This is a genomic window from Massilia sp. CCM 8734 (assembly GCF_011682155.1).
Classification (GTDB): Bacteria; Pseudomonadota; Gammaproteobacteria; order Burkholderiales; family Burkholderiaceae_D; genus Telluria_A; species Telluria_A rubra.
The window spans coordinates 1-56,341 of sequence record NZ_WHJI01000019.1; the positions used below are offsets into that span (position 1 = coordinate 1).

Below are 56,341 nucleotides of genomic sequence, written 5' to 3' on the forward strand. Positions count from 1 at the left end.
CGCCGCACGATCCGGGCGTGACCGCCCCGGCGGCAACCGCTCCGGCGGCAGGCTTCCCCTCGGCCGCCCTGCAATTGCTGGCGCGCTGCGGCCATACCTGCACCGACAGCTGCAACTACACCTGCGGCGGCCAGAGCTGCGGCCACACGACCGGCATTTTCGACACCCTCGCCAGCCTGGTCAATCCGGCCACGCGCGCCCTGGAGACGCTCGATCCGGGCGTGACTGCCCCGGCGGCAACCGCTCCGGCGGCAGGCTTCCCCTCGGCCGCCCTGCAATTGCTGGCGCGCTGCGGCCATACCTGTACCGACAGCTGCAGCTACACCTGCGGCGGCCAGAGCTGCGGCCACACGACAGGCGTCTTCGACACCCTCGCCAGCCGGATCAATCCGGCGCTGGGCGGCATGACGGGGATCCGGTAGTGGCCGGCCGGGCGGCAAGCGGTTTCCAGGGCCGGCCCGGACGCCATTGCCGCGCCGCGCCGCCCGGCATCGTGAGCGGCATGTAGGCGCGCGTGCGATGCGATGTGGCCGGTTCTGCTGGCCCGTCGCATCGCTTTCGATCATTTTTCTGTCTTGACAGAGCGATGCCATGGACGATGCTTGCTTCGCCCGATTGATCGCGCAGTTACGCGACCACCCACAAGATTTTCATTGTGGGAACACCGATATCAACAGCTGCGGCCATGCCGCCAACGCCGTTTCCGGCGTGCCTGGTATGGCCTTCTTCAACCGTGGGCCCGTCCGGCGCATCAAGCACGCCCGGAACGATGCCTCCACCGTTTGGAAATGAGCCCCTACGTGAACCCGACCAACGACGGCACGCTGCCGACCCAACCCTCCTATCTCGACCACCTGCGCCATGCGGGTTTGCCCCCTGCACAGAGCGGCGTGTGGCTGATGGTCGCTCAAACCACCCGTGTGCAAGGCTGGAAGCTGCACATTTCGAGCGTGCCCGCCGAGGCCCACGCCCTGCTCGCCGTTCTGATTCCGCTCTTGCGCGACGCCAGAGTGCCGTTCAAGATCGCTCGCGACAGCACCATCCTGGGACTGCTTAACGAAGGCAGCCTGGGCGCTACCCAGGTTGGCAAGTTTTGCACGATCTACCCGGAAAACGATGCCGGCGCCGCCGCGCTCGCCGCCCGGCTGGTCATCGCGACACAGGGCTTCAACGGCCCCGTGATCACGTCGGACATGGCCTTGGGCAACCTCGTGTATGCGCGTTATGGCGGCTTCAACACGATCGTCGAACGCGATCTGCTCGGCCAGCACCGCCTCTACATCCGTGGCGCAAAGGGCGAACTCATCCCCGACGCCTATACCCAGCCCTTCGTGCCGCCGGCCTTCGTGAGTTGCCCGTTCGACCCTCCGGCGGCGGCGCCGGCAACGAGCGCGGTGAGCGTCGAAACGCGCGGCCCGGCCATGTTCGGGCCCGGCTATGTGCTGGTCGATATCATCAAGCGCCACGCCAAGGGCAACGTCTACCTGGCGATCGCGGCGCGCTCGCAGCACAGCGTGGCCGGACGGGTCATCAAGGAAGGGCGCAAGCATTGTTTGTCGGATATCCACGGGCGCGACATCCGGGTGCGGCTGCAACGCCAGGGCGCGATCCACGCCACGCTCAAGGGCGTGGCGCCGGTGCCCGCGTGCGACCCGTACTTCGAGATCGACGGCAACGGTTATCTGCCGATGACCTTCCTGGCGGGCGTCGACCTGGAACAGGCGGTGCAAACAGCGTTGGGCAACGGTCCCTGGCATGCGGCGGGGCGCGACGCCAGGCTGCGCCTGCTGGGCGCCTTGCGTCAGCTGGTCGACGCCGTCGAACGCCTGCACGGCGCCGGCTTCGTGCACCGCGACCTGAGCGTGTCGAATGTCTGGCTCGGCGACGATGGACAAACCTATTTGCTCGATCTGGAACTCGGGCAGCATGTCGCCGATCTGGCGCCCGTGTTCGGCAAGGGAACGCCGGGCTTCATGGCGCCCGAGCAGGAGGCGGGCGCGGCGCCGGCGTTCGCGCAGGACATCCACGCCGTTGCCGCGCTGGTGCTGTTCACCTTGACCGGGATCGATCCGCGCCGCACCTTGTATGCGCGCGGCGCGGCGCGCGCCAGCAATATCGGCTATCTTGCCGCCTCGGTGCCGGAGGCGCTGATCGGCGTGGTGCTGGCCGGCCTTGCCGACGACCCTGGCGCCCGGCCCGCGCTGGCCGAGATGCGGACCCAACTTGCGGCCTTCGAGGCGAGCCTGCGCGACGGGGCGCCGCTGCCGGCCGGTCCGCCGCGCCAGGCGTCCGGCGGCATCGACTTCGACGCCTGGGCACGGCGCGCCGGACGTGGTTTGACCGGGCATACGCACTGCGACCGCGCCTCGGGCCTGTGGCTGTCGGCCGCCATCGCGAATGCCTCGAGCGGCGACAGCGCCCCTTCGTACGAGTTGCGGCGCGGCGCCAACCGCGGAGTGTCGGGCGTGGTCTACGTCCTCTCGCGGCTGTACCGCACGGGATTGGCGGGCGGTACAGCCGCAGCGGCGCTCGCCCGGGCGGCCGAGTGGCTGCTGTCCGAGGCGCCGACGGGGGACAGCGGCATGCCCGGCCTGCACTTCGGCGACGCCGGCGCGGCGGTCGCACTGGCCGAGGCGGTCCAGGCCGGCCTGCTCCCGCAATCGCAAGGCCTGCACGACTGGATGGACCGCGTGTTCGCCGCGCCCATTGCCTGGCCCGACATCACCCATGGCGCCGCCGGCCAGGGCCTGGCAGCCATGATGTGCGCGCGCAGCCTGGGCCGGGACGCGCCGCTGGCCATGGCGCACCGCTGCGCGCGCTACCTGCTCGACACCCAGGCGCAGGACGGTTCGTGGACCATGCCCGACGGCGTAGACGGCATGTCCGGCGAAACCTTGCCCGGCTTTGCGCACGGGGTGTCCGGCATGGCGTTCTTCCTGCTGGAGTATGGCGTGCGTTTCAAGCACGCCGCCTGCCGCGCCGCCGCCACGCGCGGCCTGGCCTGGGTCGAACAGCAGATCTTGCCCGATGGCGGCGCCCGCGGCGCGCACTGGCGCTACAGCGACCGCAACGAGGCGGTCTGGCACTGGTGGTGCCACGGCGCCCCCGGGATCGCGCTGGCGTTCCTGCGCGCCTACCGCTATTCGCGCGACCCGGCGGCGGCGCTGATCGCGCGGCGTGCGCTGGCCGGTATCGACCCCGAAGTGCGCGCGGTCAACCTCACCGTTTGCCACGGATTGAGCGGCCTGGGCGAGATTTTCCTGGAAGCGGCCGAGACCCTGGGCGAGAGCGCCTACCGCGACAAGGCCGCCACCCTGGCCGGCACCATCGTGCACCTCGGGAACCACTGTGCCGACGGCGGCGTGGTCTGGCTGTCGGAAGACCCGACGGCGGCAACGGCCGACCTGATGGTCGGCATGGGCGGCATCGCCCACTTCCTGGCGCGTCTGGGCGGCCGCGGGAAAGAGCTGAGCTTTCCGCTGCTGCCATAAGTGTTCCCTCGTCCATGCTTTCGGCCGCTCCGGGAGCATGGGCAGGCATCCGCATGACGCGTTTTACGTCGTCTGTTCCGTCAAATCGACCGCCCATCGCGCGGCGCTGGAGCGCCATCGCCGTCCCCCCTACAGTCATGATCAAGCACGCCGCGCCCGCGGCTGCCCGCAAAGTAGAAAAATAGTTCTAGACAAAAGTATCTAGATATTTTATTCTACATTCACCCTTTGACGGAGAGACCATGCACGCAGGAACCCACCCATGAACGCCATGCTTTCCGTCATCGTGCCCAGCCTGGGCTGGGCCTTGCTCGACTTTGTCTGGCAGGGATTGTTGATCGGCTGCCTGGCCGCGATCGGCATGGGATTGCTGCGCGGCGCGCGGCCCCAGCTGCGCTACGCCGTCGGCTGCGCCGCGCTGCTGCTGTGCGCCGCCTTGCCGCTGGCTGGAACAGTGCAGCGCATGCTCGATGCGCAGGCCGCGGCCACCACCATCCTGCCGCTGCGCGCCATCGCCATGCCGGCCGGCGAAGCCGATGCGCCGATGCTGGCCGCGCAGGTCGCCAGCTGGGAACCGGTGTTGCAGCAGCGCTTGCCCCTGCTAATGTTTTTCTGGAGTTGCGGCGCCGGCCTGCTGGCGCTGCGCTTGATGCTCGGGCTGGCCTGGGTGCGCCGTCGCAGCCAACCGGGCCGCTACTTGCGCGACCCCGCCTGGCAGGCGAGGGTGGACCGGCTGGCGCTGCGTTTCGGCGTGGCGCGCAAGGTCGCGCTGGGGCTGGTGCACGACTTGCCCGGCCCGGTGACGGCCGGCTGGTGGCGCCCGGTGATCCTGGTGCCGGCTTCGCTGGTGAGCGGCATGCCGCCCGACTTGCTCGAAGCCCTGCTGGCGCACGAAATGGCGCATATCAAGCGCTTCGATTACCTGGTCAACCTGATCCAGAGCGCGATCGAAATGGTGCTGTTCTATCACCCGGCGGTGTGGTGGCTGTCGCACCGGGTGCGGATCGAGCGCGAACAGATTGCAGATGATTTAGCAGCAAGCATGCTCGGCGAACCGCGGCGTCTGGCGCTTGCATTATCCGAACTGGACCAGTTCCAGTTCTCCACCCCTCAACTCGCCCATGGGGCTCACGGAGGAAATCTTATGTCCCGCATCAAACGCCTGGTCCGCCCGGATACCGAACCACTGAACTGGAAGATGGCGCTGCCGATTCTCGGCCTGTCGGCCGCCTGCGCCGCCTTTTACGCCAACGCCCAGACAGCGCCGCCGGCGCCGGCGACAGCCGTGCGCGCCGACCGCGCGCCGGCGGTCGCGCCAGCCCCGCCGGCCCCGCCGGCACCCACGGCGCGGCCAGCCATCCCGGCCTTGCGCGCCGCCGCAGCCGTTCCCGCCGCGCCGATGGATGTGGCGCCGGTACCACCGGCGCCACCCGCTCCACCGGCGCCACCGCGTCTTCCCGTCAGCATCACCAAGGCCCCTGGCGAGATGTCGTATGCGCTGGTGCAGGGACCCGAGCGCAAGGGCATGTTAAGTGGCGACAGCCGCGATGTCGACGACATCGCCGCCGCCAAGCACACCGTCCAGGGGGACTTTTTGTGGTTCCGCCAGGGCGATCAGGCGTACGTGGTGCAGGACCCGGCCCTGATCGCCAAGGTTTCCGCCGCCTACGCGCCGCTCAAGCACCTCGGCGCCCAGATGGAGGTGCATGGCAAGGAAATGGAAAAGCACGGCAAGGTGGTCGAGCAATTGGGCCGCGAGATGGAACACAAGGCCGGCGCCAGCCATCCCGAACATGCCGAGACGCGCCGTATCGCCGGCCTGATCGCGGCGCTGGCGCCGCAGCAAGCCCGTTTGCAGCGCGAGATCGTGCAGCTCGAGCGCCAGATCGACGACGCCGGCGGCCCGACCCGCGCGCAGTTGTCGGCCAGGCGCGACCAGCTCAATGTCAAGCTGAGCGACATTGAACGCCAGCTCGACGTGCAGCACGCGCACCTCGAGCGCCAGCACGGCAAGGTCGAGCAGGCGCGCGCGCCGGTCGACGCCATCGGCGAGCAAATGAAAGAAGCGGGCAAGCCGATGGACGCGCTGGGTAAAAAGATGAACGTGCTGGGGCGCGAGATGGACCAGCACGCCAAAGCGGCCGAGCGCGTGATGCGCGAGGTGCTGCGCGACGCCGTCGCGCGCGGCCTGGCGCGGCCGGTGCCTGGGCCACGCGCGCCCGGCCTCGCAATGTTAACTTAATTGCATGTCTATTGTGCAATGGTTTAGAATCACGCTTCCGGCCGTGCCGGAAGCGTTACCACCATCGACTCACAGTGAAGGAAAACATGAACAAAGCTCTACGCCTTGGTTTTGCGGCGATTGCCGTGCTGTGCGCCGCCCAAGCGCATGCCGCCCCGCTTGACATTGAGGGACGCTGGGTCATCGACCTGGCGCCCATGGTCGCGCAGGCCAAGGCCATGAACGGCGGCGAAAAAGAGATTGCCCAGCTTGAGCGCACCTTCAAGGACGGCGTGATGGTGATCGATGCAAAAAGCGTCAAGCTGGCGCTCGCCGGGGACGACGCCAAGCCGCTCAGCTATCCCTACAAGATCGTCGCCGCCGATCCGGACAAGCCGCAGTGCGTCAACCTGCTGATGGCGGCCTTGCCCAAGCCGCTCGCGTATTGCCTCAGCGATGGCGTACTGTCGGTCAACGATCCGGCCAGCGCCCTGGTATCGAAGTATCGCCGCGCCGAGCCGGCCAAAGCCGGCGCCACTGCCAGGGATGCGGCCAGGGCCGACGGCGCGACCCCGGCGCCAGCCGGCGGCCGGGAAGCCCGTTCGCCAGCGAAAGCGTCGCCGTCCGATGGCGGCGCGCCGGTATAATCACGGGATGCAAAATCTCCTCCACAACCTCAATCCCGAACAACTCGCCGCCGTCACCCTGCCGCCGCAGAGCGCCCTGATTCTCGCGGGCGCCGGCTCCGGCAAGACGCGCGTGCTGACGACCCGCATCGCCTGGCTGATCCAGACCGGCCAGGTTTCGCCGGCCGGGATCATGGCGGTGACGTTTACCAACAAGGCCGCCAAGGAAATGACGACGCGCCTGTCGGCCATGCTGCCGGTGAGCACGCGCGGCATGTGGATCGGCACTTTCCACGGCTTGTGCAACCGCTTCCTGCGCACCCATTACCGCGATTGCGCGCTGCCGCAAACCTTCCAGATCCTCGATTCGCAGGATCAGTTGTCGATGATTAAACGTTTGTTGAAAGCGAACAATGTCGATGACGAAAAGTACCCGGCCAAGAACCTGATGTATTTCATCAACAACGCCAAGGACCAGGGCTTGCGCGCCAACCGGGTCGAGGCGCACGACCCGATCGAACGCAAGATGGTCGAGTTGTACGATCTGTACGACAATCAGTGCCAGCGCGAAGGCGTGGTCGATTTTGCCGAACTGCTGCTGCGCGCCTATGAGTTGCTGCAACGCAACCAGCCGCTGCGCGAGCATTACCAGGCGCGCTTCAAGCACATCCTGGTCGACGAGTTCCAGGATACCAACGACCTGCAATACAATCTGCTCAAGCTGCTGGCGGGGCAGGGCCAGCAGGTGGCCGGCGCGCTGTTCGCCGTGGGCGACGACGACCAGAGCATTTACGCCTTTCGCGGCGCCAATGTCGGCAACATGAGCGCCTTCGAGCGCGAATTCCGGGTCGAAAACCTGATCAAGCTCGAGCAAAACTACCGCTCGCACGGCCACATCCTCGACAGCGCCAACCACCTGATCGCCAACAACAGCAAGCGCCTGGGCAAGAACCTGCGCACCGATGCCGGTCACGGCGAGCCGGTGCGCATCTACGAAGCCTCGTCCGACCTGGAAGAGGCGCAGTGGATCATCGAGGAAGCGAAGAGCCTGATGCTTGAAGGTGCGCTGCGCAGCGAGATCGCGATTCTGTACCGCTCCAATGCGCAGTCGCGCGTGATCGAGCATGCGCTGTTCGCCGCCGGCCTGCCGTACACCGTGTATGGCGGCCAGCGCTACTTCCAGCGCGCCGAGGTCAAGCACGCCATCGCCTACCTGCAACTGATGGACAATCCGCACAACGATTCGGCCTTTTTGCGGGTGGTGAACTTCCCCACGCGCGGCATCGGCATGCGCTCGATCGAGGCGCTGCAGGCGGCCGCCGAGCAGTACGGCATTTCGCTGTACGCGGCGGTGCCCTACGTGGCGGGCAAGTCGGGTTCTTCGCTGAACAGTTTTGTGAAGCTGGTCGAAGGCGCCCGTTTCGAGACCGGGCAACTGGCGCTGCCCGAAATGGTGCGCGTGGTGCTCGAAGCGAGCGGCCTGCTGCAGCACTACCAGAACGAAAAAGAAGGCGCCGACCGCATCGAGAACCTGGAACAGATGGTCAATGCGGCCACCCAGTTCGTGCAGGAAGAAGGCTTCGGCCAGGGCGCGCCGGCCTACCTTGGTCCCAAGACCTACGCCAGCGTGGGCGAGATGCTGGTCGAAGGCGACGGCGTCGAGATCATCGACGCCGATACGCCGCTGAACGTGGTCATGTCGCCGCTGTCGGCGTTTTTGTCGCACGCCTCGCTCGAAGCGGGCGACGCCCAGGCCCAGGCCGGGCAGGATGCGCTGCAACTGATGACGGTGCACTCGGCCAAGGGACTCGAATTTGACGCCGTGTTCATCACCGGCCTGGAAGAAGGCCTGTTCCCGCACGAGAGCAGTTCGCGCGAGATGGATGGGGTGGACGAAGAGCGTCGCCTGATGTACGTGGCCATCACGCGCGCGAGGAAGCGCCTCTACATGAGTTTTACGCAGTCGCGCATGCTGCACGGGCAGACCCGCTACAACATGAAATCGCGCTTCTTCGACGAGCTGCCCGAAGAGGCGCTCAAGTGGATTTCGCCGCGCGTGCAATCGCACTGGTTCGGCAACAAGAAGTCGAGCTGGGACGACGCCAAGTTTACCGGCGGCTCGGACAACAAGATCGCCCAGCAGATCGCGCAAAAAGCGGCCAGCAACGGGCCGGGATGGCGCATCGGCGAATCGGTGGCGCACGCCAAGTTCGGCGAAGGGGTGATTGTCAATATCGAGGGTGGCGGGAGCAACGCGCGCGCGCAGATCAATTTCGGCAAGGCCGGCATGAAAGTGCTCGACCTGTCGGTCGCCAAGCTCGACCGGGTCGGACGCTGAAGCGGCGCGGCGGCGGACTCCGGTCCGCCGCCGCGTTCCTTACTTGGACTCGACTTGCGCGGGCAGCAGGGACGGGTCGCCGAAGATCTGGCGGTAGGCGGCAAAGATCGCGCATTGCAGCAGCAGCATGAACTGAAGCATCAGCCAGAGGATGGCAATCTGCCCGCCCTTGCTGCTGCCCAGTACCATCCCCACCAGCAGCGAGGCGCCGAAGAACATGGCGACCCATGCCATGAGCATCAGCACGAACGGGCGGATCGCCCCGAACAGCCCGAACACGCTGTAAAAGGTCGCCTTGCCCGGTTTCATGTGCTGCCAGTAGGCCAGCGCCGGCGCAAAGCACATCAGCAGCAGCGCCAGCCCTTGCAGCAGGCCGGCCAGCAACACCACCTGCATGTCGGCCGGGCTGATCTTGATGGCGCCGCGTTCGGCCAGCGGCACGCTCATCTGCTTGATGAAGTCGGGCGAGATCATGAAGGCCGGAATCAAGCCGAGCACGATCGATATCAACAGATAAATCAGGCCCAGCTTGCACAGGCGGGTCAGGGCCGGCTGGCGAAAACCGGTCAGCAGCACGCCGGGCGTGACCGACTGGTCTTGCCCGATCAGGTTACAGGCCTGCATGATCGCCATGCCGAACGAGGGAAGCAGCACCATCGTCAGGATTTGCCCCAGCACGGGAATGGTGGCCAGGGTCAGGCTCATCAGAAGAATCGCGAACAGCAGCATCGTGAGGATGGCCGGCTGCTTGCGGAACAGGGCAAAGCCCTGCTTGATCCAGTACCATCCGGTGATGGCGGGGAGGCGGCTCATGCGAACAATCCTGGGGCGGGGGTGGCGATGCGTTCGCGCAGGATACGCTCGAAATGGGTCGGGTCGTGCGGCGTGAGCATTTCGGCTTCGCGCGGCAGGTAAAGGTCGTACAGGCGTGAGAGCCAGAAGCGCAGCGCGGCGGCGCGCAGCATCGGCTGCCAGGCGGCTTGCTCGTCGGCCGTGAACGGGCGCACCGCGTGGTAGGCGTCGAGCAGGGCGCGCACGCGGGCCGCGTCGAGCACGCCGGTGTCGACGGCGATGCACCAGTCGTTGACGGTGACGGCCACGTCGAACAGCCAGGTGTCGCAGCCGGCGAAATAGAAGTCGAAGAAACCGGTCAGGCGCTCGCCGATGAACATCACGTTATTGCGGAACAAGTCGGCATGGACCGGACCGCGCCCGAGGCGATGGTAATGGTCGCAGGCCGCGAACGCGCTCTGGAAATGCATCTCGGCGCGCAGCAGGTGGGCGTTATGGTCGTCGAGGAAGGGCAGCACCAGCGGCGTGGTCTCGTTCCACCAGTCCAGCCCGCGCAGGTTCGGCTGCTGCAGCGCAAAGTCGCGTCCGGCCAGGTGCATCTTCGCCAGCATGGTCCCGACGGCGGCGCAGTGGACCGCTTGCGGCGCCATTTGCGAGCTGCCTTCGAGTTTGCTGACGATGGCGGCCGGCTTGCCGTGCAGCGGCACCACCAGCTCGCCCGCCTGGTCCGGCACCGGAGCGGGAACCAGCACGCCGCGCTCAGCCAGATGGCGCATCAGCTGAAGATAAAACGGCAGCTGAGCGAATGTCAGGTTCTCGAAAATCGTCAGCACGTACTCGCCGCGCTCCGTATCGATGAAAAAATTACTGTTTTCGATGCCGGAACTGATCCCTTTGATGGCGATAGCGTTTCCCAAAGGAAACTTCTTCAACAACAAAGTCAGGTCATCCAGGGTGACCGCGGTAAAAACTGCCATGTGAAAGCGAAGGGTAAGGTAAGTCGATCGATATCGTTACCCGCGCGCCAGGGAAGGGCGCGGGCCGATGGGGGGATTACTTGCTTGACGCCGGTGGTGGCGCCGGTGCGGCTTCGGTCTCGGCGGCGGCTTCGCTGGCGGCCTTTTTCTTCTTGTTCAGGTCGAATTCACCGACTTGCCATTGGGGGCCGCGCAGGGATGAGCCGTTGGCGTCGAGCCCTGAACTGCCGGCGGCGGGATTGGTGCCCTTCATCGTATAGCTGCTCTTGCCGGATTTAACTTTCACTTCCGTGGTGCGGCCGTTTTCGCGTTTCTCGCTGATTTTCGGCTCGTTGGCGCGCGGCGCCACGATCGCGGGCGCCAGGTTGCCATCGTCGAGGCGTTCGAGCTTGGGCGGGGCGTCGCTCGGCTTGGCTTGCTGGGCGCCGGCCAGGCTTGCCGAAGCGAGCAGGCACAGGGCCAGGAGATTGCGGAAAGTGGAAGTGCGCAGCATGATAGGGTCGCCTTTTGATCGTGTAGTCCATTGTAACAAACCCCCGCCCCGCCTGTGGAAACACATCGCACAAGCTCCCGACCCGCCTGCACGCGCCATCCTCCCCCTCCAACCGGGGTCTGACCTCTGATTAGCAACAAAACCGCCGAAACCGATAACCGGGGTCAGAGCTTTAATTAGCAACACCACGGCTGTAAGCAGTAATGTCGGTTCAAAACTGCGTACAAGCTGCACTTAAGCAAGCAATTGCCGCCCAAAGGTACCGGACATGGGACAAATCCAGTTCGTGCCACGCCATATGTTGCAAGTTAAAGCTCTGACCCCGGTTCCGGGGGAAAACGTTGCTAGTCAGAGGTCAGACCCCGGTTCGGGCTTCGGGGCTGGCGCGCTTTCTGCGATAATGACCGGTACGCTGCCGCGCCCTTTTTTGTCCCGGCTCAACCTCATTTTTGGCACTATGCAAAATACCCTGCTGTTAGTCGACGGTTCCAGTTATCTGTACCGTGCTTTTCATGCCCTGCCCGATCTGCGCAGCCCGGATGGCCATCCCACCGGCGCCATGCATGGCATGGTCAATATGTTGCGCCGCCTGCGCCAGGATTATCCGGCCGCGTTTATCGCTTGCGTGTTCGATGCCAAGGGCAAGACCTTTCGCGACGATATGTATCCGGAATATAAGGCCACGCGCGCGTCCATGCCGGATGACCTGCGCCTTCAAATCGAGCCGATCCACGAAGTGGTGCGCCACATGGGCTGGCCGATCCTGATGGTGGACGGCGTCGAAGCCGACGATGTGATCGGCACCTTGTCGGTCCAGGCTTCCAGGCTGGGCATGAATACCGTGGTCTCCACCGGCGACAAGGACCTGGCGCAGCTGGTCAACGACAAGGTCACGCTGATCAACACGATGAGCAACGAGAAGCTCGACGAGGCCGGCGTTCTGGCCAAGTTCGGCGTGCCGCCCAACCGCATCATCGATTACCTGACCCTGATCGGCGATACCGTCGACAATATTCCCGGCGTGGCCAAGTGCGGCCCGAAGACCGCCCTCAAGTGGCTGGCGCTGCACGACAGCCTCGATGGCGTGATCGCCAACGCGGCCTCCATCGGCGGCGCGGTCGGCGAGAACCTGCGCCAGGCGCTCCCGTGGCTGCCACAGGGCCGCGCCCTGATCACCGTCAAGACCGATTGCGACCTGGCCGGACACATGGTTTCGATCGCCGACACCCTGGTGGCGCAGCCGGAAAACAAGGAGGGCCTGAAGGCCTTCTTCGAGCGTTATGGCTTCAAGACCCTGCTGCGCGAAGTGGTCCAGCGCGACGACGAGGGCGCCCCGCGCGCGCTGCTCAATTCCCCGGAGGGCGACTTGTTCCCGGGCGCGCTGGTGCCGGTCATGCGCGGCGAGTACGAAACGGTGGTCGCCGAGGCCGACCTGGAACGCTGGCTGGCCCTGGTCGATGCCGCCGAGCTGACTTCGGTCGATACCGAAACCACCTCGCTCGACCCGCTGACGGCGCAGATGGTCGGCATATCGCTGTCGGTCGAAGCGGGCAAGGGCGCCTATATCCCGCTGGCGCACCGCTACGCCGGCGTGCCCGAACAACTCGATCGCGAGGCGGTCCTGGCGCGCATGAAGCCATGGCTGGAAGACCCGTCCAAGCCCAAGGTCGGCCAGAACCTCAAGTACGACAGCCATATTTTCGCCAACCATGGCGTGACCCTGCGCGGCATCGTGCACGACACCTTGCTCGAGTCGTATGTGTTCGAGTCGCACAAGCCGCACGACATGGACAGCATGGCCCTGCGCCACCTGGGCTACACCACGATTCCGTTTGTCGATGTATGCGGCAAGGGCGCCGGCCAGATCTGCTTCGACCAGGTGGAACTGGGCCGCGCGACCGAATACGCGGCCGAGGATTCCGACATCACCCTGCGCCTGCACCAGGCCATGAAGGGCCATGTCGAGAGCGACGAGAAGCTCAATTTCATCTATCGCCAGATCGAGCTGCCCACCTCCGTGGTGCTGCACAAGATCGAGCGCAACGGGGTGCTGATCGACGCCGAGCTACTCAATGTGCAGTCGGGCGAACTCGGTGCGCGCATCATGGAGCTCGAACAAAAGGCGTACGAGCTGGCCGGCGGCCCGTTCAACCTCGGTTCGCCCAAGCAGATCGGCGAGATCTTCTTCGGTAAACTCCAGCTGCCGGTGATCAAAAAGACCCCGAGCGGGGCGCCGTCGACCGATGAGGAGGTGCTGCAAAAGCTGGCCGAGGATTTCCCGCTGCCGAAAATCCTGCTCGAATACCGCGGCATGTCGAAACTCAAGTCGACCTACACCGACAAGTTGCCCAAGATGGTCAACCGCGAGACCGGCCGCGTGCACACCAACTACGCGCAGGCCGTCGCCGTGACCGGGCGCCTGTCGTCGAACGAACCGAATCTGCAGAACATCCCGATCCGCACGGCCGAAGGGCGCCGCATCCGCGAAGCCTTTATCGCCGGCCCCGGCAACGTGATCGTCTCGGCCGACTATTCGCAGATCGAACTGCGCATCATGGCCCATATTTCGGAAGACGCGGCCATGCTGCGCGCCTTTGCCGAGGGCGAGGATATCCACCGCGCCACCGCCGCCGAGATCTTCGGCGTGGCGCCGGCCGAGGTGCAGGGCGAGCAGCGCCGCTACGCCAAGGTGATCAACTTCGGCCTGATCTACGGCATGAGCGCCTTCGGGCTGGCCGCCAACCTGGGCATCGAACGCTCGGCGGCGCAAAACTATATCGACAAGTACTTCGCGCGCTTTTCGGGCGTGCGCCAGTACATGGAAGACACGCGCATGCAGGCCAAGGCGCGCGGGTATGTCGAAACCGTGTTCGGCCGGCGCCTGTGGCTGCCCGAGATTAATTCCCCGAACGGCCCGCGCCGCCAGGGCGCGGAACGGGCCGCGATCAACGCGCCGATGCAGGGCACTGCGGCCGACCTGATCAAGCTGGCCATGATCGCGGTGCAGGACTGGCTCGAGGCCGACCAGCTGGGCACGCGCATGATCATGCAGGTGCACGATGAACTCGTGCTCGAAGTGCCGCAGGCGGAACTGGAATTGGTCAAGTCCAGGCTGCCGCAACTGATGGCGGGCGTGGCGGCCCTGAAAGTGCCCCTGTTGGCTGAGGTGGGTATCGGTAAAAACTGGGATGAAGCGCACTAATAACTATTAAATAATGACTTACCTACTGAAAGAGGGAACGATGAAGAGCACATTTATCCGCCTTGGCACGGCAAGCACCGTAGTGGCCGCCATGGCCCTGACAGCCTGCGGCGGCGGCGGCGGCAACCCCGGCGCCAACGGCTCCACCACCCCGGGCACCGCTCCGCCGACGCTCGGCGGCACCGCCGGCACGCTCAACATTGCGCTGACCGATGCCCCGGCCTGCGGCTTCGACGCCGTCAACGTCACCGTCAAGAAGGTGCGCGTCCACCAGAGCGCGACCGCGGCCGATGCCGATCCCGGCTGGTCCGAGGTGGTGCTGGCGCCGGCGCGCAAGATCAATCTGCTCAACCTGGTCAATGGCGTGCTCGATCCGCTCGGTTCGGTCAGCGTGCCCGCCGGACGTTACACCCAGGTGCGCCTGATGCTCGATCCGAATACCGGCAATGGCTTCGCCAACAGCGTCACGCCGACCGCGACCAAGGTCGAAACGACCCTGGAAACCCCGGCGGCGGTGCAGGCCGGCGTCAAGATCGCCAGCGACTTCGAAGTCGTGGCGGGCCAGCCATACAACCTGGTGCTCGATTTCGATGCCTGCCGTTCGGTCGTCAACAAGGCGGGCGGCGGTTACCTGCTGACGCCGTCCGTGAGCGCCATGGCGGCCGCGGGCAGCGGCGTCAGTGGTTACGTCAGCACCTTGTTCTCGGCCAGCGGCGCGGTGGTGAGCGCCCAGCAAAACGGCAAGGTGGTCGGCAGCACCACGGTCAATCCATCCACCGGCGCGTTCGCGATCAGCCGCCTGAACCCGGGCGCCTATGATGTCGTGGTCGTCGCTTCCGGCCGCGCCGCAGCCGTGATCGGCAATGTGAGCGTGCCCGGCGGCGCCAGCAATATCGTCCTCGGCACGGTGGCCGCGCCGATCACCATGCCGGCCAGCCTGACACGCTCGATCAGCGGCACGGTCAGCATGCTGCCGCTCGCGCCAGCCGTCAGGCCGTACGTGAGCGCCTTGCAGACGGTGGCAAGCGGCAAGACCGTGGTGATCCAGGCGGTGGACGCGGCCGCCGGCACCGGCGCCTACGCGATCGGATCGCTGCCAGTCGCCGCGCCGCAGTACGCCACCTACAGCGCCACTGCGCCGCTGGTGTTCAGCAGCGCTGTGCCGACCCAGGGCGCGGGCAACTATCGCGTCGATGCGGTCGCCGCCGGCTACAGCGTCAAATCGGTGGCGTCGGTCAATGTCTTGAGCGGCGACCAGGCCAATATCAACCTGCAACTGACGCCGTAACATTCCCGTAAGGTAAGGCCTTGCGCCGGGTTTGCCGCCCGGCGCAAGGCGGCGCCATTGGCGCCGAACTGGGCGGCAGACGCTGCGGAGCGGTACAATGCCCGGCTTGCGATCGTCGCAAGTGTCGTTCAAGAGGCTTCCAAATCGATTCGACCCTTATTTCCATCCTGCTGGCAACGACCATCGGGGGTGTGCTCAGCATTTCCGCCGCCGCGGTGTTTTCGTTCGCCCTGCTCTCGAAGATGGTCGAGCGCATGGTCAGCCTGTCGGTCGGCATCATGCTGTCGACCTCGCTCCTGCATGCCTTGCCGGAAGCGTTCGAGTCGGGCGCCGATCCGCGCCGCCTGTTCGCCACCTTGCTGGCCGGTTTGCTGGCATTTTTCATGCTGGAAAAGTTCGCCATCCTGCGCCATTCGCATCATCACGAAGGCGATGGTCACCACCATGCTCACGGGCACGACAAGCGCGAGGCGGGCAAGGCCGGCTGGATGATCCTGCTGGGCGATGGCATGCACAATTTTACCGACGGCATCCTGATCGCCGCCGCCTTCCTGGCCAATCCGGAACTGGGCATCGTGACCGGGCTGGCCATCATCGCCCATGAAATCCCGCAGGAAATCGGCGATTTCATCGTCTTGCTCAATGCCGGCTTTTCGCGCACCCGCGCCTATCTGTTCAACTTGCTGTGCAGTCTCATGGCCGTGGCCGGCGGCTTGCTCGGCTATTTCACCCTGGACCGCGCCAGCGGATTGATTCCTTACGTGCTGGTGTTCGCCTCCTCGGGCTTCCTGTACATTGCCGTGAGCGATTTAATGCCGCAGATGCAAAGACGAGCCACCGTGCGCGAATCCATTCCGCAAGTGTTGCTGATCGGCGTGGGCGTGCTGATCGTCTTGTTTCTCACCAACGGACGATAAACTTCGCAGCGGCATTTTCTTGCCGCTGGCAATGGAGTTTATTCCGCTCCGGATATCAAATTTCTTCCTGTTATTCACTTCGGGCGGCAATGCGCAGCGCATTTAGTCCCTGTCAATCCCGCGCTATTGTTTAGCTCGCCAGTCTCCTTATACTAAGCCCTGAAGCAGTAATCCGGTGAAGCGAGACCACCTTTTGCCTCGTAGCTAGTTTAGGAGGATATATGGCTGAAATCGTCCTGTTTGAACATGCCAATTATCACGGTGCTCATAAACATTTGTTCACTTCAGAAACCAATCTGAATGCACCCGATGATAATTTTTTCAATGACAAGATTTCATCGTTTGTCATCCTGTCGGGCCGCTGGCAGTTCTATCGCGACTCCAATTTCCAGGGACCAGCCTCGCGGGTATTCGGCCCGGGCCTGTATAACTGGGTGGAAGCGGTGAATATTCCGAACGATTCCATTTCGTCGGTCCGGCAGGTGTAACTGAAGCGGGATTGCCATGGCGGCGGTCGCGGCATGTCAATCGGACGCGCCCGCCGCCTTTATCTGCTAAGGAGGATATATGGCTGAAGTCGTGTTATACCAACATATCAATTTTCGGGGTCGCGAGAAACATTTATATGGGTCCGAGCCCAACCTGAATGCGCCGGACGATAATTTCTTCAATGATAAATGTTCCTCGTTCGTGGTGGTATCCGGCCGCTGGAAATTTTATCGCGACAGCAATTATCGCGGACCCGCATCGCGCGTATTCGGACCGGGCCGTTATTCCTGGGTCGAAGCGGTGGATATTCCCAACGATTCCATCTCGTCGGTGCGACTGATGTCGGCCTGATTCGCGGCCGCCATCGACATGGCAAGCGCAGTGGTCAATAATTTCAAGCGCTTGTCATCAAGCTGTCATACAGGTATGCCAGGCTGTGCTCATACAATAACAACAAAGGAGAATGAAAACATGCTCAGTACCGTCACCAGCCACATCAACACTTTCCGCGCCGCGCGGGTCGCGCATCAGTCGCCGTACCGGGCCCAGATGGCCGACCTCCCGGCCACGCTCTACCCCTTCTGGAAGCGCACGGCGCAACACGAATTCAAAGGCATCCCACAGGATGCCTTTTTTTTCGCCCGCGCCGCCGAAGGCCTGATGGCGTTTTTCGACTGCGTGCGCGACGCCAGCCTGCCGTGCGGCTTGCCCTCGATGGCGGCCGACTCGGTGTGGCACGCCTGGATGCGCCTCTCGCCGACCGGTTTGAACGCGTTCTGCCGCAAGCACTTCGGGCGCGTCATCCCGCACGTGGAAGCGCCCGAGATGAGCGGCGGCATGCGGCGCGCGCTGGCGGTCTGCCTGGTGCGGGCGCGCCGCATCGAGCGCATGCCGGTGGCCGGCCCCAACCTGCCGCGCCTGTTCGCGCTGGACCGCGTGCTGGCCATGCCGGGCGGCTGCGGCTACCTGCTGTTCAACGGCGAGGTGGCCTCGGTCGCCCTCGACGCGCGCGGGCGCGCGGCGGCCGTGCCGGCATACGCGGAGAGCTTGCGGCCAGCGCAGTTGCTGGCGGCCGGCCTGGTCACCGAAGAGGAATACGTGCGCCATGCGCGCCCGCGCCGCCCGCCCGGGGACAGCGCAACCGCTGACAGGCATGCGCTCTGCGGCAGCGCCGCCTACGAGGGGGGAAGCGATGCCGGCTGCGGTAGCGATTAGCCAGGGTTACCCAACTACAATGCAACGAATAATCATTTACAGAAAGGAATATTCAACACATACTATGATTCACTCAATCTTTCTTATTTGATCATGTCCATCTACGTTCGTTTCCCCGTTGAATCCGATTACAACTTCCGCCTGCCCGCAACGAGCCGCGCGGCAGCGGACGCCAAGCCGCTCAATGATTTCAAGCCGTATGTGGATACCGTGGAGCACGCGCCGGGTTACGTCCAGAAATGGGATCAAAGCAGCAGCAAGGCGGGCGGCGTGTATGCGATCGACGTGGTCGCGGGTAGCCTGTATCAATTCAGCAATAGCGCATATTATGCCCCGACGCTGACGATCTACGATGCCGACGGCTTCATCATCGAAAGTTCCACCGGGGATTCGAAGTACAGCGTCAACTCGATCAATACCGGCTTTCTGGCCCAGGAAACCGGCCGCATTTATGTTGGCGCGACCGCGCAGCAATCGGCCAGTTTCGCGAATGCGTCGCTCAAGGTGCTGGTCGATTACGATGCGCATGGCACGCCGGGCAATGACGTGGTTCTGATCGACACCTTCGAGGGGTATAGGGCCGGCTACCTGGGCGGCGACGGCAATGATGTGATCAAATCGACCTTCAAATGGGGCTCCACCTTGCTGGGCGGCGGCGGTAACGACGTGATCATCATCACCCCGCAATTGGAAAAGGTCGACGGTGGAACCGGCATCGACACCATCGAGTACACCTCGTCGGACAAATACTATTACGCTACCCCTCAGGACAGGATGTCGTCGTCCGCCCCGGCGGACTGGGGCAGTTTCAGCGTCTATGGCTCCAACAAATTCTATGGTATCGAATACGTCAAGATATCGGGCACGCTCTACAGCATCGCCGATCTGCAAGCCTACAAGCCGTTCACCACCGACACCGTCAACGATGACAACCTGCGCGGCGACAACAGCGCCAACGACATCCTCGCCGACTTGGGCAACGACCAGCTCAACGGTTTCAAGGGCAACGACAAACTCAGCGCCGGCCGCGGTAACGATTTCCTGTTCGGCGGCCAGGGCGATGATGTCTTGCTGGGCGGCGAAGGCCAGGACACCGGCTTGTATGAAAACAAGACCAGCGACTTCACGATCATGGTGGGCCGTAACGACTTTTACGTGATCGACAAAAAAGGCGATGCCGGCACCGATTTGCTCAACAGCGTCGAGCGCCTCGCATTCACCGACCGCACGGTCGATATGAACTACACCAAGCTGGCGCAATCGCTGTACTTCAGCTATTTCGGACGCGCTGCCGACAGTGGCGGCTTGCTCAATTTCGCCAAGCAGCTGGAAACGCTGAAGGCGCCGACCAGCGCCAACGAATTGAGCGCCGCCTACACCAGCAACGCCGGCCTGCGCGGCCTGATCGATTCGTTCGGCACCAGCGACGAATCGAAAGCCATGTACGGCGGCGACACCACTGCATTTGTCAAAGCGATCTACAACAATGTGCTCGGCCGTAGCCCGGATCAGGGCGGCCTGGAGTTCTGGTCCAAGGCGATCGATGCCGGCACGCTGACCCGGCCGAACGCTTCGCTGGCGATCATGGCTGGCGCGCAGGCCAACACCACCGCCGAAGGGCAGATCGACGCTGCCCTGGTGGCCAACCGGGTCAGCGCCGCGACCAACTTTACCTTCGCGCTGGAGACGGCATCGAAGAGCGGCATCTACGCCGGTGACGCCGCCGCCGCCCTGGTCAAGACCATGCTCTCCTCGGTCACCGCCAACACCGATGTGATGGCATTCCAGTCGAAGGTCGACGCCGTCATCGTCGCCATGTCGTCGCTGCCGGTCAAGGCGGCCGAACCGGTGTTCGCGCCCGAGAGCGTGGATCAGGCCCCGCTGATGCTGGTCGGCCTGCCGGAAGCCCATTTGGGTATGTAAGAACAGCAGGGCCTGCGCAGCGCCGGCCCTGCGAGTTACACCCCGGTCGCCACCGGGCGCGCCGGATCGGCGCACCACTCGCTCCACGAACCCGGATATAGCGCGGCGCCCGGCAAGCCCGCCACTTCCAGCGCCAGCAGGTTGTGGCACGCGGTCACGCCGGAGCCGCACTGCATGATGGCGTCCTGCGGATTGCCCGCCAGCGGCGCCAGTTCGGTCTTCAGCTGGGCCGCATCCTTGAAGCGCCCGTCCGGCCCCAGGTTATCCTTGAAGAAGCGATTCTTCGCCCCCGGAATATGCCCGCCCACCGGATCGATGGTTTCGTTCTCGCCGCGGAAGCGGTCGGGCGCGCGCGCATCGAGCACCACGCGTTGGCCGGTCTTGACATTATCGAGCACGTCGGCCGCCGATACGGTGGCGACCAGCGGCGCGCCTTCGGTGAGGCTGCCGGTTTTCGGCGCCGGGGCCTCGGTCGACAGCGCCAGGCCCGCCGCCTGCCAGGCCGCCATGCCGCCATCGAGCACCGCCACCGCCGGATGGCCGACCCAGCGCAGCATCCACCACAGGCGCGCCGCGAACATGCCGCCGTGCGCGTCGTAGGCGATGACCTGGGTGTCGTCGTCGATGCCCCAGCTGCGCAGGGTGGCGACCAGGTCGGCCCGCACCGGCAGCGGGTGGCGACCGCGAAACACGCCGTCCGCACCACGCCTGGCGCCCGACAGCTCGGTTTCGATATCGGCGAACAGCGCGTGCGGCAAGTGGCCGGCGGCGTAGGCCTCGCGGCCGGCGGACAGGTTCATCAGGTCATGGCGGCAGTCGACCATGACCCACGCCGGGTTGTCGATATGGCCGGCCAGGTCGGCTGCGGAAATGAGTGTCGTGTACATGGGCGTCCTTAAAGTTCGCTTGCGATGGGATCGGTCTTGCTGACGGCGGCGCCGCGTGGCGTGCTTCGGGTATTGTAAAACGTCGCGGCGATGCCCGACACAAGAATTACCGCCATCCCCAGCCACACGGTCCAGGTAAATTTATCGCCCCACAGCAACATGCCCCACAGGCTGGAAAACACGATGCCGGTGTACTGCAGGTTGGCCACCACCAGCACCTTGCCGATGCGGTAGGCGCGCGTCATGGCGATCTGCGCGAACAGGGCCGACACGCCGATGGCTAGCAGCAGGGCGCCGCTGTGCAGGCTGTGTGCCGTAAATAGCGGCACGGCGTCGCCGCGCCCCTCGAGCAGGGTGCCGGCCAGGCCGGCGGAAGCCGTCATCGCGGAAAAATAGAACACCACGCGAAACTCCGGCTCGCCCAGCTGGCCCAGGCGCCGCACCTGCATGTAGGCCATCGCCGACATCACGCTCGAGAGCAGGCCGACCGCGCCGCCGAGCCACTGGTTGCTGGCGATCGCCGGTTGCAGCACCAGGGTCACGCCCACGAAGCTCATGATCACGGCAAGCACCAGCGGCCACTCCACATGGTCCTTGGCACGCCACCAGCCGGCGCAGAACAGGAACGCGGCGATCCAGATCGGCGCCATGTAGTTGAGGGTGACAGCGGTGGCCAGCGGCAGTTTGCCGATCGCGAAAAACCACATCCACAGCGACACCACGCCGACAAAGCTGCGCCACAGATGGTCCTTGATGAACACCGTGCGCAGGCTCAAGCCCTGGTGTTTGACCATGATCAGCAGCATGATGGTGCCGATCAGGCCACGGTACATGACGATTTCGGAGGTCGAATACGTGCTTGACGCCAGTTTCACGGCCGCGCCCATGGCGGCGAAGGCGAAGCTGGCAAATAACATCCACAGTGCTGCTGCCATCGGTTCTTTCTTACGTATCGGCGCGGGCCGCTGCGGCGCGCTTTTCGGTGACGGTATTATAAAAAGTGGCGGCCACGCTGGAGGCGAGGATCAGCACCATGCCAAGCCAGACATGCCAGTCGAAGACGTCGTGCCAGATCAGGATGCCCCAGACGCTGGAAAACACGATGCCGGTGTACTGCAGGTTGGCCACCACCAGCACCTTGCCGGTGCGCCAGGCGCGCGTGAGCGCCATCTGGGCGAATACGCCCGAGGCGCCGATGAACAGCAGCAGGGCCGCCCCGTGCGGCGAATGCGCATGCCAGGGTGCGCCGTCGGGCGAGCCGCCCGGCAGCAGGCTGCCCGCCACGCCGGCGGCGATATTCACGGCTAAAAAGTAGAAGACGACCCGGTATTCCGGTTCGCCGGCGCGGCTCAGGCGCCGCACCATGGTGTAGGCGATGGCGGCGAGCATGCCGGAGACAAGCGCCATCAGCGCGCCGAACCACTGCTGCGCTTCGAAGGCCGGGCGCAGGGCCAGCATCACGCCGCCGAAACTGACCGCGATGGCCGCCAGCAGGGGCAGGGCGATGCGCTCCTTGCCCTGCCACCAGGCCAAGCCGATCATGGCGACGGCGGTCCAGATGGGCGACATGTAATTGAGGGTGACGGCGGTGGCCAGCGGCAGCTTGGTGGCGGCGTAAAACCACATCCACAGCGACACCACCCCGATCGCGCCGCGCCACAGATGGCCGGGCAGGTGCTCGGTGCGCAGCTTGCCGCCCTGGTGGCGGATGAAAAAATACAGGAGGATGATGCCGACCAGGCCGCGGTAGAACACGATTTCGGCCACCGAATACTCGCTCGAAGCGAGTTTGACGGCCGCGCCCATGAGCGAGAACAAAAAGCTCGCAAGCAGGATCCAGAGCGCGGCCACGAAATCGGCGCCCTACAGCGCCAGGTTACTGCGGTACCACTCGTGGAAGTGCTGCATGCCGTCTTCCATCGGTGACTGGTAGGGGCCGACTTCGTTGACGCCGCGCGCGAGCAGGATGCGGCGCCCGGCATCCATGCGCATGGCGATTTCGTCGTCCTCGATGCAGGTCTCGAAGTAGGCGGCGCGTTCGGCCTCGATGAAGTCGCGCTCGAACAGCACGATCTCTTCGGGGTAGTAGAACTCGACCACGTTGCGCGTCTTTTGCGGGCCGTCCGGCCACAGGGTCGAGACGATCAGCACGTGCGGATACCACTCGACCATGATGTTCGGGTACAGCGTGAACCAGATCGCGCCTTTATCGGGCGGCACGCCGCCACGAAACTTGAGCACCTGTTCCTGCCAGCGCTGGTAGATGGGCGAGCCGGCCTTGCCCAGGCCACGGTTCACGCCGACCGTCTGCACGCTGTAATCGCGCCCGAACTCCCAGCGCAGGTCGTCGCAGCTGACAAAGCCGCCCAGGCCCGCGTGAAACGGCTCGACGTGGTAATCCTCCAGGTAGACTTCGATGAAGGTCTTCCAGTTGTAATTACAGGTCTGCACCTCGACGTGGTCGAACATATAGCCCGAAAAATCGAAATCCCCGGCCACCGACAAGCCCTTGAGCTGGTCCATGACGTTGTAGCCGTTCTGCTCGAACAGCAGCCCGTTCCACTCCTGCAGAGGGGTCTTGGACAGGTTCAGGCACGGCGTTTCCGGAAAATGCGGCGCACCGATCAGCTCACCCTTGAGATCGTAAGTCCAGCGATGCAGCGGGCAGACGATATTGTTCGCGTTGCCGCGTCCGTTGAACATCAGCGCCTGGCGATGGCGGCACACGTTCGACAGGACCTCGATCCCGTTGCCGTTGCGCACCAGCATGCGGCCCTCATTCTCGGAAGCGAGCGTGGCAAAGTCGCCCGTTTCGGGCACCATCAGCGTATGGCCGACATAGCGCGGGCCATGCTGGAACAATTGCTGCATTTCGCGCTGTAACAGCGCTTCATCAAAGTAAGCATCTACCGGAAGCTGCGCGCATGAGCGTGCCAGCTTGGCGTGGGTAGCCAGATCGGACATCCCAACCCCCCTTTTATATGTGCATCAGCTAAAGAAGAGAAAGAATCCAAAGACCAGTATTTTTAGCGACGGAATACGGTATTTCGGACAGAACCGGCGATTATAGCGCGGAACAAGCTCTGCCGTCTCGGTGCGGCGCGCGAATGTGGTGTGGAGGGAAGTAAATGTTGAGGGAAAAACATGGTTTTCATCGATACAGCCTCAATACGATAAAATGCCATATCGCCACCCGTTAGGATGGATTGTTCTAGAATAAGCGATTAGACTGGCGCGCCGCGCACAAGTTGCATGCCGCGGACTCACATAAAGTAACTATGGCAAAGAAATTATCAGTGGAACCCGCAGCGGCGCCGGAATCGTTCGAACAGGCCATGGCCGAACTGGCCCAGCTGGTGAGCCAGATGGAAGCCGGCCAGTTGCCGCTGGAGGCCTCGGTGGCGGCGTACGCGCGCGGCTCGGAGCTGGTGCGCTACTGCGCCGCCCAGCTCGAAAAGGTCGAGTCCCAGGTCAAGGTGCTCGAGGGCGACATGCTCAAGCCCTTCGCGGCCGATGGCGCCGGCGAGGGCATGCAATGAACGGCCCTTTCGACGACTGGATGAAAACCGTGCAGGCCAGGGCCGAAGAGGCGCTGGGCGCCTTGCTGCCGCCGGCCGGCCTGGTTCCGCACAAGCTGCACGAAGCGATGCGCTACACGGTGCTCGGCGGCGGCAAGCGGGTGCGCCCGCTGCTGGTGTTTGCTAGCGGCGCGCTGTTCGGCGCCGATGCGCACGCACTGGCGCGCGCCGCCGCCGCGGTCGAAATGATCCACGCTTACTCGCTGGTGCACGACGACATGCCGTGCATGGACGACGACGACCTGCGCCGGGGCAAACCGACCGTGCACGTGGCCTACGACGAAGCGACCGCGCTGCTGGTCGGCGACGCCTTGCAGTCGCAAGCGTTTCTGGTGCTGGCCGAAGGCATGGACATTCCGGCATCGCGCCAGGTCGCGATGCTGCGCCTGCTCGCGCACGCGGCCGGGTCGGGCGGCATGTGCGGCGGCCAGGCGATTGACCTGGACAGCGTCGGCATCAGCCTCACCCTGGAACAGCTCGAACAGATGCACCAGCTCAAAACCGGCGCCTTGCTGCGCGCCTCGGTGGTGCTGGGCGCGCTGGCCGGCGCCGATGTCGGTGCGGACCAGATGAAGGCCCTGGACGCCTACGCCAGGGCGATCGGGCTGGCCTTCCAGGTGGTCGACGACGTGCTCGATGCGACCGCCGATTCGGCCACCCTCGGCAAGACCGCGGGCAAGGACGCGGCGGCCAACAAGCCGACCTATGTATCGATTTTGGGCCTGGAACCATCCAGGGTCTTGGCAGAAAAATTGCGGAACGATGCGCATGACGCGCTCGCGACGTTTGGTGATAAAGCAGATCGGCTGCGCCAGTTGGCGGACCTGATCGTGCAGCGGAAAGCGTAAATGAACTTGCTAGAGACAATCAACGAACCGGCCGAACTGCGCAAGCTGGCGCGCGCCCAACTGACGCCGCTGGCGCACGAACTGCGTCACTTCCTGCTCGATTCGGTGTCCAAGACCGGCGGCCACCTCTCGTCCAACCTGGGCACGGTGGAGCTGACGATTGCGCTGCACTACGTGTTCAACACGCCGCACGACCGCATCGTGTGGGACGTGGGCCACCAGACTTACTCGCACAAGATCCTCACCGGCCGGCGCGAGCAGATGCACAGCCTGCGCCAGTTGAACGGCATTTCCGGCTTCCCGCGCCGCGACGAAAGCGAATACGACACCTTCGGCACGGCCCACTCGTCGACCTCGATTTCGGCCGCGCTGGGCATGGCGCAGGCGGCCAAGATCAAGGGCGAACACCGGCACGCGATCGCCGTCATCGGCGACGGCTCCATGACCGCCGGGATGGCCTTCGAGGCGCTCAATAACGCCGGCGTGCAGGAAGACATCAACCTGCTGGTGGTCCTGAACGATAACGACATGTCGATCTCGCCGCCGGTGGGCGCACTGAATCGTTACCTGGCGCGCCTGATGTCGGGCCAGTTCTACGCGGCCGCCAAGAACGTCGGCAAGTCGGTGCTGCCCGGTCCCGTGCTGGAACTGGCCAAGCGCTTCGAAGAACACGCCAAGGGCATGGTGGTTCCGGCCACGATGTTCGAAGAATTCGGGTTTAACTACATTGGCCCGATCGACGGCCACGACCTCGATTCGCTGATTCCGACCCTGGAAAACATCAAGAAGCTCAAGGGTCCGCAGTTCCTGCACGTAGTTACGCGCAAAGGGCAGGGCTACAAGCTGGCCGAAGCCGACCCGGTGCTGTACCACGGGCCGGGCAAGTTCAATCCGACCGAAGGCATCTTGCCCGCCAAGGCCGGCAAGACCACTTACACGGAAGTATTCGGCAACTGGCTGTGCGACATGGCCGCTGCGGATAAGCGCCTGGTCGGCATCACGCCGGCCATGCGCGAAGGCTCGGGCATGGTGCGCTTCGAAGAGCTGTTCCCGGACCGCTATTTCGACGTCGGCATCGCCGAACAGCACTCGGTGACCTTTGCCGGCGGCCTGGCGACCGAAGGCCTCAAGCCGGTGGTGGCGATCTATTCGACCTTCTTGCAACGCGCTTACGACCAGTTGATCCACGACGTGGCGCTGCAAAACCTGGACGTGCTGTTCGCGCTCGACCGCGCTGGCCTGGTGGGCGCCGATGGCGCCACCCACGCCGGCAACTACGACGTGTCCTACCTGCGCTGCATTCCGAACATGGTGGTCATGGCCGCCTCGGACGAAAACGAATGCCGCCAGATGCTCAGCACCGGCTACCAGTACAAGGGCCCGGCGGCGGTGCGTTATCCGCGTGGCGCCGGCATCGGCGCGGTGATCGAAAAAGAGCTGACCACGCTCCCGATCGGCAAGGGCGAAATCAAGCGCAGCGGCAGCAGCGTGGCGATCCTGGCGTTCGGCTCGATGGTGGCGCGCAGCGTGGTGGCCGGCGAAGAGTTGAACGCGACGGTGGCCAATATGCGCTTCATCAAGCCGCTCGACGTGGAACTGGTCAAGCAGCTGGCGCAGGACCACGACTACTTGGTGACGGTGGAAGAGGGCGCGATCATGGGCGGCGCCGGTTCGGCGGTGGCCGAAGCGCTGGCGGCCGAAGGCATCCAGAAACCCCTGCTGATCCTCGGCCTGCCCGACAAATTCATCGACCATGGCGACCCGGCAGCGTTGCTGGCGGGCGTGGGACTCGACGCCAAGGGCATCGCCGCGTCGATACGCCAGCGTTTCGGCGCCGCCGAGCCGCGCCTGGTGGTCAATAACACCTGAGTGTTGTCCTTTCCGCCAGTGGCGGAAAGGACTTCGTGCGCCTCAGTTAATGCGTTTGCCTCCTGTTTATGGCATAGTAGGCCCATGAAAGCGCTTAAAAGCCCCCTTGCCAACGAGCTTCTTGCCGATCCCAAAGCGCGCGACGAGTTGCGTCGCTTCCTGGTGTCCAAGCGCTCCAGCGCTGTTTCGACAGATCAGCCTGTTACCGGACAGTTCCAGATTCGTCGCGGCACGTCAGCGGCAACAGTGAAGGCCGTGTTCGTACCGAAGGCAAAAGCCGCCTAGGATGAATATTGCTCTTCCCGCACTGATCGCTTTCCTCCTTCTTCTCCCCGGCTTTATCTTCCGCACCCGCCTGAAACGGGCCGAGCGCACCTCCCTGGATTTTTCCCCGTTCGGCCAAATCGTCGCCGAAGCCGTGCTGTGGTCGTTTGTTGCCCATCTCCTCTGGCTGGCCTTGTCCGACATCGTTTTCAGCCAACGGTTCCAGCCCCTGGTGCTGATGAAGCTGCTCTCTGCCTCGCCGTTCAGCCAAGCGGACGCCACCGTAGCCGTCGCGGCCAATTTTGAATGGGTGGCGACCTACTTCGGCAGCCTGTTTGTGGCGTCGTTTCTGGTCCCGACCTTGGCGCGCGCCACCATTTCCAGGTTTCGGCTGGACCGTTCCTCCGCGCCGTGGGGTTCCGTGTTCAGGTTCCACGACGCCCCGTGGTACTACCTGCTGACCGGCGCCGATTTTACCGAGGACGACGCGCCCGACTTCATCGTCATTTCCGCTATCGTCGAGATTGCAAAGGAAGCGGTGCTGTATGTGGGCGTGTTGAGCGAATTTTTCGTCGACGCCGACGGTCAGCTCGATCGCTTGGTACTGCAAGGCGTCTCGCGCCGTCCGATCGCCGCCGACAAAAACGGCGCCGATGCCGACGACGGATCGGAATCCGGCCGCTTTTACGAAGTCGATGGCGACTCGTTCGTGCTGCGCTACAGCGAAACCGTCACGCTCAACGTGCAGTACGTTAAACTCACCGCCGAGGAGACTGCCGACCCAGCGATACATTCATCGCGGTGAAGGCTCTGTTCTTCCTGACGGCGCTCGCAGAGGAGCGCAACACTGGTCCGACAGCCTAATCGGCCAGCGCTTCGTCCAGGGCCCGCATCGCCGGCGCGATCATGGCCAACAGCCGCGCGCTGCCGATGCCATCGCGGGCCTGCACCGATATGCCATGCAGCAGGACGGCGTAACAATCGCCCAGCGCGGCGACATCGGCGTGCGCCTTCAGCTCCCCATCCTGCGCTGCACGGCGCAGCCGCTCGATGATGGAATCGGTGCGCGCCCGTCGATGTCCGGCCAGCCAGGCGTTAATGGCATCGTTCCCGCTGCTGTAATTGGTCGCGGCCGACACCACCATGCAGCCTTGCGGCGCGCCCGCACGGGTGTACGCCAGCACCGCGTCGCGCAGCATGGCCTCGATGGCGGCGCGTGCCGGCGCTGGCTGTGCCAGGGCGCGCTCTGCAAACCCGCCTTCATCGGCCTCGTACAGCGCAATCGCTTCGCGAAACAGGTTTTCCTTGGACCCGAAGGCGGCATAAATCCTGGCTGACGCAATGCCCATCACATTGACCAGGTCGGACATCGACACACCCTCGTAACCACGCTCCCAAAACGCATCCCTGGCTTTGACCAGCGCCAGATCGCGGTCAAATTCCCTCGGCCTTCCCGCCATTTACTGCTCCCGCCTGATTCGTCAGCCGGCCAGTATACCGCCTCGCCGTGCGGCCCGGCGTAAAAATCCCCTTGACCCGAACGGCGCCATGCCCTATTCTTTGCCAATCAACAAAGAATAGGAAAACCGATGAAAACCATTCAAGGTCCAAGTATCCACCTGGCGCAGTTCAGCGACGTCGCCGCGCCGTTCAACGATTTGCCTTCGATTGCAGCCTGGGCGGCGCAACTGGGCTACAAGGCGGTACAGTTGCCAGCCTGGGACGAGCGCTTGTTCGATGTGAAACTGGCGGCAGAAAGCCAGGTCTACTGCGACCAGGTGCGCGGCATGCTGGCCGAACACGGCCTCGTAATCAGCGAACTGACCACGCACATCTTCGGCCAACTGCTGGCGGTGCATCCGGCCTACGACGTACTGTGCGACGGTTTTGCGCCGCCGCAGGTGCGTGGCAATCCGGCGGCGCGCACCGCATGGGCGCGCGAACGCCTGCTGCTGGCCGCACGTGCCTCGCGCCGTCTCGGCCTCGCCGAGATGGGCACCTTTTCCGGCGCCCTGGCCTGGCCGTATTTGTTCCCCTTTCCTCAACGTCCGCCCGGTCTGATCGAGACTGCGTTCGACGAACTGGCACGCCGCTGGCTGCCGATTCTCGACGCCTGCGACGAGAACGGCGTGAACCTGTGCTACGAAATCCATCCGAGCGAAGACCTGCACGACGGCGTCACCTTCGAGATGTTCCACGAACGCGTGGGTGGCCACCAGCGCTGCGCGATCCTGTTCGACCCCAGTCACTTCGTGCTGCAGCAGTTGAACTACCTGGACTACCTGGACATCTACAAAGACCACATTCGCATGTTCCACGTCAAGGATGCCGAGTTCAATCCGAGCGGGCGCCAGGGCATCTACGGCGGCTACCAATCCTGGGAAAACCGCGCCGGCCGATTCCGTTCGCTGGGCGACGGCCAGGTCGACTTCAAGGCGGTTTTCTCGAAGCTGACGCAATACGATTACGCCGGCTGGGCCACCGTGGAATGGGAATGCTGCCTGAAGCACCCCGACCAGGGCGCGCGCGAAGGCGTCGACTTCGTCAATCGCCACATCATCGAGGTCACCGACAAGGTGTTCGACGACTTCGCCGGCGTGCCGGTCGACGCGGCGCAACTTAAACAACTGCTTGGCATCGCTTAATACACACAGTAAGGAAAAACAATGACGACTCCCACCCACCACGCCAGCGCTGCGGACATGGACCATACTTACCTCCAGGTAGACGGGCAGCGCCTGCACCTGGTCAGCGCCGGCGCAGGCAATCCGGTACTGCTGATTCCCGGCTGGCCACAGACCTGGTACGCATGGCGTCATGTGATGACGGCGCTGGCGGAAGCAGGTTTCCAGGCGATTGCCGTCGATCCCCCGGGGACCGGCCTGTCCGACCGTCCTGCGGATGGCTATGACACCGGTTCGGTGGCGCGCATCCTGCACCAATGCATGCAGCAGCTGGGCCACGCGCGCTACGACGTGGTCGGCCACGACATCGGCATGTGGGTCGCGTATGCGCTGGCGAGCGACTATCCGGCCGCGGTGGCGAAGCTGGCGGTGACCGAAGCGGTGATCCCGGGCCTGGCAGCGGCGCCGCCGATCTTCGTGGCGCCGGCCGACAACCGGTTCTTGTGGCACTTCATGTTCAATCAGGTGCTCGACCTGCCGGAGTTTCTGATCGCCGGCAAGGAACGCGAATACATTCGCTTCATGTTCGACAAATGGTCGTACCGGCGCGAGCGGGTCGCGGTCGAGGTCTACGCCGATGCCTACGCCAGCCCGGGCGCCATGCGCGCCGGCTTTGCCTATTACCGCGCGATTCCCGAGACGATTCGCCAGAACACGCTGCGCGCCACAAAAAAGCTGGCCATGCCTGTGCTGGCAATCGGCGCCGAACACGCCACCAAAAACGCGCCGCAAGATACGATGCGCGATCATGCTCCCGATCTGCGCGGCGCAGTGCTTGCCGACTGCGGCCACTTTGTGATGGAAGAAAATCCCGAGCAGTTCTTGCTCCATCTGCTGCCGTTCCTTGCGCAGGGGGCGCCGCGATGAGCCTCGATCCCAAGATCGCCGCCTACCTGGCGCAGGGCGACACCGGCGCCGCATCCGATTCGCTGGCCGGCATCCGCGCCGCGACCGAGGTTGGCCTGCGCCGCTTGCACGGGGCGCCGGAGCCGGTAGTGTCGGTGACCGACTACGAGATTGCTGGCGCCGTAGGCAGCCCGATCATGCTGCGGGTCTACCTGCCAGTCAATGCGCCTGCAAGCGGCGCGCGGCCGGCCATCGTGTTCGCCCATGGAGGCGGCTGGTGCCTGTGTTCCGTGGACCTGTACGACAATCCGTGCCGCGCCCTGGCCAATGCGACCGGCTGCATGGTGCTGTCGGTGGACTACCGCCTGGCGCCAGAACATCCGTTCCCGACGCCGCTGGAAGACGTTTATGCGGCGCTCGTGTGGACCACGGAGCATGCGGTCATACTCGGGATCGATCCCGCGCGCATTGCTGTGGGCGGCGACAGCGCGGGAGCGAACCTGGCCGCTGCGGCGGCGCTTTTGGCGCGCGAGCGCAGCGGACCGGCGATTGCGCACCAGTTGCTCATGTATCCGGCGCTGGACGACCGGCTCTCAAGCGCGTCCTGCGGCGAGTTCGCCAAAGGCTACTCGCTGACGCTCGAGACAATGCGCTTTTGCTGGTCCACCTATCTGGGCGGTGCTAGCGGTGCGGACTCGGACTACGCTGCGCCGCTGCGCGCGCGATCGCTGCATGGACTGCCCCCGGCCACGGTCATGGTGTGCGAATTCGATCCCTTGCGCGATGAGGGCGTGGCGTACGCGCAGCGATTGCGGGGCGCGTCGGTCGATGTCTCGTGTATCACGCTCGAGGGCATGATCCACGGTTGCATTCACATGCTCGGCTTGACGCCGGCGGCGCGCCAGTTGTTCGATGCGGCCGCCGCCGGTTTGCGCCGCACGGCATGAGGCGCAAAGCCATCGTTTTCTGAAGATGGCATCGATCCGCGCACGCAGTAGCGGCACCACTGCGCGTGCAAGGCATGATTGGGCTGGGCGTATTATTGATTGGACTGCGTCCAGCACGTCGCCAGGTCATCAAACCTGGCATCGTTCGCAAACGGTGCGATGAGTCTCAATAGTGCGGCAATCTCGTCTCGTTCCAGTCCGGGACTGTTTATCCCATGCCACGCCTGTTGATATTGGCCGTGCGCGATCATGGTTTCGATATCCGGTTTTCGGACGCTATCGCGCACCCAACCGGGTTGACTGTCTTCTTCGCCATTGAGCAGGAATTTGGGCAGGCCAATCGCAAATGCAGGCAGTGCGGACAAATCCGAATGCTCCTGGCAGTGCGCAAAATAGTCTTCGACGCGTTCTTTCGCACACAGGCCAATCGATGCGGCGAAATTGCCGACTTCATCCGGATCGGGGACATTACATAAGAAATCAAAAGCAAGCCACGCCTTCAATTGATCGAACGTCAGCGCAATCTCCGACAAGGCCTGTTCTTCGGCGTAGTACTTCACAAATCCGGCTTCATCGCCGCCGAACCAGCGCGTGATCACGCCAATGTAGCCTGGCCACGCGCCATCGCTCCACAGTGGGATCATCATAGGCGGAAAGCCGAACTGCGGCTTGTAAGGTGCAGTCAGTGTAAATTGCGGAACCTGGATTTTCCCAAGATGCGCATCGCAGACCTCCTGGGCAAACCCGAGTGAGGCTAGCAAGGTGACGTAGTTCATGTTCTTCTTCGTACGCTAAGGGGTGTCGAGGTCGACGATGAAAGGCAGCGCTTCCAACTCCAGATAATCGATCTGTGCGATCGATTCGCGCCAGCTGTGAAGGTGCAGGGCCAGCACGGGCCACAGTGCATCCTTGAACGCGCTGCGGTTTTCCTCGCTGATGAACGCACCGGCCAGCTTGCCTTCGATCAGATACGATTCGGCCCATCCCACGTCCGGAGACTGGTTTTTCAGACCCGATGGGAACACGCTTCCGGCGTCCCATAGCTCCCGTGTTGCGGACAGCCACACCAGAATCTGCGCGCGCCAGTGAGGATCGCTCATGGCGAAAACCGACCCGATCCACTCCTTGATATGTGTCGGATGAAGGTACTTCAGGCAGAAGAACAGCGATACCGACAGGTCGCCGTCGACGTTCCACCAGCCCCACGAGTCGGACGGCCCTGCGGGCGGGCCGTTCAGGAGATGCTCGAGGATCAGCCGCCCGTCCTGCCAGCGCGACGGCCCCATGATGACCTGGCCCAGGGTCTGCAAAGCGTCGTTGTAATCGGTATGGTCATCGCGCTCCGGATGCAGGCTGAAAAAGGCTGTCGCCACCAGTTCGATGATCCGACGATGCGCCGGGGCCTGCTTGACCAGGATAAGCTGGGGCAGAAGATAGGCGAACCAGTCATCCCATTCATCCATGTGGCCGAAGCTGCGCGTGCCGCTGGCGATTTCCGACAATGCGTTTTCGATCTGTTCTTCGGACAGATCGTCGACCGGCGTGGCGCCCAGATAGTCGAACATGGCGCGCTCGTCGCCCATGAACCACGCCTCGCCCATGACTTTTGCGGGTTTACCCGCCGTTGTCGCCATGCGCGCAAGCGCTTCCGGGTCGGGGCCGATACCTGGCTGCCAGCGGATACCCACCGCAGGCGACCGCTTATGCTGGCCCACTTACTTGCGCTGGCGCGCCAGTTCGGCCTTGAGCCAGGCGGCGCTGGTCACCGCCGGCGTACCGGGGCAGCGGATCTGATACGGGTCGCCGCTCATGCTGCTGGTCGAGGCGCCGCGTTCGATGAAGCTTTCGGTGCTGGTCACCAGCTTTTTCTTCTCAAGGTAATCGTACTTCTTTTGAAGGTGGGCGCGCGCCTCCTTGGCGTCGTGCCAGCTGCCGTTGCGGTTGAACTGGCACTGCGATTTTTCGACGGCGTCGAGCAGGCGCGTCACTTCAGTGCGGGTGGTGTCGGGCGCCGCTGCAAACGCGCTGCCGGCGCTTAACAGTGCCGCTGCCATGGCAATCAGTGTTCTTTTCATGGCCATTACCCGCGCTTGCGCTCATGCTGCCACAGCACGTCGCTGCCGCCGGCAAAGCGGTTCAATACGCGCGAGAGCACGAACATCAGGTCCGACAGCCGGTTCACGTACTGGCGCGGGTGCTCGTTGATGGTCTCGGTTTTGCCGAGCGTGACGATGCTGCGCTCCGCGCGCCGGCACACGGTGCGGCACACGTGCGCAATTGAGGCCGCGCGTGAGCCGGCCGGCAGGATGAAGTCTTTCAGCGGCGGCAGGTCGGCATTGTATTTTTCGAGCAGGTCGTCCAGGCGCGCCACATGCTCGTCGGTGATCAGGGTGTAGCCGGGGATGCAGATCTCGCCGCCCAGGTCGAACAGGTCGTGCTGGATCGAGACCAGCTCTTCGCGCAGCTCGGCCGGCATGTCTTCGCACAGCAGCAGGCCGACGAAGGAATTGAGTTCGTCGACTTCGCCCAGGGTGTGCACGCGCACGCTGTCTTTTTCGGTGCGGCTGCCGTCACCGAGGCCGGTGGTGCCGTTGTCGCCGGTGCGGGTGGCGATTTTAGAAAGTCGGTTGCCCATGATTGTTTTCCCGTAGCTGAATCATAATGAGCCAGCATACGACAAAAGCGGCGTTTACGCATACAATCAAGACATGTCCGCCTCCCTTCCCATCGACCCCCAACGCCGCCAGCAGGTCGCCCAGGCGCTATTGGCGGTGCTGCCGGAACGCTGCGTGCTGTCCGACCCCGAAGACACCCGTCCCTACGAGTGCGATGGCCTGGCCGCCTACCGCCAGTTGCCGATGATCGTCACCTTGCCCGACGACGAGGAACAGGTGCTGGCGATTTTGAACGTGTGCCGCGAGCTGAACGTGCCGATCGTGCCGCGCGGCGCCGGCACCGGCTTGTCGGGCGGGGCGCTGCCGATGGCCGACGGCGTGGTGCTCTCGACCGCGCGCATGAACCGCATCGTGCGCATGGAGCCGTACGCGCGCCTGGCGGTGGTGCAGCCGGGCGTGCGCAACCTGGCCATTTCGGATGCGGCCGCGCCGCACGGCTTGTACTACGCGCCCGATCCATCCTCGCAGATCGCCTGCACCATCGCCGGCAACGTGGCCGAAAATTCCGGCGGCGTGCATTGCCTAAAATACGGACTCACTGTGCATAACGTGCTGCGCGTGCGCGTGGCCACCATCGATGGCGACATCATCGAACTTGGCGGCGAAGCGCTCGATTGCCCCGGCCTGGACCTGCTGGCCGTGTTCATCGGCTCCGAGGGCATGCTGGGCGTCGTCACCGAAGTGACGGTGCGGCTGATCCCGAAGCCGGCCACCGCGCGCGTGATCATGGCCTCGTTCGACAACGTCGTCACGGGCGGTAACGCGGTGGCCAGCGTGATCGCCGCCGGCATCATCCCGGCGGGGCTGGAGATGATGGACCAGACTTCCTCGCGCATGGTCGAACCGTTCGTACGCGCCGGCTACGACACCGACGCCGCCGCGATCCTGCTGTGCGAAGCCGATGGCACCCAGCTGGAAGTGGACGAGGAAATCGAACGCATGACGGCGGTGCTGCAAGCGGCCGGCGCCGGTGCGATAGCCGTGTCGCAGAGCGAGGCCGAACGCCTGCGTTTCTGGTCGGGCCGCAAGAACGCCTTTCCGGCGGCCGGCCGCATTTCGCCCGACTACTACTGCATGGACGGCACCATCCCGCGCAAGAACCTGGCGCAGGTGCTGACCGGGATCGCGCAGATGGAGCTTACTTACGGCCTGCGCTGCGCCAACGTGTTCCACGCCGGCGACGGCAACCTGCATCCCCTCATCCTGTTCGACGCCAACCAGCCCGGCGAATTCGACCGCGCCGAAGCCTTTGGGGCCGATATCCTGGCGCTGTGCGTGGAAGTGGGCGGCACCATCACCGGCGAGCATGGCGTGGGCAAGGAGAAGATCAATTCGATGTGCATCCAGTTTACGCGCGCCGAACTCGATGCCTTCTTCGCCGTCAAGCGCGCCTTCGACGCCCAACACCTGCTCAATCCCGACAAGGCCATTCCCACCCTGAACCGCTGCGCCGAATTCGGCAAGATGCGCGTGTCGGGCGGCGTGCTGCCGTTCGCCGGCCTGCCGCGTTTTTGACGATGGAAGACAACGTGCCGCAAATCGAACGATTCAGGAGCCAGGTGCTGGCGGCTGCAAGCGATGGGCGCGCCCTGCGCATTCGCGGCGGCGGCAGCAAGGACTGGTACGGGCAAAATACGGAAGGCGACATCCTCGATACGCGCGCTCACAGCGGCATCGTCGACTACGAGCCGACGGAACTGGTCATCACCGCGCGTTGCGGCACGCCGCTGGCCGAGATCGAGGCGGCGCTGGCCGAACGCAATCAGACGCTGGCCTTCGAGCCGCCGCACTTCGGCGAGGGCGCCACCATCGGCGGCGTAGTGGCCAGCGGCCTGTCCGGCCCGCGCCGCGCCAGCAGCGGCGCCTTGCGCGACTTCGTGCTCGGGGTGGTCCTCATGGACGGCAAGGGCGAGGTGCTCACCTTCGGCGGCCAGGTCATGAAAAACGTGGCCGGCTACGACGTATCACGCCTGCTGGCCGGTTCCATGGGCACGCTGGGGCTGATGCTGCAGCATTCCATCAAGGTGCTGCCGCGCGCGCTGTGCGACACCACCCTGCGTTTTGCGATGGACGAAATCGACGCGCTCAAACGCCTGAACGAATGGGCCGGCCTGCCGCTGCCCATTTCGGCCAGTTGCTGGCATGCGGGCGAATTGACGGTGCGCCTGTCGGGTGCGCAGGCGGCGGTGATTGCAGCCGCGCGCACGCTCGGCGGCGAACCGGTGGAAGAGGGTGCGGTCTTCTGGGCCGCGCTGCGCGAACAGCGGCATGCGTACTTCGATGGCGCGGGGAGCTTGTGGCGCCTGTCGGTGCCGTCCACCACCGGCGCCATCATCCTGCGCGGCGCACAGCTGATCGAGTGGGGCGGCGCGCAGCGCTGGCTCAAGGTCGATGCCGACGCCGCCATGGCGCAGAATATCCGGCGCGCCGTCACGGCGGTGGGCGGGCACGCCACCTTGTTTCGTGGCGGCGACAAGAGCGTGGGCGTGTTCCAGCCGCTGGCCCCTGGCGTGGCCAGGATTCATCAACGCCTGAAGGCGGCCTTCGATCCGTCGCAGGTTTTCAATCGCGGACGGATGTACTGATGCAAACCAATCTCGCCGATTTCATCAAGGGCACGCCGGACGGCGACGAAGCCGAAGCGATCCTGCGCGCCTGCGTGCATTGCGGCTTTTGCACCGCCACCTGTCCCACCTACCAGTTGCTGGGCGACGAACTCGATGGCCCGCGCGGACGCATCTACCTGATCAAGCAGGTGCTCGAAGGCGCGCCGGTCACCGCCAAGACCCAGACCCACCTGGACCGCTGCCTGACCTGCCGCAATTGTGAGACAACCTGTCCCTCGGGGGTGCGTTACGGACGGCTGGCCGACATTGGCCGCCGCGTGGTCGAAGAGCGCGTCCGGCGTCCGCTCGCCGAACGCATCAAGCGCGCGGTGCTGAAAGAAGCGCTGCCGCGCACATGGATTTTCAGGCCGGCGTTCAAGGCGGGCCAGTTGTTCCGGCCACTGCTCTCGCCGGCCTTGCAGGACAAGTTGCCCAGGACGCGCGGCGCCGGTCGCTGGCCGACGCGCGAACATGAGCGCAAGATGCTGGTGCTGCAAGGCTGCGTGCAAAGCACCATGGCGCCCGATATCAACGCGGCCACGGCGCGCGTGCTCGATGCGTTTGGGGTGCAGTTGCTGGCCGCGCCCAAGGCCGGCTGCTGCGGCGCGCTGCGCTACCACCTGAACGACCAGGATGGCGGCCTTGATGACATGCGCCGCAACATCGACGCCTGGTTGCCGCTGGTCGAGCGCGGACAGGTCGAGGCGATCGTGATGACGGCGTCCGGCTGCGGGGTCACGGTGAAGGAATACGGGCACCTGCTGGCGCACGACAGCGCGTATGCCGCCAAGGCGGCGCGCATCGCCATGCTCACGCGCGACCTGAGCGAAATCATGCCGCAGTTCGAGGCCGAACTGGGAGCGAAACTGAAAGGGAAAGTGGCGAAGCGGGTGGCGTTTCATCCGCCTTGCACCCTGCAGCACGGGCAGCAGATACGGGGCAAGGTGGAAGGGGTGTTGCGTGCCGCCGGCGTCGATGTCACGCTGTGCGCGGACAGTCATCTGTGCTGCGGTTCGGCCGGCACCTATTCGGTGCTGCAGCCTGCGCTGGCGACGCAACTACGGGACCGCAAGCTGGCCGGTTTGCTGGCCACCGATCCGGAAGTCATTGTGTCGGCCAATGTCGGCTGCCAGACACATCTCCAGTCGGGTACTACGACGCCGGTCGCGCACTGGATCGAGTTGATCGATCAGGCGCTGGCCTGATGTTTACTTGATTCTTACGCGGCCAGGTCGGCTTTTTGTGCAGCGGTGAGGCGCTTGCCGGTGACGACAATGGTGGTCATCTCGGTGTCGGCTTTGACGGCGGCCGCCGGTGCGGTTTGTGCTGCACTGCGGGCGCGTGGTGCTTCGGCGGAGGCCATGGCGGTGACAAAGGTCAGTGCAACTGCGGCGATGACGACGGCTTCCATGTTCTTCACGATGTTCATATCGATCCTTTTTCGTTGTGTTTTGATTTGGTATGCGGGCATTATGCGGCATCGCAACATATAACTCCAATTTCAAATTCGAATGGATATCATTCACAACGTGAATCACGTAAGCACATTATTTGATGATCGATATCTGATTTCTGAATGTCGATCGGGATGGGTGTGAGGTGACAGGCGCCATTCAATCAAGACCTTGTCGTTTGATTGGCGGTGCGCATGAAATCGACGAACGCCCGCAGCTTTCCGGGCATGTGCTCGCGATGCGGATAGTAGAGATGAAAAGCGTCGTCCAGTGCCCAGTGCTGCTTGAGTATGTGCCTCAGCATGCCGTCCGACAGCTCTTGTTTCGCAAAATCTTCGAGGATGAAAGCGATGCCGTGGCCGCGTATTGCAGCCTCCATCACGGAGCGCATTTCGTCAAAAATGAAGCGTCCTTGCACATCGATCTGAACCTTCTGGCCGCGATCTTCGAACGTCCAGTCATACATTCTGCCCCCAACACAAAAGCGCTGGCGTATGCAGTTGTGCTTGAGCAGTTCAGCCATCGTTTGTGGTTCGCTGCGCTCGCGAAAGTAATCCGGTGCTGCCACCACAATTCTTTTTTGTACTGCTCCCAGTTGTACGGAAATCATGTCATTTTGCAGTTTCCTCCCCATGCGTATGCCGATATCGAAACCGGCGCCGACGATATCGCTCAGTTGATTGTCGAGTGATATCTCGACATTAATCAGCGGGAATTGTTCCAGGAACGACGCGATGTTCGGCTCGATCAAGATATGGTAGGCAACGTAGGATGAACTGACGCGCAACATGCCCGACGGTTGATCACTCGCGAGCAACGCTTGCGACAAGGAGTTTCTGATCAAGGCAAGTGCGGGCCCCAATGCCGCGTTCAATGACGCGCCAGCCTCGGTCAGGCTGACACTGCGTGTGGTGCGGTTGAACAGCCGCACATTCAATTGTGCTTCTACGTTTTTGATCGTGCGCGATACCGCAGTCGGCGTGACGCCCATTTCCGCGGCGGCGCGAGCGAAGTTCAAATGCCTGGCGGCAGCCTCAAAGGTCAGCAGACCTGGAAGATGCAGCGGCGGCGCAGGGAGTGCGCTTTCCGCACGCTGCACGTCGCCTGAAGGTTCAATTATGACCTTTTTGTTCATACTGTATCTCTATCCATGACTATTCACGTCATTATCGCCGATCCGCATACTGGTCACATCAAGCAAATCAATCCGGCGACGCAAGCCATCTTTTGAGAAAAGAACCATGAGCAAAATCTTTGAACCCCTGACATTGCGCGGCGTCACCCTGCGCAACCGCTATGCCCTCAGCCCGATGTGCCAGTACACGGCGAAAGATGGTTACGTCAGCGACTACCACACCATCCACTACGGACGTTTCGCTCTTGGCGGCTTCGGCCTGCTGATGGTCGAAGCGACCGCCGTTTCGCCCGAAGGACGGATCAGCCATGGCGACCTGGGCCTGTGGGATGACGCCCATATACCGGGCCTCGCACGCATCACCGCGTTTGCCAGGGCCTATGGCGCGACACCCGGTATCCAGATTGGCCATGCAGGGCCTAAAGCGAGCATCCAGAGAGCGTTTGAAGGTAACGGCCCACTGAACGAGGTTGACGCGGCACGCGGTGAACACGTCTGGCCAGTGGTGTCGCCGAGCGCGCGCCCGGTCACCGACGGTTGGCTGGTGCCCACCGCCCTCGATGCCAACGGCATCGCCAAGGTACGTGCGGACTTTGTCGCTTCGGCACGCCGCGCCTTGCAGGCAGGCTTCGATGTGCTCGAGCTGCACTACGCGCACGGCTTCCTGCTCAACGCGTTCCTGTCACCGCTGACCAACGACCGCAGCGATGAATACGGCGGCAGCTTCGAGAACCGCATCCGCCTGCCACTGCAGATCGCTCGCGAAGTGCGTGAGGTCTGGCCGCAGGACAAGCCACTGTTCGTGCGCTTGTCGGCAGTCGATGGCAGCGGCAGCGGCTGGAGCATCGCCGACAGCGTCGCTTTCGCCGAGGCCTTGAAGGTGGTTGGCGTGGACGTCATCGATTGCTCGTCTGGTGGCTTCGGCGTCTACGAATACCCCAACGGCTATGGCTTCCAGGTGCCGTTCGCTGCGCAGATTCGGCGTGAAGCAAACATCTGCACCATGGCTGTGGGGATCATCGTCGATCCGTGGCAGGCCGAATCTGTCATCGCCTCGGGCCAGGCCGACCTGGTCGCGCTTGGGCATGCGGCGCTGCGCGATCCACACTTTCCCTTGCATGCACAGCAGACGCTAGGAGCGGTTAGCCCGGACGCAGCCTATGCCAACTGGAATGTGCAGGCCGGCTGGTGGCTCGGCCAGCGCGCAAGCAAGCTGGTTCAGTTGGGACCATGGGCACCGATGGAGGACGCGGCTGCGAATGGCCACAAGGATTGAATACGATGCCGGCCAAGGCGGCCGGTTTTTGCATGACCCGCATGATGACTTTAACCACCCGGAGTGAAAACATGAACAAACCTACCTACGTGCAAGATTATCAAGCCATCGTCGACGTACTGAACAAGTACAACGAAGGCAGCAAACAGGCAAAGAGCAGCATCATGAAGCCAGCGTTCAGCGAGCAGGCAACGATGTTTAGCATCGATGGCGATGGCAAGCTGACTGGCGGCCCGATCCAGGGCTTGTTCGACGGCATCGACAACGCGTTCCGCCCGTCTCCGGAAGCCCAAGGGGGGATCGTCAACGTCGACATCGTGGGTACCGCCGCCAGTGCGCGCGTCGACACCAACGATGTCTCGGGCTTCTGCTTCACCGACTTCTTCAACCTGCTGAAGGTCGAGGGCAAGTGGACGGTCGTGAGCAAGATCTTCCACACCCACGTTGCGCCCTGAACCTCCGGTCCGCATCGTTCCGTCCGCATGGAACACGCGTGGCAGATCGGGCTTCGCGCCAGGTCTGCCGCCGCCATCGGCCATTGCAAGCCCTATCGAAAGTGACTCAATGAAAATGACCTTCTTCAAAACCTTGTTGTTGGTGGCAGTGATGTCTGGCTTGGGCACGGCTGCTCAAGCCGCAGACCGGCAGGGCGGTCAACAGGCTGCCGCTGGCAAGAGCGTCAGCAAACCAACATATGTGAAAGATTATCAGGCCATCGCCCAGGTACTGAACCTGTATATCGACGGCTGCAAACAGGCCAGGAGCAGCATCATGAAGCCAGCCTTCAGTGAAAAAGCAACCATCTTCAGTGTCGATGCCAAGGGCAAGCTGGCTGGCGGTCCGATTCAGGAACTGTTCGACGCCATCGACAAACCGCCGTTTCGCCCATCACCCGAAGCGCAGAGTGTGATCGTCAACGTCGACATTGTGGGCACCGCCGCCAGTGCGCGTATCGACTCCAGCGACGTTTCGGGCTTCTCCTTCAGCGACTTCTTCAACCTGCTGAAGGTCGACGGCAAGTGGACGATCGTCAGCAAGATCTACCACACGCACGTCGCCCCCTGATTCCGACGCCCAAGCCGCAGTCGATAACGACATGCGTTGCGCGTTCTTGCCAACACGGCGTGGCAAGGCGCGCTATTTCGCCAGCAGCGTCTCGATATCGGCCACCAGCTCTTCCGGCTTGGTCGCCGGCGCGTAGCGTTTGAGGACGCTGCCGTCTTTCCCGATCAGGAACTTGGTGAAGTTCCACTTGATGCGTTCGCTGCCCAGCAACCCGGGCGCCGCTTTCTTCAAATGCTGGAACAACGGATGCGCATTCTCGCCATTCACGTCGACCTTGGCAAACAGCGGAAACGTCACGCCGAAGTTCTTTTCGCAGAACGCGCCGATTTCGCTTTCGCTGCCCGGTTCCTGTCCGCCGAACTGATTGCACGGAAAACCCAGCACCGTCACGCCCTTGTCGCGGAACTGCTGGTACACGGCCTCCAGGCCCTTGTACTGCTTGGTGAAGCCGCATTCGCTGGCCGTGTTCACGACCAGCACCACCTGGCCCTTGTACATGGCCAGGTCCAGCGGCGTGCCCGACAAATCGGCGACCTTGAAGTCGAGCGCCCCCGTCACACGATGCCCAGGTGCTCGGTACCGGCCGACAGGTCGCGGTTCTTCGCTTCCTTGCCGTTCAACTTGATGTTCAGGCGCAGGTCATTGACCGAGTCGGCGTTGCGCAGCGCGTCTTCGTAGGTGATCTTGTCGGCTTCGTGCAGGTCGAACAGCGCCTGGTCGAAGGTCTGCATGCCCAGTTCGCGCGACTTCTTCATGATCTCTTTGATCTCGTGCACATCGCCCTTGAAAATCAGGTCCGAAATGAGCGGGGAGTTGAGCATGATCTCGATCGCCACGCAGCGGCCCTTGGCTTCCTTCATCGGAATCAGGCGCTGCGATACCATGCCCTTCAAGTTCAGCGACAAGTCCATCAGCAACTGCTGGCGGCGCTCTTCGGGGAAGAAGTTGATGATCCGGTCGAGCGCCTGGTTGGCGCTGTTGGCGTGCAGGGTGGCCATGCACAGGTGACCGGTTTCGGCGAAGGCGATCGCGTGTTCCATCGTTTCGCGGTCGCGGATCTCGCCGATCTGGATCACGTCCGGCGCCTGGCGCAGCGAGTTTTTCAGCGCGATTTCGAACGAATCGGTGTCCACGCCCACTTCGCGCTGCGTGATCACGCAGTTCTTGTGCGGGTGGACGTATTCGACCGGGTCTTCGATGGTGATGATATGCCCGTAGCTGTTTTCATTGCGGTGTCCGACCATCGCGGCCATGGTCGTCGATTTACCCGAACCGGTCGCGCCGACCATGATCACCAGGCCACGCTTGGTCATCACGATGTCTTTCAGCACTTCGGGCAGGCCCAGGTCTTCCAGGCGCGGAATGGCGGTGGTGATGGTCCGCAGGACCATGCCGACGGAACTCATCTGGATGAAGGTCGACACGCGGAACCGTCCCAGGTCGCCCGGGCTGATCGCGAAGTTCGCTTCCTTGGTCAGTTCGAAGCCGGCGGTCTGCTTGTCGCTCATGATCGAGCGCGCCAGGTCGGCGGTGTGGGCCGGCGTGAGCGGCTGGGACGACACCGGGGTGATCTTGCCGTCGATCTTGATCGCTGGCGGAAAGCCGGCGGTGATGAACAAGTCCGAGCCGTTCTTGCTGGTCATCAGACGCAGCAGATCGAACATGAATTTTGAGGCCTGGTCGCGTTCCATTAAATATCCTAAAAATTAGCCGGGGAAGTTTTCCGGCGTTTTGGCGGCCGAACGCGCAGCAGCGCCGGAAATGACGTTGCGGCGAACCAGGTCGGTCAGGTTCTGGTCCAGCGTTTGCATGCCGACCGAACTGCCGGTCTGGATCGCGGAGTACATCTGCGCGATCTTCGCTTCGCGAATCAGGTTGCGGATCGCCGGCGTGCCGATCATGATTTCGTGCGCGGCCACGCGGCCCGAGCCATCTTTTGTCTTGAGCAGGGTTTGCGAGACGACCGCCTGCAGCGATTCGGACAGCATCGCGCGGACCATCTCTTTTTCTTCGGACGGGAACACGTCGACAATACGGTCGATGGTCTTGGCGGCCGAGGAGGTGTGCAAGGTGCCGAACACAAGGTGGCCCGTTTCGGCGGCCGACAGGGCCAGGCGGATGGTTTCCAGGTCGCGCAACTCGCCCACTAAAATGCAGTCCGGATCTTCGCGCAGCGCCGAGCGCAGCGCGTTGTTGAACGAGAGCGTGTGCGGGCCGACTTCGCGCTGGTTGATCAGGCACTTCTTCGAGTCGTGCACGAATTCGATCGGGTCTTCAATGGTCAGGATGTGGCCATATTCGTTTTCGTTGAGGTGGTTGACCATCGCCGCCAGCGTGGTCGACTTGCCCGAACCGGTCGGGCCGGTGACCAGCACCAGGCCGCGCGGACGCATCGCCAGGTCGGCGAAAATGCGCGGGGCGTTCAGGTCTTCCAGGCTCAGGATTTTGGATGGAATGGTCCGCAGTACCGCCGACGCGCCGCGCTCCTGATTGAAGGCGTTGACGCGAAAGCGCGCCAGGCCCGGAATCGCAAACGAGAAATCGCACTCGAGCATTTCTTCGTACTGCTTGCGCTGGCCGTCATTCATGATGTCATAGATCATGCCGTGCACATCCTTGTGCTCCAGCGGCGGCAAGTTGATGCGGCGAACGTCGCCGTGCACGCGGATCATCGGCGGCAGGCCGGATGAGAGGTGCAAGTCGGATGCCTTGTTCTTGACGGAGAATGCGAGTAATTCGGAGATGTCCATTTATAATCCCTGTGCCGTGAATGGGCGCATGCCGATAGTGTGCGCATTTCGCAACGACCGACCTGCATTGAATTGCCCGCCGAAAATGATTATGTCCACAATCGTCCAGAACTTGCAAGCTGTCGATGCGAGTATTGTTGCTGCGGCCGACGCCGCAGGCCGCCCCCGGAACGCCGTGCAATTGCTCGCCGTTTCCAAGACTTTTCCTGCCGAGGCCGTACTTGAAGCCGCCGCCGCCGGGCAGTATGCGTTCGGAGAGAATTACTTGCAAGAAGCATTAGATAAAATTGCCGCCGTTTCGCACGCCTTGCCTGCCGCGCCGATGGAGTGGCACTTCATCGGCCCCATACAGAGCAACAAGACGCGCCCGATCGCAGCGTCCTTCGCGTGGGTGCATACCGTCGAACGGCTCAAGATAGCGCAGCGTTTATCGGAACAACGCCCGCCGGAACTGGCGCCCTTGAATATTTGTCTGCAAGTTAACATCAGTGGTGAGGCTAGCAAGAGTGGTGTCACACCGGAAGCATTGCCTGAATTGGCGCGCGCAGTGGCGCAACTGCCACACTTGCGCCTGCGCGGACTGATGGCGATCCCGGAAGCGGAAGCCCAGGTCGACAAGCAGCGCGCCGCGTTTCGCAAGTTGCGGGTGCTGTACGAGCGCTTGCGCGCGGACGGGATGGCGCTCGATACCCTGTCGATGGGGATGTCGGCCGATCTTGGCGCGGCGGTGGCGGAAGGCGCGACCATCGTGCGCGTGGGCAGTGCGATTTTCGGCTCGCGCAAGTACGAATAACCGCAGTACGGATAACAATGAGGGTGACTATGAAGATTGGCTTTATCGGTGGTGGGAACATGGCGTCGGCGCTGATCGCCGGCCTGGCGGGCAAGCTCGCTGCGGGGGCCGATATTCACGTGGTCGATCCGAATGCCGATGCGCTGGCGCGCCTGAACGCGCAGCACGGCGTGAGCACCAGCGGCGCGATCGAAGGCGCACTGGCCGCGTGCGATGCGATCGTGCTGGCGGTTAAACCGCAGCAGATGCGCGAGGTGGCGGCGGCGCTGCTGCCGCAGTTGACGGGCGCGCCCTTGATCCTGTCGATCGCGGCCGGGATTCGCGCGGCCGATCTGTCGCGCTGGCTCGGTGGGTACGGTGCGATTGTGCGCACCATGCCGAATACCCCGGCCTTGATTGGGCTTGGCATCACCGGCATGGTGGCCATGGCCGGCGTGAGCGCGGCGCAGAAGACGGCGGCCGACGGCATCATGAAGGCCGTGGGCCAGACCGTGTGGCTCGATGGCGAAGACATGATCGATCCGGTGACGGCGGTGTCGGGCAGCGGGCCGGCGTATGTGTTTTACTTTATCGAGGCGATGCAGCAGGCGGCCGAGGAGATGGGTTTGTCGGCCGAGCAGGGCAAGCAGCTGGCGCTGGCCACGTTCCTTGGTGCGGCGCAACTGGCGGCGCAGTCGGATGAGGCGGTGTCGCTGCTGCGCGAACGCGTGACCTCGAAGGGCGGCACGACCTATGCGGCGTTGAGCAGCATGGAAGCGAGCGGCGTGAAAGAGAAGGTGGTTGCCGCGATCAAGGCGGCTGCGGCGCGGGGCCGGGAGTTGGGGGATGAGTTGGGGGCGGACTAACTGCCGCCCTCAAAACCGCTACATTCAAAACCGTCGTTCCCGGCCTTGGCGGCCCCCAAGGCCGGGAACGACGGTTTGGGCATAGCGGAATGACTGAGGTTAGCTGCGCTTCTTGCGCACCAGCCCCATCACGCTGCGCGCAGCCTTGATCAGCGACAGGCCCACGGTCAGCATCGGCAGTATCTTGCCCGACTTGGCCATGACCAGTCCGGCCACCGTACCGACGATCCCCAGCGGCAGTTTCATCCCGCCGCCACCGCCACCGAGCATCTTGCCGATCCCGCTGGCCGGATGCGTCAATGGCGAGATCAGCGCGCCGAACTCGCGCGCGGCATCCCTGCGCTGCATCGAACACTGCACAATCAACGCCTCGCGCCGTTCGGCCAGCGACCGCTTGTCGTTACTTGTCGGCGTGTTACTCATCGGCGCGTTACTCATCGGCGTGCCCCGCATTCCTGACGAAATTGACATCCTTGTTCAGTTCAGCCACGGTCGCTCCCAGCAGGCGCGGACGGGCGTCGAAACTGCGCTTGACTTGCAGCCCGATCACGCCGCCGGCAATGCCGAACAGCAGCGCCAGGGCGCCGATGGCTTCCAGGCGGTAGCTATCCCAAAAGATCACCACCACCAGCAGCACCACCAGCAAGAGGGCGACGCCGAACAGGATCAGCGACGCCAGCGCCAGCACGACATACCCAAGGAAGCGCTGGAGCTCCTCCTGCACCTCGACCGCGGCCAGTTCCAGCCGCGTTTGCACCATGGCGATCAGGGTCGCCCCGATCCGCCCCACCGATTCGACGATCGCCATGCGCCTTACCTGCGCGACATCAGCATGCCGATGATGACGCCTGCCGCAGCGCCGATCCCGACCGCTTTCCATGGGTTTTCCTGCACGTACTCGTCGGTCGCCTTGGCCGCGATCTTGGTTTTCTCGACCACCGCTTCTTCCAGGCGAATCAGGTCCGCCTTGGCGGTCGTGATGGTGCGCTCGAACTTGGCCTTGGCCGCTTGCAGTTCGTCGCCGGTCAACTGGCTGCCGTGGCGCAGCCACTGTTCAGCATCTTGGATCACGGATTTCAGGTCGTTCATCAACTGGTCGCGTGCGCCTGGCTTGGTTGGGATGGATTCGATCATTTTTGTTACCTCGTAAGTGAATTTATAGGAAAGCCCGGTCTGCCCGGCGCGCTGGAGTGAATCTTACACGCTGGCAACGTTGACTTTCCGTGTTATCGGAACAACATCAGCTGAAAGCGTAGTCTAACGCCACACCGGCAAAAAGGGCCGCACCCAACCAATTGTTGTGCCGAAAAGCGGCAAAACAAGCCATGCGTTCGCGTCCACGGATCAAAGTGTAGTGATAAAGCGCCACTGCGGCGGCCACGGCAATGCCGCCGACGAACCATGCGCGCAAGCCTTCGAGCCAGCCGCACACCAGGATGATGGCCAGCGCGGCGCCGTAGCACAGCATGACGGCGGCCACGTCGAAGCGGCCGAAGGTGATGGCCGCGGTGCGGATGCCGATTTTCAGGTCGTCGTCGCGGTCGACCATGGCGTATTCGGTGTCGTAGGCCACGGCCCAGAACACGTTGGCCAGCAGCAGCCACCAGGCCACCGCCGGCACCTGGTTCTGCACGGCGGCAAAGCCCATCGGAATGCCGAAGCCGAAGGCGATGCCCAGGTAGGCCTGGGGAATGGCGAAGAAGCGTTTGAAGTAGGGATAGCTACCGGCGACGATGAGCGCCGCCAGCGAGAGTTGCTTGGTGAGGGTGTTGAGCGGCAGGACCAGCAGGAAGGAGACGATCGACAGGACGGCGGCCACGGCCAGCGCTTCCCAGCTTTTGATGCGTCCGCTGGTGAGGGGGCGTTCGGCGGTGCGCTTGACGTGCTTGTCGAAATCGCGGTCGGCGTAGTCGTTGATGGCGCAGCCGGCCGAGCGCATCAGGATGGTGCCGAGGCAGAAAATGAGCACGACGGCCGGGTCGGGCTTGCCGCGCGCGGCGATCCACAGGGCAATCAGGGTAGGCCAGAGTAGCAGCAGGATGCCGATCGGCTTGTCCAGGCGGATCAGGCGGAAGTACAGCGACAGCTTGTTCATGGTCGGGTCGCGGGCGCGACTGTCGTGGGCGAGGCTGGGATTTTACTGTGTTTGGACGGCGGGGCGTGCGGCCGCGCCGGTTTTGACGACGATAGAGGCTGCCGTCGCGCTTGTGCGCGAGCTCACCGAACCGCCCCGTCGTGCTGTGCCAGCATCGCCACCAGGGTGGACACCAGTTCGGCCACGATATACGGCTTGGCCACATGCGCCTGGAAACCGGCGTCGAAGGCGCGCTGGCGGTCCTCCGCGCCGGCGAAAGCGGTAAGGGCCACGGCCGGCAGGGCGGTGCTTGAATAGCCACGCCGCCGTATCTCGCCGATCAGCTGATAGCCATCCATTTCCGGCATCCCGATATCGCTGACAAGCAGCTCCGGGGCCTCGCTGTCGAGCAACTCAAGCGCGACCAGCGCCGAGGAGGCGGCCAGTACACAGGCGCCGTGCGCGCCGAGCACGTCCGTGACCAAGGCGCGCGTATCGGCCACGTCTTCCACCAACAGAATGCGGCGCTGCGCAAGCATGCCCGATTGCGCCGCCGGCATGGCCGCACGCGGGCGGCCGGGCCCCATGCCCTCGTCCACGGAATCAATGGGAAAAGTGAGCGTAAAACGGGTGCCCAGCCCATGCCCTGGGCTGCTTACCTCGATAGTTCCCGAATGCAATTCGGTAAGCTGCTTGGCGATCGACAGGCCGATTCCCAAGCCGCCATGGCGGCGCGTGAGCGAGGCATCTTCCTGTCCGAATTTGTCGAACACATGCGGCAGGAATTCGGCGCCGATGCCGCAGCCGGTATCTTCGATGACGATTTGCGCGCGCCGCGCCGAAACGACCGAGGCGCGCACGAATACCGAGCCGCCTTCGGGGGTGAACTTGATGGCATTACTGAGGATGTTGTAGAGAATCTGTTGCAGGCGGTACATGTCGGCGCGGATCGTCACCCCGGCCAGCGCGCATTGCATGACCAGCTTGAGCTGCCTGGCGTCGGTCATGGCCTTCACCGAATCGGTCGCCGCCCGCAACAGGTCGCCCATCAGGATGGCGCGCAAGTCAAGGGTAAGCTTGCCGGCGACGATCGCGGACACGTCCAGCAAGTCCTCGATCAGCTTGGCCTGCAGCCTGGCGTTGCGTTCGATGACTTCCAGCGAAAATTGCAGATCGGGCGAATTGCTGTGCTGGATGCGCAGGAGTTGGGTACGACCGATGACGACGCTGAGCGGCGTGCGCAGTTCATGCGACAGCAGCGCCAGGAACTCGTCCTTGAGGCGGCTCAGGCGTTCGGCATCGAGCCGCGCCGCGCGTTCCGTTTCGATGGCGCGCACCGTGTCGGACACATCGCGCGCGCAAATCGATGTACCGAGAAAATGACGGTTTTCATCCTCCACCCGTGCCATCGACACTTCCAGGTGCACGCTCTGTCCATCGATGACGGCGCTCAGTGCGGCTTTCAATGGCGATGCGCCGGCATGGATGCGCGCGAGCAGCGCAGCGAGCATGGCTGACCAAAAAGGCAGTTCGGCAGCGGCCTGGTTGTGCCGTGGGTAACACCGGAACAGCCGCTCCGCCCCGGTACTCCAATACAGCACATGGTCGCGTGGCCCCAGCGAGAAAATTGCATCCGACGAGTGCTGCAGCAAGCTGGCCAGGTAGCGCTCCGAGATCGCCGACTGGCGATAGGCCACGTTATCGACCGGTTTCGGCGCCGCCAGCCGGACGTTGGCCCGGTCCAGGGTTGTGCGCAGCCGCGCCCGCTGGCGGCTTGCCTGCGCCGCGCGCAGCAATTTCTCGCCCAGGCGTGGATCGTCCAGCGCCACCAGGGACCAGTTCGGCCCCAGCGTGGGTACGTAGCGCAATTCCTGTTGGGTCGCCTCGAACCGCTCCCTCGCAGGCACGAAAAGCATCTGCCCGATCGGCCAGACGGCGCGAATCCGGCGCGCGAGCGCGGCCGGATTGCCGATGCCCGGCCCGACCAGGACGACCGATGGTTCCTGGTCCTGGCCGATCAATTCCTCGATGCGCTCGAGCGCATCGGCGGGCGTTGCCAGCACAGCGTCGAGTTGCTGTTCCTTGAGCGCCTGCGCGAGCGCCTCAGGGACCTGCGCGTGCAGATCCGGAACAATGAGAAAGATGAGTTTGTAGTTCACCGCGTCGTTACAGTAAAGGCAAGCCGAGCAAGGATCGTCCGGCCCAGATTTTCAGCATATCGGTGGTGGGCGCCATCACATGCCCGGCGCGCGCATCGCGCAGCATCTGGCCCACGCGGCTGTTCTCGCGATAGGCGATGCCGCCACACATCGTCATCGCTTCATTGCTGACCGCCACGGCGGTCTCGGCGGCATCGGCCTTGCAGGATAGAATGAACGGCAATGCGTCGGGATCGCCGCGGTCGCCGCGCTCGCCGGCCGCGTACAGCAGTTGCCGCGTCTTTTCCACCGACCTCCACATGTCGGCATACTTCATCTGCAAATGGTCGAGGTGGCGCAACGATTCGCCGGTATGGTTGTAACGCCGCGTGCGCATATGCTCGCCGACGGCCTCCAGCGCCGATTGCGCAATGCCGAGATAACTGCCCGCCATCGCCATGAGGAAGTAGGGCGCGATGACTTCAAACACGTACCAGATCTGGTCGCCGGGGTCGCCCAACAGATTGGCGAGCGGGACCTGTGCATCGTGCAGCCGCATGCCGCGTGACGAGTTACCGCGCATGCCGAAGCCGTGCCAGGGTTCGAGCCATTCCATCCCGGCCGCGTCGCGGTCGACGATCAGGCAGCTCACGTCGCCAATTTCGTCCGAATCCGGATTCAGCGCCGAAATCACGTAGGAATCGGCGTGGCCACCGTTGGTGACGAATTGCTTGGTCCCGTTGACAAGGAACTGGTCCGCGCCCAAGGTGATGCGCGTATCGGACAGATAGAAATTGGCGCCGGTCCCGCTTTCGGACAGGGCCAGGGTGGTGATATGTTCGCCGCGCGCGATCTTGCTCAGGTAATGCTCGGATTGGTAGGAGGTGGCCTTGGCGGCGATCACCGCCGTCCCCACGCAATGCATGCCGAAGCACAGTGCCGACGAGGGGCAGGCCTTGCCCAGCGTTTCCGTCAGTACCGCCAGCGCGAGAAGACCCTGGCCATGGCCGCCGAGTTGTTCCGGCACTTGCAGACCCATCAGCCCGGCCTGCGACAGGGCTGCCATTGAATGGGCCGGCCAGGCCGCTTCGCTGTCGACTTGCGTGGCGAAAGGCGCGATCTCGCCGGCCACCCTGAGCGCAGTCTCTTTCAGGCCAAGTAATTTCGTCGAAAACATGTCAGGCATCCGGTAATGTCGAAAAAGCGCAATCGGCGGCAAACAAGGGGGCGGTGGCGCCAGGCGGCGCACGACCGCGATCGATGAGATTGTAACGTTTTTGTCATTGAAGCTTACTTCCAATAGCGCAATTGAACAGCGTCGCTGTGGAGCTCGCTTTTGCGCTCTGTCGGCCGGCCAGGGCCATTCCTCGGGCATCAAAAATGCATTGGAGCAATTTTATCGTCACAAGCCCGGGCATCCCATGCTGGCGTCGGAAGTGCCTCAGACGGGGTCCGGCACCACCATCTCAACGCCCGGCAAGTCGCAGGCGGCGACCGCTTCGCACACCGCCTCGATGGCAGCGCGGCGGGTAAAACTCTTGCGCCACACAATAACCACGCGGCGCGACGGCACCGGCTCCTCGAAGGGCACGAAGGCCAGCATATTGCTGCGCGACTGCATGTCCGGCACCGATGCGCGCGGCAGCACGGTCAGGCCGATCCCGCTGGCGACCATGTGGCGGATCGTTTCCAGCGACGAGCCCTCGAAGGTGCGCTGCATGCCGTTGCCCGGCGACGAAAAACGCGCCATTTCCGGACACACTTCCAGCACCTGGTCGCGGAAGCAGTGACCGTTGCCTAATAACAACATCGTTTCGGATTTCAGATCCTGGGCCGAGACGAATGTGCGCTTGGCCCACGGGTGGTTTTGCGGCACGGCCACCACGAACGGTTCGTCGTACAAGGTTTGCATCGACATGCCATGTTCCGGCAGCGGCAGCGCCATGATGGCCGCGTCCAGTTCGCCCTGGCGCAGCAGTTCGAGCAGGCGCACGGTAAAATTTTCCTGCAAGATCAAGGGCATCTGCGGCACCCGCTCGATGATGTTCTTCACCAGCGGCGGCAGCAGGTAAGGGCCGATGGTATAGATCACGCCCAGGCGCAGCGGCCCGGCCAGCGGGTCCTTGTTCTGCTTGGCCAGCTCCTTGATGGCGGCGGTCTGTTCCAGCACGCGTTCGGCCTGGGCGATGATCTGCGCCCCCAGCGGCGTGACCGAAATTTCGGCCCCGCCGCGTTCGAACAACACCACGCCCAACTCGTCTTCGAGCTTCTTGATGGCGACCGACAAGGTGGGTTGGGCGACGTAACACGCCTCGGCGGCGTGTCCGAAATGTCTCGCACGCGCGACGGCAACGATATATTTCAGTTCAGTGAGGGTCATAAAGGTGAGGGCAGGAAGAGGACAGGCGCGGCGCGACTGTCGTGACACGATATTGCTTATAGCTCAGCAAAGAAATTATATTCTACCGGAATGCAGTCGATATAATTGGCCCGCGGGCGGATTTTCGACCCGCCGACCACTTGAAAGGCGAGCATGTCCACCACTTTTGGCCCGATTGAAGCACAGGCCTACATCCATAAATTGCTGACCGTGATGCATCATCAGGGCGGCTCCGACTTGTTCATCTCGGCCGACTTCCCTCCGAGCATGAAATACCAGGGTTCGATGAAGCCGATGAGTCAGCAGAAGCTGACCGGCGAAGTCACCCGCGCGCTGGCCTTGTCGTTAATGAACGACAAGCAACGCAACGAGTTCGAGAAGGAAATGGAATGCAATTTCGCCATTGCGTTGCCGAATGTATGTCGTTTTCGCGTCAATGTGTACGTACAGCAGCAATGCGTAGCGATGGTGGTGCGCACGATCGCGTCCGAAATCCCGAATTTTGAAAAACTCGACCTGCCGGAAGTATTGAAAGAGGTCGTGATGACCAAGCGTGGGCTGGTGCTGGTGGTGGGTGGCACCGGATCGGGCAAGTCGACCACGTTGGCGGCGATGATCGATTACCGCAACGCCAATTCGGCGGGGCACATCATCACGGTGGAAGACCCGGTCGAATACGTCCACAAGAACAAGAGCTGCCTGATCACGCACCGCGAAGTGGGGGTCGATACGCACTCCTGGCATGCGGCGCTGAAAAACACGCTGCGCCAGGCGCCGGACGTGATCCTGATCGGCGAGATCCGCGATACCGAGACCATGGAGCACGCGATCGCGTTCGCTGAAACGGGCCACCTGTGCCTGGGCACCCTGCACGCGAACAATTCGAACCAGACCATGGACCGGATCATCAACTTCTTCCCGGAAGAGCGGCGCAACCAGCTGCTGATGGACTTGTCGTCGAACCTGCGCGCGATTGTCTCGCAGCGGCTGGTGCGCACCGAGGATGGCAAGGGGCGCAAGGCGGCCATCGAGATCTTGCTCAATACGGCGACCATCAGCGAGATGATCCTGAAGGGGAATTTCCAGTCGATCAAGGAGATCATGCACAAGTCGCGCGAGCTGGGCATGTGCACTTTCGACCAGGCGCTGTACGAGTTGTACAACCGCGGGCAGATCGGCTACGACGAAGCGATCCGCAACGCCGACTCGGCCAACGGCCTGCGTTTGCAGATCAAGCTGCGCGGCGACCGCAAGGAACCGGGTGGCGCTGTGGGATCGAAATCGAATGATTTGTCGATGGCGATGGATGAGGAAGAAGAAGAGTAATTTCAACGTCGTTCCCCGCCACTAACCCCGTCGTTCCCGCGCAGGCGGGAACCCAAGTTTACCCGCGTAGCGACGAACTTGGGTTCCCGCCTGCGCGGGAACGACGGCAAATAGCGTACCTTGATCCCCATGCCCGACTTCGAAAACAAAATCTGCCCCCGCCTTGACCTCGCCGCCCGCGTCGCCGCCCTGCCCAAACCGGTGGTGCTGACCAACGGCGTGTTCGACATCCTGCACCGCGGCCACGTGACCTACCTGGCCCAGGCGCGCGCCCTGGGCGCCTCGCTGGTGGTGGCCGCCAACACCGACGCCTCGGTCAAGCGCCTCGGCAAGGGCGACGACCGTCCCCTCAATAATGCCGCCGACCGCATGGCCGTGCTGGCGGCCCTCGAATCGGTCAGCCTGGTGGTCGATTTCGACGAAGACACCGCCCTCGAAGTGGTCCTCGAAGCGCGCCCCGAGATCTACGCCAAGGGCGGCGACTACGACATGCACGCCATTCCCGAAGGCCAGGCTGTATTGGCCTACGGCGGCCAGGCGGTCGCCATCGATTTCGAACACGACCGTTCGACCACCAAGCTGCTGTCGAAAATCCGCACGTAACAAAGGAAACCGCCATGGGTGGAAACGCCATGAAACACGTCGGCGTCACCCGCCAGTCGGCCGCCGATTACACCGCAATCACCACCGCCACGATCGACAAGCTGCGCGGGCTCTTTCCCGGCATCGGCTGCCAGCCGATCCTCGCCTACGGCAGCAAGGAAAGCTTCGGCGACAGCGACATCCTGATCGAATCGACCCAGCTGCCACCCGACTGGATCGAGCAGGTCAAGGCCGCTTTTGCGCCGCAGGACCTGATCGTCAACGGCGACGTGGTCTCGTTCGACTTCCGCTCGATGCAGATCGACCTGATCACCACCCCGGCTGAAGAAATGGCCTTCGCCGCGTCCTACTACGCCTTCAACGACCTGGGCAACCTGATGGGCCGCATCGCCCACAAGATGGGCCTCAAATACGGCCATGACGGCCTGTGGAAGCTCCTGCGCGACAACGACCAGGTGTTCGCCGACATCCTCATTTCGCGCGACGTCGCCAAGACCTTCGCCCTGCTCGGCTACGACCATGCGCGTTACCTGCAAGGCTTCGACACCCTGGAGGACGTGTTTGAATTTGCCGCGTCGACCCCGTATTTTCACCGCCAGATCTACCTGCTCGACAACCGCAACGCCGCCAGCCGCGTGCGCGACGCCAAGCGGCCGTCGTACACCGCGTTCCTGAGCTGGATCGCAGATAAACCGGAACTGGACCGCTACAGCTGGTCAGCCTGGGACGGCGGCAAAAAATCAGTGGAGCGCGATGCCGAACGGGCTGACTGGGAACAGCGCATCTTCAGCGCCATCTTCCCTGAAGCGCGCCCGCAGTACCTGGCGGCGATCAACGAACACGAAACGCACAAGCGCGCGAAAGTGGTCTGGAACGGCGCCATCGTCGGCGCGCAGACCGGCTACCAGGGCCGCGAACTGGGCGAGTTCATGGCCGCGTGCCGCGCCAGCTTCCTGGACGCGCCGCACGACGCGGCGCTGTCGTTCGAGCAGTGGGTGCTGACCCTCGCAGCGGGCGACATCAGCGCCCACATCGGCGCGTATCAAAACAGCTGGCGCTAGCGCGCCTACTCATCTTCTTCACGCGCCGCCAGCTTGCGGCGCAGTTCCTCGCGTTCCGCATCGAACAGGAACGGCAGTTCCAGCCACTGCTCGTACAGGAGCGTGACCCAGTCCCAATGGCCGACCTCGGGAATATGCCGCTCCATCCGCGCGAACAAGCGCATGATGTCGGTGGCGCAGGCCGGTTCCGTGGTGGCGATACGGGCCAGTACCCGGATCGCCGCGCAGGTGGTCCAGTCCATCGGCCCGAACAGGACCGAGACCA

Annotated in this window: 57 protein-coding genes (1 of these 57 cut by a window edge); 32 read left to right on the forward strand and 25 right to left on the reverse strand. The window is 63.5% G+C overall.

Translation table 11 applies throughout. The features are described from left to right. The 6 genes from F2P46_RS18185 to F2P46_RS18210 form a co-directional block, all read left to right on the forward strand. Positions 1-422: hypothetical protein (locus F2P46_RS18185; protein WP_208296678.1), on the forward strand; the 422-nt coding region annotated here is incomplete at its 5' end. Positions 423-591: 169 nt separating this feature from the next. Continuing rightward, positions 592-792, forward strand: coding sequence for a hypothetical protein (locus F2P46_RS18190; RefSeq protein WP_166892583.1), 201 nt, complete (start codon positions 592-594; stop codon positions 790-792). An 8-nt stretch (positions 793-800) separates the two neighbouring features. Then, on the forward strand, positions 801-3,491 hold the full coding sequence (locus F2P46_RS18195) for a lanthionine synthetase LanC family protein (protein WP_166892586.1): 2,691 nt from the start codon (positions 801-803) through the stop codon (positions 3,489-3,491). 262 nt (positions 3,492-3,753) lie between these two features. Then, complete coding sequence (locus F2P46_RS18200; RefSeq protein WP_166892589.1) at positions 3,754-5,733, forward strand: M56 family metallopeptidase; 1,980 nt, start codon at positions 3,754-3,756, stop codon at positions 5,731-5,733. Between the two features lie 86 nt (positions 5,734-5,819). Then, positions 5,820-6,359 carry a hypothetical protein gene (locus tag F2P46_RS18205; RefSeq protein ID WP_166892592.1) on the forward strand — a complete coding sequence of 180 codons (540 nt, stop codon included), beginning with the start codon at positions 5,820-5,822 and terminating at the stop codon, positions 6,357-6,359. Positions 6,360-6,366: 7 nt separating this feature from the next. Then, positions 6,367-8,676 (forward strand): UvrD-helicase domain-containing protein, encoded by a 2,310-nt coding sequence (locus F2P46_RS18210; protein ID WP_166892595.1) that lies wholly within the window; start codon positions 6,367-6,369, stop codon positions 8,674-8,676. 39 nt (positions 8,677-8,715) lie between these two features. Here F2P46_RS18210 and F2P46_RS18215 read toward each other — a convergent pair whose 3' ends face one another. The 3 genes from F2P46_RS18215 to F2P46_RS18225 all read right to left on the reverse strand — a co-directional run bounded on the left by F2P46_RS18215 (position 8,716) and on the right by F2P46_RS18225 (position 10,938). Beyond that, positions 8,716-9,489, reverse strand: coding sequence for a BPSS1780 family membrane protein (locus F2P46_RS18215; protein WP_166892598.1), 774 nt, complete (start codon positions 9,487-9,489; stop codon positions 8,716-8,718). After that, on the reverse strand, positions 9,486-10,445 hold the full coding sequence (locus tag F2P46_RS18220; protein WP_166892601.1) for a homoserine kinase: 960 nt from the start codon (positions 10,443-10,445) through the stop codon (positions 9,486-9,488). The genes F2P46_RS18215 and F2P46_RS18220 overlap by 4 nt, the downstream gene beginning before the upstream one ends. Before the next feature lie 76 nt (positions 10,446-10,521). After that, entirely contained in the window at positions 10,522-10,938 is a 417-nt protein-coding gene (locus tag F2P46_RS18225; RefSeq protein WP_166892603.1) for a hypothetical protein, read from the reverse strand. A 457-nt stretch (positions 10,939-11,395) separates the two neighbouring features. On the opposite strand from F2P46_RS18225, the gene polA reads away from it, so the two are divergent. The 7 genes from polA (at position 11,396) to F2P46_RS18260 (ending at position 19,972) form a co-directional block, all read left to right on the forward strand. Then, positions 11,396-14,140: a DNA polymerase I gene (polA, locus tag F2P46_RS18230; protein ID WP_166892606.1), complete on the forward strand. Its 2,745-nt coding sequence runs from the start codon at positions 11,396-11,398 to the stop codon at positions 14,138-14,140. Positions 14,141-14,180: 40 nt separating this feature from the next. Next, complete coding sequence (locus F2P46_RS18235; RefSeq protein ID WP_166892609.1) at positions 14,181-15,428, forward strand: DUF4382 domain-containing protein; 1,248 nt, start codon at positions 14,181-14,183, stop codon at positions 15,426-15,428. A 167-nt stretch (positions 15,429-15,595) separates the two neighbouring features. After that, positions 15,596-16,345, forward strand: coding sequence for a ZIP family metal transporter (locus F2P46_RS18240; protein WP_187362569.1), 750 nt, complete (start codon positions 15,596-15,598; stop codon positions 16,343-16,345). Between the two features lie 221 nt (positions 16,346-16,566). Further along, entirely contained in the window at positions 16,567-16,833 is a 267-nt protein-coding gene (locus F2P46_RS18245) for a beta/gamma crystallin-related protein (protein WP_166892612.1), read from the forward strand. Between the two features lie 79 nt (positions 16,834-16,912). Beyond that, positions 16,913-17,185 (forward strand): beta/gamma crystallin-related protein, encoded by a 273-nt coding sequence (locus F2P46_RS18250; RefSeq protein WP_166892615.1) that lies wholly within the window; start codon positions 16,913-16,915, stop codon positions 17,183-17,185. A gap of 120 nt (positions 17,186-17,305) precedes the next feature. Then, complete coding sequence (locus tag F2P46_RS18255) at positions 17,306-18,049, forward strand: hypothetical protein (protein ID WP_166892618.1); 744 nt, start codon at positions 17,306-17,308, stop codon at positions 18,047-18,049. 93 nt (positions 18,050-18,142) lie between these two features. Next, the gene (locus F2P46_RS18260; protein ID WP_166892621.1) at positions 18,143-19,972 is read left to right on the forward strand and encodes a DUF4214 domain-containing protein; all 1,830 of its coding nucleotides are present in this window, start codon (positions 18,143-18,145) and stop codon (positions 19,970-19,972) included. Between the two features lie 35 nt (positions 19,973-20,007). On the opposite strand, the gene F2P46_RS18265 is transcribed toward F2P46_RS18260, so the two are convergent. The 4 genes from F2P46_RS18265 to F2P46_RS18280 are packed head-to-tail and all read right to left on the reverse strand — an operon-like array spanning position 20,008 to position 23,823. Further along, positions 20,008-20,859 (reverse strand): sulfurtransferase, encoded by an 852-nt coding sequence (locus F2P46_RS18265; RefSeq protein WP_166892624.1) that lies wholly within the window; start codon positions 20,857-20,859, stop codon positions 20,008-20,010. A gap of 8 nt (positions 20,860-20,867) precedes the next feature. Next, a complete protein-coding gene (locus tag F2P46_RS18270; protein WP_229509343.1) occupies positions 20,868-21,794 on the reverse strand; it encodes a DMT family transporter in 927 nt (308 codons plus the stop codon). Between the two features lie 10 nt (positions 21,795-21,804). After that, complete coding sequence (locus F2P46_RS38830; protein ID WP_166892627.1) at positions 21,805-22,710, reverse strand: DMT family transporter; 906 nt, start codon at positions 22,708-22,710, stop codon at positions 21,805-21,807. Between the two features lie 12 nt (positions 22,711-22,722). Further along, positions 22,723-23,823: an aromatic ring-hydroxylating dioxygenase subunit alpha gene (locus F2P46_RS18280; protein WP_166892631.1), complete on the reverse strand. Its 1,101-nt coding sequence runs from the start codon at positions 23,821-23,823 to the stop codon at positions 22,723-22,725. A 314-nt stretch (positions 23,824-24,137) separates the two neighbouring features. Here F2P46_RS18280 and F2P46_RS18285 point away from each other — a divergent pair, with 314 nt between their 5' ends. The 5 genes from F2P46_RS18285 to F2P46_RS18305 all read left to right on the forward strand — a co-directional run bounded on the left by F2P46_RS18285 (position 24,138) and on the right by F2P46_RS18305 (position 28,223). Further along, complete coding sequence (locus tag F2P46_RS18285) at positions 24,138-24,398, forward strand: exodeoxyribonuclease VII small subunit (RefSeq protein WP_166892634.1); 261 nt, start codon at positions 24,138-24,140, stop codon at positions 24,396-24,398. Next, positions 24,395-25,285, forward strand: a complete 891-nt coding sequence (locus tag F2P46_RS18290) for a polyprenyl synthetase family protein (RefSeq protein ID WP_166892636.1) — start codon at positions 24,395-24,397, stop codon at positions 25,283-25,285. Before F2P46_RS18285 ends, F2P46_RS18290 begins: the two co-directional genes overlap by 4 nt. Further along, positions 25,286-27,154, forward strand: coding sequence for a 1-deoxy-D-xylulose-5-phosphate synthase (gene dxs / locus F2P46_RS18295; protein WP_166892639.1), 1,869 nt, complete (start codon positions 25,286-25,288; stop codon positions 27,152-27,154). Positions 27,155-27,238: 84 nt separating this feature from the next. Next, positions 27,239-27,439, forward strand: coding sequence for a hypothetical protein (locus F2P46_RS18300; protein ID WP_166892642.1), 201 nt, complete (start codon positions 27,239-27,241; stop codon positions 27,437-27,439). A gap of 1 nt (position 27,440) precedes the next feature. Continuing rightward, a complete protein-coding gene (locus F2P46_RS18305) occupies positions 27,441-28,223 on the forward strand; it encodes a hypothetical protein (RefSeq protein WP_166892645.1) in 783 nt (260 codons plus the stop codon). Between the two features lie 55 nt (positions 28,224-28,278). Here F2P46_RS18305 and F2P46_RS18310 read toward each other — a convergent pair whose 3' ends face one another. Then, a complete protein-coding gene (locus tag F2P46_RS18310; protein WP_166892647.1) occupies positions 28,279-28,878 on the reverse strand; it encodes a TetR/AcrR family transcriptional regulator in 600 nt (199 codons plus the stop codon). Between the two features lie 129 nt (positions 28,879-29,007). Here F2P46_RS18310 and F2P46_RS18315 point away from each other — a divergent pair, with 129 nt between their 5' ends. Genes F2P46_RS18315 through F2P46_RS18325 form a run of 3 tightly spaced genes read left to right on the forward strand, consistent with a single transcriptional unit; the run spans position 29,008 to position 31,895 of the window. Continuing rightward, positions 29,008-30,063 (forward strand): sugar phosphate isomerase/epimerase family protein, encoded by a 1,056-nt coding sequence (locus F2P46_RS18315; RefSeq protein WP_166892650.1) that lies wholly within the window; start codon positions 29,008-29,010, stop codon positions 30,061-30,063. A 21-nt stretch (positions 30,064-30,084) separates the two neighbouring features. Further along, positions 30,085-30,969: an alpha/beta fold hydrolase gene (locus tag F2P46_RS18320; protein WP_166892653.1), complete on the forward strand. Its 885-nt coding sequence runs from the start codon at positions 30,085-30,087 to the stop codon at positions 30,967-30,969. Then, entirely contained in the window at positions 30,966-31,895 is a 930-nt protein-coding gene (locus tag F2P46_RS18325; protein ID WP_166892656.1) for an alpha/beta hydrolase, read from the forward strand. The genes F2P46_RS18320 and F2P46_RS18325 overlap by 4 nt, the downstream gene beginning before the upstream one ends. Before the next feature lie 92 nt (positions 31,896-31,987). Here F2P46_RS18325 and F2P46_RS18330 read toward each other — a convergent pair whose 3' ends face one another. Genes F2P46_RS18330 through F2P46_RS18345 form a run of 4 tightly spaced genes read right to left on the reverse strand, consistent with a single transcriptional unit; the run spans position 31,988 to position 34,530 of the window. After that, a complete protein-coding gene (locus F2P46_RS18330; RefSeq protein WP_166892658.1) occupies positions 31,988-32,671 on the reverse strand; it encodes a hypothetical protein in 684 nt (227 codons plus the stop codon). 15 nt (positions 32,672-32,686) lie between these two features. Beyond that, positions 32,687-33,583, reverse strand: a complete 897-nt coding sequence (locus F2P46_RS18335) for a hypothetical protein (protein WP_166892661.1) — start codon at positions 33,581-33,583, stop codon at positions 32,687-32,689. A gap of 27 nt (positions 33,584-33,610) precedes the next feature. After that, positions 33,611-33,970 (reverse strand): DUF5329 domain-containing protein, encoded by a 360-nt coding sequence (locus F2P46_RS18340; protein WP_166892664.1) that lies wholly within the window; start codon positions 33,968-33,970, stop codon positions 33,611-33,613. Positions 33,971-33,975: 5 nt separating this feature from the next. After that, positions 33,976-34,530 carry a cob(I)yrinic acid a,c-diamide adenosyltransferase gene (locus tag F2P46_RS18345; protein WP_166892667.1) on the reverse strand — a complete coding sequence of 185 codons (555 nt, stop codon included), beginning with the start codon at positions 34,528-34,530 and terminating at the stop codon, positions 33,976-33,978. A gap of 73 nt (positions 34,531-34,603) precedes the next feature. Here F2P46_RS18345 and F2P46_RS18350 point away from each other — a divergent pair, with 73 nt between their 5' ends. From F2P46_RS18350 to glcF, 3 genes are read left to right on the forward strand one after another with little or no spacing between them, the layout of a single operon-like run. After that, positions 34,604-36,085, forward strand: coding sequence for an FAD-linked oxidase C-terminal domain-containing protein (locus tag F2P46_RS18350; RefSeq protein WP_166892670.1), 1,482 nt, complete (start codon positions 34,604-34,606; stop codon positions 36,083-36,085). 14 nt (positions 36,086-36,099) lie between these two features. Continuing rightward, a complete protein-coding gene (gene glcE, locus F2P46_RS18355; RefSeq protein WP_368737928.1) occupies positions 36,100-37,155 on the forward strand; it encodes a glycolate oxidase subunit GlcE in 1,056 nt (351 codons plus the stop codon). Further along, on the forward strand, positions 37,155-38,381 hold the full coding sequence (gene glcF / locus F2P46_RS18360) for a glycolate oxidase subunit GlcF (RefSeq protein ID WP_166892673.1): 1,227 nt from the start codon (positions 37,155-37,157) through the stop codon (positions 38,379-38,381). Before glcE ends, glcF begins: the two co-directional genes overlap by 1 nt. A gap of 14 nt (positions 38,382-38,395) precedes the next feature. Here the strand turns inward: glcF and F2P46_RS18365 are convergent, their stop codons facing one another. Both F2P46_RS18365 and F2P46_RS18370 read right to left on the reverse strand, forming a co-directional pair. Next, on the reverse strand, positions 38,396-38,605 hold the full coding sequence (locus F2P46_RS18365) for a hypothetical protein (RefSeq protein WP_166892676.1): 210 nt from the start codon (positions 38,603-38,605) through the stop codon (positions 38,396-38,398). 188 nt (positions 38,606-38,793) lie between these two features. Further along, the gene (locus tag F2P46_RS18370; RefSeq protein WP_166892679.1) at positions 38,794-39,765 is read right to left on the reverse strand and encodes a LysR family transcriptional regulator; all 972 of its coding nucleotides are present in this window, start codon (positions 39,763-39,765) and stop codon (positions 38,794-38,796) included. Between the two features lie 106 nt (positions 39,766-39,871). Between F2P46_RS18370 and F2P46_RS18375 the strand changes: the two genes are divergently transcribed. The 3 genes from F2P46_RS18375 to F2P46_RS18385 all read left to right on the forward strand — a co-directional run bounded on the left by F2P46_RS18375 (position 39,872) and on the right by F2P46_RS18385 (position 42,106). After that, positions 39,872-41,041, forward strand: coding sequence for an NADH:flavin oxidoreductase/NADH oxidase (locus tag F2P46_RS18375; RefSeq protein ID WP_166892682.1), 1,170 nt, complete (start codon positions 39,872-39,874; stop codon positions 41,039-41,041). A gap of 71 nt (positions 41,042-41,112) precedes the next feature. Then, positions 41,113-41,496 (forward strand): nuclear transport factor 2 family protein, encoded by a 384-nt coding sequence (locus tag F2P46_RS18380; protein WP_166892685.1) that lies wholly within the window; start codon positions 41,113-41,115, stop codon positions 41,494-41,496. A gap of 109 nt (positions 41,497-41,605) precedes the next feature. Further along, a complete protein-coding gene (locus tag F2P46_RS18385; protein WP_166892687.1) occupies positions 41,606-42,106 on the forward strand; it encodes a nuclear transport factor 2 family protein in 501 nt (166 codons plus the stop codon). 72 nt (positions 42,107-42,178) lie between these two features. Here F2P46_RS18385 and F2P46_RS18390 read toward each other — a convergent pair whose 3' ends face one another. From F2P46_RS18390 to F2P46_RS18400, 3 genes are read right to left on the reverse strand one after another with little or no spacing between them, the layout of a single operon-like run. After that, positions 42,179-42,664 (reverse strand): glutathione peroxidase, encoded by a 486-nt coding sequence (locus F2P46_RS18390; RefSeq protein WP_166892690.1) that lies wholly within the window; start codon positions 42,662-42,664, stop codon positions 42,179-42,181. Further along, positions 42,661-43,797: a PilT/PilU family type 4a pilus ATPase gene (locus F2P46_RS18395; RefSeq protein WP_166870445.1), complete on the reverse strand. Its 1,137-nt coding sequence runs from the start codon at positions 43,795-43,797 to the stop codon at positions 42,661-42,663. The genes F2P46_RS18390 and F2P46_RS18395 overlap by 4 nt, the downstream gene beginning before the upstream one ends. 15 nt (positions 43,798-43,812) lie before the next feature. After that, on the reverse strand, positions 43,813-44,856 hold the full coding sequence (locus F2P46_RS18400) for a type IV pilus twitching motility protein PilT (RefSeq protein WP_166870447.1): 1,044 nt from the start codon (positions 44,854-44,856) through the stop codon (positions 43,813-43,815). Positions 44,857-44,947: 91 nt separating this feature from the next. Between F2P46_RS18400 and F2P46_RS18405 the strand changes: the two genes are divergently transcribed. Further along, entirely contained in the window at positions 44,948-45,649 is a 702-nt protein-coding gene (locus F2P46_RS18405; RefSeq protein WP_166892693.1) for a YggS family pyridoxal phosphate-dependent enzyme, read from the forward strand. Between the two features lie 29 nt (positions 45,650-45,678). After that, positions 45,679-46,494 (forward strand): pyrroline-5-carboxylate reductase, encoded by an 816-nt coding sequence (gene proC, locus F2P46_RS18410; protein WP_166892695.1) that lies wholly within the window; start codon positions 45,679-45,681, stop codon positions 46,492-46,494. A gap of 99 nt (positions 46,495-46,593) precedes the next feature. Here proC and F2P46_RS18415 read toward each other — a convergent pair whose 3' ends face one another. The 7 genes from F2P46_RS18415 to F2P46_RS18445 all read right to left on the reverse strand — a co-directional run bounded on the left by F2P46_RS18415 (position 46,594) and on the right by F2P46_RS18445 (position 53,086). After that, the gene (locus F2P46_RS18415) at positions 46,594-46,932 is read right to left on the reverse strand and encodes a hypothetical protein (protein ID WP_166892698.1); all 339 of its coding nucleotides are present in this window, start codon (positions 46,930-46,932) and stop codon (positions 46,594-46,596) included. Beyond that, on the reverse strand, positions 46,925-47,302 hold the full coding sequence (locus tag F2P46_RS18420) for a phage holin family protein (protein WP_166892701.1): 378 nt from the start codon (positions 47,300-47,302) through the stop codon (positions 46,925-46,927). The genes F2P46_RS18415 and F2P46_RS18420 overlap by 8 nt, the downstream gene beginning before the upstream one ends. A 5-nt stretch (positions 47,303-47,307) precedes the next feature. Next, positions 47,308-47,628 carry a DUF883 family protein gene (locus F2P46_RS18425; protein ID WP_166892705.1) on the reverse strand — a complete coding sequence of 107 codons (321 nt, stop codon included), beginning with the start codon at positions 47,626-47,628 and terminating at the stop codon, positions 47,308-47,310. Between the two features lie 106 nt (positions 47,629-47,734). Further along, positions 47,735-48,589 carry a 4-hydroxybenzoate octaprenyltransferase gene (gene ubiA, locus F2P46_RS18430; RefSeq protein ID WP_166892708.1) on the reverse strand — a complete coding sequence of 285 codons (855 nt, stop codon included), beginning with the start codon at positions 48,587-48,589 and terminating at the stop codon, positions 47,735-47,737. A gap of 122 nt (positions 48,590-48,711) precedes the next feature. After that, positions 48,712-50,727 (reverse strand): ATP-binding protein, encoded by a 2,016-nt coding sequence (locus tag F2P46_RS37745; protein WP_166892711.1) that lies wholly within the window; start codon positions 50,725-50,727, stop codon positions 48,712-48,714. 7 nt (positions 50,728-50,734) lie between these two features. Then, entirely contained in the window at positions 50,735-51,883 is a 1,149-nt protein-coding gene (locus tag F2P46_RS18440; protein ID WP_208296679.1) for an acyl-CoA dehydrogenase family protein, read from the reverse strand. A 264-nt stretch (positions 51,884-52,147) separates the two neighbouring features. After that, on the reverse strand, positions 52,148-53,086 hold the full coding sequence (locus tag F2P46_RS18445; protein ID WP_166892717.1) for a hydrogen peroxide-inducible genes activator: 939 nt from the start codon (positions 53,084-53,086) through the stop codon (positions 52,148-52,150). A gap of 153 nt (positions 53,087-53,239) precedes the next feature. Between F2P46_RS18445 and F2P46_RS18450 the strand changes: the two genes are divergently transcribed. The 3 genes from F2P46_RS18450 to F2P46_RS18460 all read left to right on the forward strand — a co-directional run bounded on the left by F2P46_RS18450 (position 53,240) and on the right by F2P46_RS18460 (position 56,076). Then, positions 53,240-54,412: a PilT/PilU family type 4a pilus ATPase gene (locus F2P46_RS18450; RefSeq protein WP_166892719.1), complete on the forward strand. Its 1,173-nt coding sequence runs from the start codon at positions 53,240-53,242 to the stop codon at positions 54,410-54,412. Positions 54,413-54,541: 129 nt separating this feature from the next. Continuing rightward, positions 54,542-55,015: a D-glycero-beta-D-manno-heptose 1-phosphate adenylyltransferase gene (gene rfaE2, locus F2P46_RS18455; protein WP_166892722.1), complete on the forward strand. Its 474-nt coding sequence runs from the start codon at positions 54,542-54,544 to the stop codon at positions 55,013-55,015. A gap of 29 nt (positions 55,016-55,044) precedes the next feature. Beyond that, positions 55,045-56,076, forward strand: a complete 1,032-nt coding sequence (locus tag F2P46_RS18460; protein WP_166892725.1) for a hypothetical protein — start codon at positions 55,045-55,047, stop codon at positions 56,074-56,076. Between the two features lie 5 nt (positions 56,077-56,081). Here the strand turns inward: F2P46_RS18460 and F2P46_RS18465 are convergent, their stop codons facing one another. Further along, positions 56,082-56,341, reverse strand: the 3' end of a protein-coding gene (locus tag F2P46_RS18465) for a hypothetical protein (RefSeq protein WP_166892728.1). The gene runs 1,645 nt beyond the window's last position; the window shows 260 of its 1,905 coding nt (coding positions 1,646-1,905); its start codon lies off the right edge, out of view — the gene reads right to left on this strand; its stop codon occupies positions 56,082-56,084.

Coding starts and splice junctions, on each gene's coding strand:
- F2P46_RS18190 (WP_166892583.1), top strand. CDS start 592: ATGGACGATGCTTGCTTCGCCCGATTGATCGCGCAGTTACGCGACCAC.
- F2P46_RS18200 (WP_166892589.1), top strand. CDS start 3,754: ATGAACGCCATGCTTTCCGTCATCGTGCCCAGCCTGGGCTGGGCCTTG.
- F2P46_RS18205 (WP_166892592.1), top strand. CDS start 5,820: ATGAACAAAGCTCTACGCCTTGGTTTTGCGGCGATTGCCGTGCTGTGC.
- F2P46_RS18210 (WP_166892595.1), top strand. CDS start 6,367: ATGCAAAATCTCCTCCACAACCTCAATCCCGAACAACTCGCCGCCGTC.
- F2P46_RS18215 (WP_166892598.1), bottom strand. CDS start 9,489: ATGAGCCGCCTCCCCGCCATCACCGGATGGTACTGGATCAAGCAGGGC.
- F2P46_RS18220 (WP_166892601.1), bottom strand. CDS start 10,445: ATGGCAGTTTTTACCGCGGTCACCCTGGATGACCTGACTTTGTTGTTG.
- F2P46_RS18225 (WP_166892603.1), bottom strand. CDS start 10,938: ATGCTGCGCACTTCCACTTTCCGCAATCTCCTGGCCCTGTGCCTGCTC.
- polA (WP_166892606.1), top strand. CDS start 11,396: ATGCAAAATACCCTGCTGTTAGTCGACGGTTCCAGTTATCTGTACCGT.
- F2P46_RS18235 (WP_166892609.1), top strand. CDS start 14,181: ATGAAGAGCACATTTATCCGCCTTGGCACGGCAAGCACCGTAGTGGCC.
- F2P46_RS18245 (WP_166892612.1), top strand. CDS start 16,567: ATGGCTGAAATCGTCCTGTTTGAACATGCCAATTATCACGGTGCTCAT.
- F2P46_RS18250 (WP_166892615.1), top strand. CDS start 16,913: ATGGCTGAAGTCGTGTTATACCAACATATCAATTTTCGGGGTCGCGAG.
- F2P46_RS18255 (WP_166892618.1), top strand. CDS start 17,306: ATGCTCAGTACCGTCACCAGCCACATCAACACTTTCCGCGCCGCGCGG.
- F2P46_RS18260 (WP_166892621.1), top strand. CDS start 18,143: ATGTCCATCTACGTTCGTTTCCCCGTTGAATCCGATTACAACTTCCGC.
- F2P46_RS18265 (WP_166892624.1), bottom strand. CDS start 20,859: ATGTACACGACACTCATTTCCGCAGCCGACCTGGCCGGCCATATCGAC.
- F2P46_RS18270 (WP_229509343.1), bottom strand. CDS start 21,794: ATGGCAGCAGCACTGTGGATGTTATTTGCCAGCTTCGCCTTCGCCGCC.
- F2P46_RS18280 (WP_166892631.1), bottom strand. CDS start 23,823: ATGTCCGATCTGGCTACCCACGCCAAGCTGGCACGCTCATGCGCGCAG.
- F2P46_RS18285 (WP_166892634.1), top strand. CDS start 24,138: ATGGCAAAGAAATTATCAGTGGAACCCGCAGCGGCGCCGGAATCGTTC.
- F2P46_RS18290 (WP_166892636.1), top strand. CDS start 24,395: ATGAACGGCCCTTTCGACGACTGGATGAAAACCGTGCAGGCCAGGGCC.
- dxs (WP_166892639.1), top strand. CDS start 25,286: ATGAACTTGCTAGAGACAATCAACGAACCGGCCGAACTGCGCAAGCTG.
- F2P46_RS18300 (WP_166892642.1), top strand. CDS start 27,239: ATGAAAGCGCTTAAAAGCCCCCTTGCCAACGAGCTTCTTGCCGATCCC.
- F2P46_RS18305 (WP_166892645.1), top strand. CDS start 27,441: ATGAATATTGCTCTTCCCGCACTGATCGCTTTCCTCCTTCTTCTCCCC.
- F2P46_RS18310 (WP_166892647.1), bottom strand. CDS start 28,878: ATGGCGGGAAGGCCGAGGGAATTTGACCGCGATCTGGCGCTGGTCAAA.
- F2P46_RS18315 (WP_166892650.1), top strand. CDS start 29,008: ATGAAAACCATTCAAGGTCCAAGTATCCACCTGGCGCAGTTCAGCGAC.
- F2P46_RS18320 (WP_166892653.1), top strand. CDS start 30,085: ATGACGACTCCCACCCACCACGCCAGCGCTGCGGACATGGACCATACT.
- F2P46_RS18325 (WP_166892656.1), top strand. CDS start 30,966: ATGAGCCTCGATCCCAAGATCGCCGCCTACCTGGCGCAGGGCGACACC.
- F2P46_RS18330 (WP_166892658.1), bottom strand. CDS start 32,671: ATGAACTACGTCACCTTGCTAGCCTCACTCGGGTTTGCCCAGGAGGTC.
- F2P46_RS18340 (WP_166892664.1), bottom strand. CDS start 33,970: ATGAAAAGAACACTGATTGCCATGGCAGCGGCACTGTTAAGCGCCGGC.
- F2P46_RS18345 (WP_166892667.1), bottom strand. CDS start 34,530: ATGGGCAACCGACTTTCTAAAATCGCCACCCGCACCGGCGACAACGGC.
- F2P46_RS18350 (WP_166892670.1), top strand. CDS start 34,604: ATGTCCGCCTCCCTTCCCATCGACCCCCAACGCCGCCAGCAGGTCGCC.
- glcF (WP_166892673.1), top strand. CDS start 37,155: ATGCAAACCAATCTCGCCGATTTCATCAAGGGCACGCCGGACGGCGAC.
- F2P46_RS18365 (WP_166892676.1), bottom strand. CDS start 38,605: ATGAACATCGTGAAGAACATGGAAGCCGTCGTCATCGCCGCAGTTGCA.
- F2P46_RS18370 (WP_166892679.1), bottom strand. CDS start 39,765: ATGAACAAAAAGGTCATAATTGAACCTTCAGGCGACGTGCAGCGTGCG.
- F2P46_RS18375 (WP_166892682.1), top strand. CDS start 39,872: ATGAGCAAAATCTTTGAACCCCTGACATTGCGCGGCGTCACCCTGCGC.
- F2P46_RS18380 (WP_166892685.1), top strand. CDS start 41,113: ATGAACAAACCTACCTACGTGCAAGATTATCAAGCCATCGTCGACGTA.
- F2P46_RS18385 (WP_166892687.1), top strand. CDS start 41,606: ATGAAAATGACCTTCTTCAAAACCTTGTTGTTGGTGGCAGTGATGTCT.
- F2P46_RS18395 (WP_166870445.1), bottom strand. CDS start 43,797: ATGGAACGCGACCAGGCCTCAAAATTCATGTTCGATCTGCTGCGTCTG.
- F2P46_RS18400 (WP_166870447.1), bottom strand. CDS start 44,856: ATGGACATCTCCGAATTACTCGCATTCTCCGTCAAGAACAAGGCATCC.
- F2P46_RS18405 (WP_166892693.1), top strand. CDS start 44,948: ATGTCCACAATCGTCCAGAACTTGCAAGCTGTCGATGCGAGTATTGTT.
- proC (WP_166892695.1), top strand. CDS start 45,679: ATGAAGATTGGCTTTATCGGTGGTGGGAACATGGCGTCGGCGCTGATC.
- F2P46_RS18415 (WP_166892698.1), bottom strand. CDS start 46,932: ATGAGTAACGCGCCGATGAGTAACACGCCGACAAGTAACGACAAGCGG.
- F2P46_RS18420 (WP_166892701.1), bottom strand. CDS start 47,302: ATGGCGATCGTCGAATCGGTGGGGCGGATCGGGGCGACCCTGATCGCC.
- F2P46_RS18425 (WP_166892705.1), bottom strand. CDS start 47,628: ATGATCGAATCCATCCCAACCAAGCCAGGCGCACGCGACCAGTTGATG.
- ubiA (WP_166892708.1), bottom strand. CDS start 48,589: ATGAACAAGCTGTCGCTGTACTTCCGCCTGATCCGCCTGGACAAGCCG.
- F2P46_RS18440 (WP_208296679.1), bottom strand. CDS start 51,883: ATGTTTTCGACGAAATTACTTGGCCTGAAAGAGACTGCGCTCAGGGTG.
- F2P46_RS18445 (WP_166892717.1), bottom strand. CDS start 53,086: ATGACCCTCACTGAACTGAAATATATCGTTGCCGTCGCGCGTGCGAGA.
- F2P46_RS18450 (WP_166892719.1), top strand. CDS start 53,240: ATGTCCACCACTTTTGGCCCGATTGAAGCACAGGCCTACATCCATAAA.
- rfaE2 (WP_166892722.1), top strand. CDS start 54,542: ATGCCCGACTTCGAAAACAAAATCTGCCCCCGCCTTGACCTCGCCGCC.
- F2P46_RS18460 (WP_166892725.1), top strand. CDS start 55,045: ATGAAACACGTCGGCGTCACCCGCCAGTCGGCCGCCGATTACACCGCA.